The 40,958-nt window shown below is 44.9% G+C and carries 32 protein-coding genes and 1 riboswitch (1 of these 33 only partly in view); of the genes, 6 read left to right on the top strand and 26 right to left on the bottom strand.

Going from position 1 to position 40,958, the window contains the following annotated elements; all coding sequences use genetic code 11:
* The 24 genes from VHA02S_RS10990 to VHA02S_RS11105 form a co-directional block, all read right to left on the bottom strand.
* Positions 1-804, bottom strand: the 5' end (the start) of a protein-coding gene (locus tag VHA02S_RS10990; RefSeq protein ID WP_038898320.1) for a YhdP family protein. It extends 3,075 nt beyond the left edge of the window; 804 of the gene's 3,879 nt are visible here — the first part of the coding sequence; its start codon is at positions 802-804; the stop codon falls past the left edge of the window.
* An 11-nt stretch (positions 805-815) separates the two neighbouring features.
* Entirely contained in the window at positions 816-2,285 is a 1,470-nt protein-coding gene (gene rng, locus VHA02S_RS10995; protein WP_005444363.1) for a ribonuclease G, read from the bottom strand.
* Between the two features lie 18 nt (positions 2,286-2,303).
* A complete protein-coding gene (locus VHA02S_RS11000; RefSeq protein ID WP_009703017.1) occupies positions 2,304-2,873 on the bottom strand; it encodes a Maf family protein in 570 nt (189 codons plus the stop codon).
* 4 nt (positions 2,874-2,877) lie between these two features.
* Positions 2,878-3,366, bottom strand: coding sequence for a rod shape-determining protein MreD (mreD, locus tag VHA02S_RS11005; protein ID WP_005444359.1), 489 nt, complete (start codon positions 3,364-3,366; stop codon positions 2,878-2,880).
* Positions 3,356-4,246, bottom strand: a complete 891-nt coding sequence (mreC, locus tag VHA02S_RS11010; protein ID WP_005444357.1) for a rod shape-determining protein MreC — start codon at positions 4,244-4,246, stop codon at positions 3,356-3,358. Before mreC ends, mreD begins: the two co-directional genes overlap by 11 nt.
* A gap of 147 nt (positions 4,247-4,393) precedes the next feature.
* Positions 4,394-5,437 (bottom strand): rod shape-determining protein, encoded by a 1,044-nt coding sequence (locus VHA02S_RS11015; RefSeq protein ID WP_038898319.1) that lies wholly within the window; start codon positions 5,435-5,437, stop codon positions 4,394-4,396.
* Between the two features lie 152 nt (positions 5,438-5,589).
* Positions 5,590-9,528, bottom strand: coding sequence for a DUF7305 domain-containing protein (locus VHA02S_RS11020; protein WP_038898317.1), 3,939 nt, complete (start codon positions 9,526-9,528; stop codon positions 5,590-5,592).
* A 6-nt stretch (positions 9,529-9,534) separates the two neighbouring features.
* Positions 9,535-9,978, bottom strand: a complete 444-nt coding sequence (locus VHA02S_RS11025; RefSeq protein ID WP_038898316.1) for an MSHA biogenesis protein MshP — start codon at positions 9,976-9,978, stop codon at positions 9,535-9,537.
* On the bottom strand, positions 9,968-10,681 hold the full coding sequence (locus VHA02S_RS11030) for a PilW family protein (protein WP_038898315.1): 714 nt from the start codon (positions 10,679-10,681) through the stop codon (positions 9,968-9,970). The genes VHA02S_RS11025 and VHA02S_RS11030 overlap by 11 nt, the downstream gene beginning before the upstream one ends.
* Complete coding sequence (locus VHA02S_RS11035) at positions 10,681-11,262, bottom strand: type II secretion system protein (RefSeq protein WP_009698817.1); 582 nt, start codon at positions 11,260-11,262, stop codon at positions 10,681-10,683. The genes VHA02S_RS11030 and VHA02S_RS11035 overlap by 1 nt, the downstream gene beginning before the upstream one ends.
* Positions 11,259-11,807, bottom strand: a complete 549-nt coding sequence (locus VHA02S_RS11040) for a type II secretion system protein (protein WP_017187903.1) — start codon at positions 11,805-11,807, stop codon at positions 11,259-11,261. The genes VHA02S_RS11035 and VHA02S_RS11040 overlap by 4 nt, the downstream gene beginning before the upstream one ends.
* Before the next feature lie 119 nt (positions 11,808-11,926).
* Positions 11,927-12,157 (bottom strand): type II secretion system protein, encoded by a 231-nt coding sequence (locus VHA02S_RS11045; protein WP_005432800.1) that lies wholly within the window; start codon positions 12,155-12,157, stop codon positions 11,927-11,929.
* A 69-nt stretch (positions 12,158-12,226) separates the two neighbouring features.
* Positions 12,227-12,691, bottom strand: a complete 465-nt coding sequence (locus tag VHA02S_RS11050) for a type II secretion system protein (RefSeq protein WP_038898314.1) — start codon at positions 12,689-12,691, stop codon at positions 12,227-12,229.
* A 290-nt stretch (positions 12,692-12,981) separates the two neighbouring features.
* Positions 12,982-13,443, bottom strand: coding sequence for a hypothetical protein (locus VHA02S_RS11055; protein WP_009700369.1), 462 nt, complete (start codon positions 13,441-13,443; stop codon positions 12,982-12,984).
* 4 nt (positions 13,444-13,447) lie between these two features.
* On the bottom strand, positions 13,448-14,671 hold the full coding sequence (locus tag VHA02S_RS11060; protein ID WP_009700370.1) for a type II secretion system F family protein: 1,224 nt from the start codon (positions 14,669-14,671) through the stop codon (positions 13,448-13,450).
* Positions 14,672-14,679: 8 nt separating this feature from the next.
* The gene (gene mshE, locus VHA02S_RS11065; protein ID WP_005444338.1) at positions 14,680-16,404 is read right to left on the bottom strand and encodes an MSHA fimbrial ATPase MshE; all 1,725 of its coding nucleotides are present in this window, start codon (positions 16,402-16,404) and stop codon (positions 14,680-14,682) included.
* Entirely contained in the window at positions 16,401-17,498 is a 1,098-nt protein-coding gene (locus VHA02S_RS11070; protein WP_017187906.1) for a tetratricopeptide repeat protein, read from the bottom strand. Before VHA02S_RS11070 ends, mshE begins: the two co-directional genes overlap by 4 nt.
* Complete coding sequence (locus VHA02S_RS11075; RefSeq protein ID WP_017187907.1) at positions 17,483-18,328, bottom strand: ExeA family protein; 846 nt, start codon at positions 18,326-18,328, stop codon at positions 17,483-17,485. Before VHA02S_RS11075 ends, VHA02S_RS11070 begins: the two co-directional genes overlap by 16 nt.
* A 45-nt stretch (positions 18,329-18,373) precedes the next feature.
* A complete protein-coding gene (mshL, locus tag VHA02S_RS11080; protein WP_029789687.1) occupies positions 18,374-20,017 on the bottom strand; it encodes a pilus (MSHA type) biogenesis protein MshL in 1,644 nt (547 codons plus the stop codon).
* A gap of 20 nt (positions 20,018-20,037) precedes the next feature.
* On the bottom strand, positions 20,038-20,367 hold the full coding sequence (locus VHA02S_RS11085) for a hypothetical protein (RefSeq protein ID WP_005444329.1): 330 nt from the start codon (positions 20,365-20,367) through the stop codon (positions 20,038-20,040).
* Positions 20,360-21,010, bottom strand: a complete 651-nt coding sequence (locus VHA02S_RS11090; protein ID WP_005444327.1) for a type II secretion system protein M — start codon at positions 21,008-21,010, stop codon at positions 20,360-20,362. The genes VHA02S_RS11085 and VHA02S_RS11090 overlap by 8 nt, the downstream gene beginning before the upstream one ends.
* Complete coding sequence (locus VHA02S_RS11095) at positions 21,007-22,455, bottom strand: MSHA biogenesis protein MshI (RefSeq protein ID WP_005444325.1); 1,449 nt, start codon at positions 22,453-22,455, stop codon at positions 21,007-21,009. The genes VHA02S_RS11090 and VHA02S_RS11095 overlap by 4 nt, the downstream gene beginning before the upstream one ends.
* Positions 22,456-22,466: 11 nt before the next feature.
* A complete protein-coding gene (csrD, locus tag VHA02S_RS11100) occupies positions 22,467-24,476 on the bottom strand; it encodes an RNase E specificity factor CsrD (protein WP_009698823.1) in 2,010 nt (669 codons plus the stop codon).
* Between the two features lie 251 nt (positions 24,477-24,727).
* Complete coding sequence (locus VHA02S_RS11105) at positions 24,728-25,264, bottom strand: single-stranded DNA-binding protein (RefSeq protein WP_038898313.1); 537 nt, start codon at positions 25,262-25,264, stop codon at positions 24,728-24,730.
* Positions 25,265-25,558: 294 nt separating this feature from the next.
* On the opposite strand from VHA02S_RS11105, the gene VHA02S_RS11110 reads away from it, so the two are divergent.
* The 4 genes from VHA02S_RS11110 (at position 25,559) to VHA02S_RS11125 (ending at position 32,050) form a co-directional block, all read left to right on the top strand.
* Positions 25,559-26,203: a LuxR C-terminal-related transcriptional regulator gene (locus VHA02S_RS11110; protein WP_009698824.1), complete on the top strand. Its 645-nt coding sequence runs from the start codon at positions 25,559-25,561 to the stop codon at positions 26,201-26,203.
* Positions 26,204-26,364: 161 nt separating this feature from the next.
* A complete protein-coding gene (galU, locus tag VHA02S_RS11115; protein ID WP_005444317.1) occupies positions 26,365-27,237 on the top strand; it encodes a UTP--glucose-1-phosphate uridylyltransferase GalU in 873 nt (290 codons plus the stop codon).
* 137 nt (positions 27,238-27,374) lie between these two features.
* Positions 27,375-30,197: an excinuclease ABC subunit UvrA gene (uvrA, locus tag VHA02S_RS11120; protein ID WP_009698825.1), complete on the top strand. Its 2,823-nt coding sequence runs from the start codon at positions 27,375-27,377 to the stop codon at positions 30,195-30,197.
* Positions 30,198-30,265: 68 nt separating this feature from the next.
* Positions 30,266-32,050 (top strand): PglL family O-oligosaccharyltransferase, encoded by a 1,785-nt coding sequence (locus tag VHA02S_RS11125; RefSeq protein WP_038898312.1) that lies wholly within the window; start codon positions 30,266-30,268, stop codon positions 32,048-32,050.
* 56 nt (positions 32,051-32,106) lie between these two features.
* Here VHA02S_RS11125 and VHA02S_RS11130 read toward each other — a convergent pair whose 3' ends face one another.
* Positions 32,107-33,228, bottom strand: coding sequence for a pyridoxal-phosphate-dependent aminotransferase family protein (locus VHA02S_RS11130; protein WP_038898311.1), 1,122 nt, complete (start codon positions 33,226-33,228; stop codon positions 32,107-32,109).
* 223 nt (positions 33,229-33,451) lie between these two features.
* Positions 33,452-33,630: riboswitch (Lysine riboswitch) on the top strand.
* 123 nt (positions 33,631-33,753) lie between these two features.
* On the opposite strand from VHA02S_RS11130, the gene lysC reads away from it, so the two are divergent.
* Entirely contained in the window at positions 33,754-35,106 is a 1,353-nt protein-coding gene (lysC, locus tag VHA02S_RS11135; RefSeq protein ID WP_009698828.1) for a lysine-sensitive aspartokinase 3, read from the top strand.
* A gap of 67 nt (positions 35,107-35,173) precedes the next feature.
* On the opposite strand, the gene metH is transcribed toward lysC, so the two are convergent.
* Positions 35,174-38,854 carry a methionine synthase gene (metH, locus tag VHA02S_RS11140; protein ID WP_038898310.1) on the bottom strand — a complete coding sequence of 1,227 codons (3,681 nt, stop codon included), beginning with the start codon at positions 38,852-38,854 and terminating at the stop codon, positions 35,174-35,176.
* Between the two features lie 189 nt (positions 38,855-39,043).
* On the opposite strand from metH, the gene VHA02S_RS11145 reads away from it, so the two are divergent.
* Positions 39,044-40,369: a cation:proton antiporter gene (locus VHA02S_RS11145; protein ID WP_009698830.1), complete on the top strand. Its 1,326-nt coding sequence runs from the start codon at positions 39,044-39,046 to the stop codon at positions 40,367-40,369.
* Positions 40,370-40,958 lie beyond the last annotated feature (589 nt).

A 40,958-nucleotide genomic window follows, 5' to 3' on the forward strand; every position in this document is an offset into this window, starting at 1 on the left:
TTGCAACGTCAACCAAGTGTTGAGACTCACTTTGCCTGACTCAACGCCAGACTCATCTTGCATGTAAGTGGTTAGCCAAGGCGTCACGGACACATCTTTTGCACTTACGTAAAATTCACCTGAGATATCACGCAGCGAACCATAATCTTTGAAGTTAGCACGCACTAACAATGAGTTGAGACTTGCGTCCGCAATGCTCACTGTGCCTTCCGCTAAGTGATGCTTACCTTGGTTGCTCCAACGTAATTGCTCGATGTCCAAGCGGCGTGTTTCACCAGACACTGACTTGTACCAAATACGTGAGTCGGTAATCGTGAAATCTTCAAACTGACGCAGTAACAAGGAGTCCAACTGATCAATCAGCTTTGATTCACTTTGGCTGACATTCGCTGCTGGGTCGTTACTTTCTGATTTAGACAACAAATCAACGGTACGAATATCTAACGCCAAGTCATCAATGGTGAGATCCGCGACCACAGGCTTAAACTTTAGGAGAGATTGAATCAAGTCGAATTCAATATGAATTTCATCCACGGCAAAGCGCGCGTCTTGGTTATTCGGCAGGTTCGCTTCTAAGCCTTGCAGTGCGATAGAGGGATGGCTATTACGCCAAGAGCCAGCAACGCTGGCAATAGAAAAGTCAAAACCTGTGCCTTGCTTGACCCAGGTTTTGATCTCATCTTGGAAGTGGTTAAGTTGTGGCAATGCTACGCGTAGTGTGGTTACTAAGATGGCTAAAAGCACTAATAACGTCACTAAAGTCCACGCGCAGAAACGCCCGAAACGGTTAAAACCAGAATTCACAAATTTTCCAATTACATCATGACAACGTCAAACTGCTCCTGAATGTACAGGGGTTCAGCTTGAATACGAACTTGCTTACCAATAAATACTTCGAGTTCAGCCAGTGCGTGAGATTCATCACCCAATAGTGTTTCCGCTACGTATGGTGACGCGTATACGACAAAGTTGTCTGCATCATAAGCACGGTTCACTCGGGTAATTTCACGTAGGATCTCGTAACACACGGTCTCTACTGTCTTCACGCTACCGCGACCTTCACAAGTAGGACAGCTAGAACATAAGATATGTTCAATACTTTCGCGCGTACGCTTACGAGTCATCTCAACTAAGCCTAGCTGAGTAAAGCCGTTAATGTTGGTCTTCACTCGATCTTTTGAGAGCGCTGTTTCCAACGAAGTTAGTACACGCTTACGATGTTCTTCTGACGCCATATCGATAAAGTCGATAATGATAATGCCGCCTAAGTTGCGCAGACGCAGCTGACGAGCGATCGCTTGAGTCGCTTCAACATTAGTGTTGAAGATGGTTTCTTCAAGATTACGACGACCGACAAACGCGCCAGTATTGATGTCGACCGTTGTCATTGCTTCAGTTTGATCAATGATTAGGTAGCCACCTGACTTAAGCTCAACTTTACGTTCCAGAGAGCGTTGGATTTCGTTCTCTGTGTCGTACATATCGAAGATTGGCTTATCGCCTTCGTACAACTCAAGCTTATCAGTCAGCTCAGGAACATACTCAGACGTAAACTCTTTAAGGTTCTCGTATTCAAGACGAGAGTCAACCATAACCTTGTCTAGCTCAGTGCCAACAAAATCACGCAGGATGCGTTGTGCCAAGCCTAACTCACCGTACAAGGTCGAACGGGTTTTGTACTTCGAGCGACGCTCCATGACTTTCTGCCATAAGCGCTTCAAAAATGCCGCATCTTGAGAGAGCTCTTTTTCGTCTGCACCTTCTGCCGCAGTACGAATAATAAAACCGCCGTGCTCGTCGCAGTAGTGGTTAACCACTTTCTTTAGACGCTCACGTTCACTTTCACTTTCGATACGCTGAGAAACGCCAACATGGCTAGCCCCAGGCATAAAGACAAGATAACGTGATGGGAGGGTAATATCAGTCGTCAGGCGAGCGCCCTTGGTACCTAGTGGGTCTTTAACCACCTGCACAACAATATCCTGACCTTGGCGAACCAACTCAGAAATATCACGGACTTGAAATTGTTGCTTTTCGTTTTCCGCCACACACTCAGTATGCGGAACAATATCTGACGCGTGCAAGAATGCCGCTTTATCTAAACCAATATCGACAAACGCCGCTTGCATGCCCGGCAATACTCGGCTCACTTTGCCTTTATAAATATTGCCAACAATGCCACGGCGCGATTCTCGTTCTATATGAACTTCTTGTAGTACTCCACCTTCAATCATGGCCACACGAGTTTCACTCGGGGTCACGTTAAGCAGCAATTCTGCACTCATGTGCACACCTCAAAACAATTATAAAAATTCTTGAATTAGCTGATCGGTTTCGAACAAAGGTAAGCCTACTACGGCGTGATAACTGCCTTCGATTCGGGTGACGAAACGCCCACCGAGTCCTTGAATACCATAACTTCCAGCTTTATCGCATGGTTCGCCTGACTGCCAGTATCGTTCTATTTCTTCTTCAGTCAGAGTTTTGAACCACACGTCAGTGATAACGACCACTGAGTGTTGTTGTTCTTTTGATACGACGCTCACCGCAGTCATCACTTGATGCTGACGACCCGATAAATCGCTGAGCATGCGTTTTGAATCTTCGAAATTTTTTGGTTTTTCTAATACGTGGTTATCGCACACCACCACGGTATCGGAGCCCAATACAACGGAATCAGGCTTAGCCATCGCTAAGCCTGCTTGAGCTTTTTCCAGAGAGAGACGCAAAACATAGTCTTTTGCTTGCTCGTGATCTTGTTTGGCTTCCTCTATATCAGGAAGCACAATATCAAAGTCATAACCTAGTTGAGCAAGCAACTCTTTTCTTCTCGGAGAACCCGATGCGAGAACGAGGGATAAGCCCTTTTTCACAACGCTACCTTACGTGCCATGCGCGACGGACGCGTCGCATTAATAAAAACATCCATGGCCAAAGTATACAGTTTATTGCCGCAGTCCACAGAGATAATGGATTAAATACTACGTCCTGGTTCAAATATTCCCCACAGAATATAAGAAGTTCCAGTAGCACGGTAAAAAAGGCAATCAAAATCGATTGTTGCCACAATGCCATGTTACGAATCACCAAGAAGTTCAACGCAACCAAGTAGATAACGATCGACATCATCATCCCTCGGATCCCGAGCGTCGAGCCAATCAAAATATCCCAAAGCAAACCTAAAACCAGAGCGGTACCAACGTTAACACGATGCGGCAGTGCCAGCACCCAATAACAGGTAACGAGGAACAGCCATGATGGACGTAGTAAATCCAAAACGCCTGGCCATGGAATAGTTTGCAGGACTAGCGCGACGAAGAAGCTGACGCCGATGACCATTCGGCTTCTAAATACACTATTGGCCATCGGTTACCTCTTGTTCTGAACCTTCTTCTACATTGGACTGCAGTACTTTGTGTTGACGGTCTTCATTCGGCCAAATCAATAGCAAGTAGCGCAGGCGATCAAACTCAACCACAGGTTCCGCTTTGATTGATGCGAATTCTTGGCGAGTATCGTGATCCACATTCGTAACAGTTGCGACTGGGTAGCCTTCTGGATAAATACCCCCAAGACCCGATGTCACCAGCAAATCGCCAACTTGGATATCGGTACTGGTTGGGATGTGCTCTAGTTGGATTTCATCCACTTCACCATTACCGGAAGCGATAACACGAATATCGTTACGAATCACTTGGACTGGAATTGCGTTTTTCGCATCTGTTAACAACAAGACACGTGCGTTGTGCGCGGCCACAAACGTTACCTGACCAACGATACCTTTCTCGTTGATAACAGGTTGACCAACGTAAACGCCATCAATACGACCTTTGTCGATCACCACTTGGTGGCGGTACGGTGACGTGTCCACAGCCATCACTTCTGTGACGACTTTCTTCTCGTCACGGACGAATGAAGAGCCGAGCAGTTTACGCAGGCGTTGGTTTTCTTCTTTATATTGGTCGAGCAAGATCAGCTCGCTCTTCAGGCGAAGCACTTCGCGCTTCAAATTGCGATTGCCTTCAATCAGTGCCTGACGAGTATTTAAACTCTCGAACATTCCATCGAACATGCTACGAGGCAAATTAGCTGCGTATTGGATTGGCGCAACCATACTGTTCAATAGGTATCGGACGTTGGAAAACGTATCTAGACGGTTATCAGCCAGCATCAAGCTCGCCGACACGATGACAGCAAAAAACAGACGCAATTGCAGAGATGGACCTCTGCCAAAAATCGGTTTCATCTTGTTTTTAACCTGATTGCTACCATGATTATTGAGCCTTACTTGGCAACCTGAGAATCTGACATGAAGAGATTCTAGGTATGGAGCAGATTGAAATTACAGAGAGCGGAAATGAAGGTGAAGCCCATATGGACTCCACCCTGCACTTTATTCTTCAGAGAATAGATCGCCACCGTGCATGTCGATCATTTCTAGTGCTTTACCGCCGCCACGAGCCACACAGGTTAGTGGATCTTCAGCGATAACCACTGGAATACCAGTTTCTTCCATTAGTAGACGGTCAAGGTCTTTCAGTAGTGCACCACCACCTGTTAACACCATACCGTTTTCAGAGATATCAGACGCAAGCTCTGGTGGACACTGTTCTAGTGCAACCATCACTGCCGATACGATGCCTGACAGTGGCTCTTGTAATGCTTCTAGGATTTCGTTTGAGTTCAGGCTAAAGCTGCGTGGCACACCTTCTGCAAGGTTACGACCGCGAACTTCGATCTCTTGAACTTCATCACCAGGGTAAGCAGAACCGATTTCGTGTTTGATCTTTTCAGCCGTTGCTTCACCGATCAAGCTGCCGTAGTTACGACGTACGTAGTTGATCACAGCTTCATCAAAGCGGTCACCACCAATACGTACAGAAGAAGAGTAAACCACACCGTTTAGTGAGATAACCGCAACTTCAGTTGTACCACCACCGATATCAACCACCATTGAACCTGTTGGCTCAGAGACACGCAGACCTGCACCGATTGCTGCCGCCATTGGCTCATCAATTAGGTAAACTTCGCGCGCACCGGCACCTAGTGCAGATTCACGAATCGCACGACGCTCAACTTGAGTAGAACCACAAGGAACACAAACCAGTACACGTGGGCTTGGTTTAAGGATGCTGTTGTCATGCACTTGCTTAATGAAGTGCTGAAGCATTTTTTCTGTTACGTAGAAGTCAGCGATAACGCCATCTTTCATTGGACAGATAGCTGAGATGTTACCTGGCGTACGACCAAGCATCTGTTTTGCCGCATGGCCTACAGCAGCAACGCTTTTTGCAGAACCTACACGATCTTGACGAATAGCAACTACAGAAGGTTCATCAAGGACAATACCCTGTCCCTTTACGTAAATTAGAGTGTTGGCAGTACCTAAATCGATAGATAGGTCGTTTGAAAACATGCCACGAAGTTTTTTAAACATATTCTTCGCTCATCCTGCAAAAATTTAGAAGACAAAAATTGTCCTAAATGTACCAATGCCTCGCTGTCACAGCAAGGCATTGGTACACAAACATGAGCAGAAAGCCTCAATTTCTTGCAGTTTCCTTACTTAACGCAAGAAACCGAAGTTTGTTATTGTCCGGTTAAGCCCGGTTCACCACGATAAATCACTCGGTCATTGCCTCGATGAATACCAAACGTGACTACCGATGATGGGTTTTCTTCGGAGCCATCTTTATCCCAGTCGTATTTGAGCCAAGGGAGCGAATTGCCACCACCTTCAAGATTAAGCCATACGCGAGTTTGCTGGCGATACGGCTCTGCTTCTTTTGCTGTTACAGAACGAGAATGACCAGAAGCGACCTCTCCACCAGCCCCTAACGTGACATCCTTAGGTTTCGCATTATCACCTTTAGGCCAAATATGCTCTTGTTTAGCCTTCACACCAGTAACATCGGTTTGGCTGTCATTTGGGTTAGCAATAAAGCGGCTACCATTCCAGTATTCAACTCGTAATGGCACTCTCAACGTCGAGCCTTGGTTGCCACCGACATCATCTAAGTCTACACGACCAAAGCGGATGTCAGGTTGGGTAAGCAATCGTGAGTCTTGGCTCTCTCCTAGATTTAAGTAGGCAACAGGGTCGGTATTATTCGTATAAGTGAGACCTAATTTTGTTGTTTCCTTCCCTCCTGCATTATAAGGTCCATCTGCATACTCTTTCAGCTCATCAATCTTTGAAAAGTCTTTCCTAAAGCAAGCGCTTCCTATGGATTTATCGACAGAATCAGTTCCACAGACATGATTCCCCCCGATCGAAAACCTACCAATGCTCATAGTATCGCTTACCAAGCTCCAATTACCATTTGAGTTAGGAGCTTCAAACCGTTCGCCAAGGACACCCAATTCATCAACATTGAATTTAGCTTGAACAGCAGTTCCAGACAAAGCGTAGTTTTTCACTGAATCTTCATTGGAGTTCAGAGCCTCAACAGAATATGAAACTCCATCAAAAGGCTGCCCCATATATACAAAGTTCTGTTCATCAGGGTAAGTCCACGAACTGTCCACAATCTTAAAGTATTTTGGATAGAAGCGACCAACAGTTACGTCATACTCATCTAGTTTTTCATCCAAATACGTTGCTTTAGTTTGAAGATTTAACGAGCCAGTTTCATCCCATGTATATACCATTAATTTTCCAGCTTTAGCTTCTTCAGAATTAAAGTTTAGATTTGAACCGTCGTTTGGTGCTAGGTTAGCAATATCACCCTTTGATGGATAAATAACTGAAAAAGCGACATCGAGCGGTGCTTTGGTGTTGGCATCAGAAAAATAGTTTCGTGTAAGTGGATATTCACAAGCATCACCTCTCCCCTCACTGGAGTCAGGATGAACAATTGGCTTGTAAATGACATTGAAGCTCTCAGCAGCCGCAATAAACCCACTACCATCTGCTTGCGTTGCTGGATTGTGCGTCCCACTATTTTTTGCCTTTATATCACACGCGGCAATTTTCCATGGTCGTGACTTAACGCTGAATGAACCATTCAATTTTGTCGTAGTTTTTTCCCCATTATCGGCGGCATCCGGAGAGATTGGGCAACTATCAGAATACTCAGGATCGCAAGTAAAATTCGAGTCCTCTAGTTTGATAGTGTAAAAACCTGCTTCTAAAAGCTTGAAGGTATCATTAGTTGACGTCCCTTGTTCTGAACTCAAAAATTCCGGTGCATAGGTCAATATGTTCTGACTTCGACCACCATTTGGAGCTTTAAGCTCTAACTGGATGCTTGGGGCTCCAGTGTAGCTTTTAACTACCGTTTTCTGACCATTACTGCAAGCTAGTACCCTTGTTTCGACATCATAACCTTTCCCGGCAACAATCGCATTTCTACTAGGTAGACCACTCACATCAAACTTGAAAGGTACGAACTTGAATGTCGATGTCTGTGTTTTAGCAGAATCATTGTCCACTGTTACTTTTAACGTATATTCATCATCAAGTTTAATACCAGCTTGATCCTTCACAGTAACTCCTAACTTCAACTTACCAAGTTTTGAAGGTACGCTACTTGTAGTGAATTTAGGATAGGAGCCAGACCCAGTGCCCTCTATCACATCTACAGAAAACTTATCTGAATCCGGAGAGATCTGAACAGTTACACCAGTGCTTTCTAGATTGCCGTCATTTCTGGTCTGAATATCAAATTTTGGTTGTTCAGTTCCGCACATCAACGCGTACTGAGTAGCTGGAGACAGTGTTACTTCGTAATTGTCTGAAGGTGTAAAACAATGGTTATCTGTAGCAATGATGCTTGCCGAGTTATCCATCGAAATACTTCGGGCAGTAACCGCTCCATAAACTACTGCATTATTTTTTAACTCTACATTTGCTTCTGTATAGAGCAAACCAGTCAATTCAGCACTGTTATCAAACGTAATTTTATCGTTACCATGACCAATAATTATTAGCTCAGCTTTTCCAACTGTATAAAATTTCGCATTATTTTTCAGCTCCAGTTTTTTCACATGAATTTGTACTTTTTGTGAATCAGGTATAGCTATTTGTGCGCTATTATCAACCTTTAGCTCTTCTATCCAGTAAGTACCACTTTTAAAAGTAACTTTACCATTATTTTTTACCTCTAATTTTTCTAAAGCCTCGTACCCAGAAAATGTTTCATGCTCTAAGCTATCAACAACCACCTCTTTAGAGCTTTTGTGAAAACTTTCTAGCTCTAGTCGTTTAATCATTAAACCCTCATTACCAAAGCATCCAGAATTGTCACATGACGCGCTATTTTCTAAGGTAATCTTCGATTGAGGGAAGCCTACATAACGCTTACCGTTTGCAAGAGGAGCTCCTGAAATCAAAGCGTTATTTTTCATATATAGACGAGCATTGGAGTTACCTGTCCAAGTTTGGACTGGAGATGGAAACAACTCACAAATTTCACTTGTAGGAGGCTTATCAAATAAGAAATATGAAAATGGCTCAACAACATGCCCCCTCTCTGAGTCTTTTTGCATATCTTCTTCATTGATCAGCGCAACGCCTGTTTTTGTTACCGAACAACGACGCAGCCAGCCACCGTTGTTACCATTACGAGTTCGCTTGGATGCAAGTAATACTGGTGCAGATTTAAATCCAGAGACTGGAAAATCACTAACCTGTAAACAACCTTCAGTTACTGGTTTAATTACATTGTCATTTAAATCACCCAGTGTATTTCTTGTTGATCCATTGCCTAACCAAAATTTACGACCACTAACAAACCCTTGACCTAAACCAGCAACAAATCCAACTTCTTCTGGGGTATCGAGTTCAGCATTTTTCGTAACTTCGGAACGATCTAGAATAAGAGAAAAGCCCTTTGTTGTTGGGTTCAAAGCAATAGAAGTGAGCCACAAAGGCTGATTATTTTTGTAGTTATTTTTCGTTTGGAGTTGTACCAAGACACCTGGAGGGGACGCAAATTGAGCATTCAGACCATAATTGCGAAACTGAACGTCCTTGCTCTGATACTTTGAACCGCCGATATTAGAATAAGTCAGATCAGAGCTAACTGTACCAGCAACAATCGTTGCATCACCATCAAACCTGATAACACCCGGTTCAATGACCAAATAGTCAATATCCTCCATTGGGGCATCAAAGAAGGTAACAGCTTTCCCTTGTCCTTTATTATTACATTGCCACTTATTCTTGTGCGAATTGTATTTTATGTACTTACATGCAGCGGAGTGAGGGGGGAATAACTGTTTAACTATTGCTTGAGTTTTAGACTTTGACCATACTCGCAAGTCTGAAGGATATTCCGTCTTTTTATCCCCAAAGTTGGACATAGATGCATCAATCGTAGACATAACAAAAACCAGCGGCTCTTTGTCATAGGTATTTTTAAACTTGATATTACATGTAACACCACGTTCATTGTTTATTACTCGGCAATCTTCGGCAGGGATAGTGCCAAACTCAAACTGAGGGTTGTTATTTACAGCAGCGAAGCTTGAAAAAGAGGAAAGCAAAAGCACTCCAGTAAGTACTAACGTTATTATTTTTCTCATTATTATTTACTCCCTAACCCAAATCTCTTCTAGGCGCTGTACTTGAGCCCCCCCGGAACCACAAATTGCTGTGGCTTGCACTCTGAAAAGAGATTCAGCTTCAGAGGTACCTGCGTTAAAGGTACCGATATTTGAACATGTCATAGTATTGATTCGGCAACCCGAGCCTTGTGTAATCTGTGTAGGAGGAGATGTATTACCGTTTTCAATCTTAGAGCAAACATCAGCGATGACGGAGCCATCTGTGTTTAATGGATAAAGCTGAGTTAGTGCCCACTCATTGGCAGATTGAGCAATAAACCAAGCTTTGGTGCCTAAGAATTCTCTCGTTAATGTACTTTGGTTTGACCAACTTACTCTCATCAAAGAGGCAGCTAAGTACCCCATCACAATGATGACAAACAACACGACGATCAGAACACTACCTTGTTGGACATTTCTACGGAACATTGAGCACCTGCACGTCTTGTTGGTAAACACTACGCTCCCCGTTTTGAGTGAACTCTAAATTGATGTGTACAAGACCACCACGCTGCAGCGTTGGCTCTAGATAGTGCATATCACTTACAGAAGTATCAACACTATCCGCGACTGTAATTCCATTGCGCGTTATTTGATTATTTTCGAAGCAGTAACGTACTTCAGACTTATCTTGATAGACGTAATGACGGCTCGAAATAGAAGAGCCCCCAATCGTACTGGCAGCTCCACTAATAACAAAGACATCACCAGTTTTGGCTAGACCACCAACATTTAAACTTTGTGAAGAAGAAGGTTGCAGATCTTCATAACGGCTCGGATTAATAACCATCCAAGCGTTAGCGGGCATTGGGTTTAACGTGGTGTCATTGCCCAATAAGAACTCCAAGTCGTTATTTGTCAGTGTGTAGAACCCTGAATACTCAATAGGTACAAACTCTAAACACTTCGTCGTGTCATCAGGCTCATGAAAACTATTCGGTACCGCATGGCGAATTTCTCGAGACATTTTCTCCAACACAAACTGGGCTTGAGTTTGCATACGTTGTCGGTCAATTGTATCCGCATAACCTTTCATACCAAGCTGAACATAACCCGCAATACCCAGCATGATAAAACTCCCGATCACAATGGTGACGATCATTTCCATTAAGGTAAAACCACGAGCTTTCATCAGTAGTTCCCTCTTATGGCAGTGAGTGTTAATGGCTGAGTGTTGCTTGCAAAAATAGTAATAGTGATTTTTTTATAGTTAGTGATGCCTGTCGTTTTTGCCGTAGATAAGTTGTCGTACGCAACTCCGACCTCAACACGGAAATTGCGATATTTATCTTCACCGCTCTTCCCTAACACATCAGCAATACTCCCACGCTTCGCTCCTTGGCACTGACCTACCGTTGTAGACGTACTCCAACACCCGATATAGTCATCTACATCATTAAAATCATTAGGCGTTGCCTCCAAAGAACCGTCGAGTTTTCTATCAGCACCTAATTTACTCACCTCAGTGCAATTCACACCGTTCTCACCACATCGAACAGTACCACCATCGAAGTCACTGTTTTCATCAAAGCCGCGCGCCAATATTTGCGACATAAATCCCTGCCCTAAGGCTGCTGCACGCATTTGATAATGAGGCATTGCTGAATCACGAATTTGAGGAACTAAAAAAGACGTAAACGCTACCATCGCAATCCCCATAAGAACGATGGCAATGATCATCTCAATAAGCGTCATACCAATGTGCTTTCTCATGAGCATGCTCCCTCCGAAACATAACCCTGAGGGTTGATCAATACTCGGCACTGGCTTTGACTGTTTTTATCTTGAATAAGAATAGAAATACCAGCAGAGGAAACATTGAGAGGATTACCCAATAGATCAAATTCAATGGGACTAGAGGCACCATTAATAATAGAAAACTGTGCTGAGTTATCGACAACAACATCGCTTCGAGCATCTCGTTCCTTACTAGCCAGATTGCACGCTGCACTGGCTCCTATACAAGTACTCGTAATCGATAGACAAAAGTTAGTGTAGCTAGAGTCCTCTCCAGCTTTGTAGCTACTGGGTAGACATCTTTCAGGATAAGACTTGTTTGGGATATTGATATTCGACTGCATGCGATTCACTTGAACTTGGCGAATCACAGAAATGGCTTGTTCTTGAAGTGCAAATGCAGACACACTGCCTTTGCCCATAAAACGGCTGGCAGCAAAAAGGGAGAGAATAGATAAAAGGACGATCACTAAGATCAATTCCATCAAGGTAAACCCTAATGTAGAGCTGCGAATTTTCATAACCCAACCTTAGGCTTAAGACAAGCGAAGTAAGTATACGATGAAATTATGAGAATAATGATAGGTTTATAAGTTTTAAATTCGAAGTGTGAGCAAGTGTACAAATAACCACCAATAAGTTATTTCTCTCCTTTCGAGCGCTCCAATTCTTCTTCAATTCGATCGTAGGTTTCTTTATTGCTTAGCGTTTCAGAAACGTGCTCAGCGGTTTGCTTAGTTTGCTCCCACTTCGCTTCGTAAGTTTCTGGTTCAAAGCTGATAAATCTTGGTAATACCACATAACCGATCACACCTAAGATAATCAACACAACCACAAATTCGATTGCACTAAGACCCGATGATTTACGCATATGAACTATTCCGAGATTAATCAAAATAAGGAGATAAAGGCCAGACTAGCTGGCCTTTAATAAAATCGATTAACAATCGTCAGCATCTGCAGATGTAATTACAGGAGCAGCTCCTGACGTTGCAGCTTGATACGTTACTGCGCAGTTCCAATTAGGATTACCATCAGCAAAAGTGTATTGAATAATAGCGCCAGCAGTATTGGCACCACCCGATACTCGCCAATCGCCAGTATCTTGTAGGGCCGCACCGATACCATTAGCCGTTGCAGTTGGGTAACCAAAAATAGTTTCAATATTGCCTTCAGCAGAGCTAACCGTTGTAGCTGTATTCGAGCGTTCAAGACCTTGAATTGCAGCTTTACCAAATACAATACCTGAAGCCCCTTGCATCGCACCTTTAAGACCATCAAGAGAAGACGCACGAGCATCCGACTGCAGGTTAAGGAAACGTGGTGCTGCAGTTACCGCTAGAATACCTAGGATTACAATTACCACTACCAATTCGATAAGGGTGAAACCACCTTGTCTTTTCATTGTTTACTCTCTCTATGTAAGCATGCAGAGTGACTGCAAAGTTTATCGGTCACACGACCATTTTGGATATTGTCAAAACGGTTTTGCGTCTCAACACACTAAGCGAAATTAGTTAGGTGAGTACTTTCTCTACCGCTTGAGCAGAATGACGATTCGCCATTGTTAAGTAAAAGCTGCGCTAAAAAGTGAATAACCAAATGGTTTACTTTCAATTACAACCTTTTTCTTATGGTAATGTTTGCATTATACCGACTTTCATTCCTATTTATAGTACTTAAGTGTCAAAAAATTCACTCCGCCGACATTTCGACGTCTATTTTCAGGTAATTAGCGTCAGATATAACGACAACTCTCTGTCCATTTTCATAAGTATAGTGACATGTATAACTATTACTTTTAATTGCTCCACGAATTTCTAACAACTCGCTCGCCATAATTTTACGTTGCGGGTAATGCACCGCTAACCAAAAGCCACAATCCAGAACCCCGTCTTGACGAAATGGCGACACTAGACCTGCTTCTGTCATATCGAGTTCAAACCCATCCATCGACATATGTTTGGGCTCACCATGAACTATCCACGCCTGATGATAACGTTGCACGCTATCTTGCATCCAAACCTTGGCAAGCTTGGCTCCGGTGACTTGCGCTTGCTGCTCTACTGGCTTGAGGCTGTGCACAAACGCCACCAGCAAAATTAACCCAATAACACCTGCAAGGATAAGCGTTGCGCGACTCTGATTTTCAACCACTGGTTTAGCCGCCTTTGATGATGTCCAGCATCCCCCACATTGGAAGGAAAATACCCAGTGCGAGCACCATAACCATGCCTGCCACAATGACCAAAAGTAGTGGTTCAATTCGAGCTGTCAGTGTCTTCAAGTCGTAATCCACTTCTCGATCGTAGAAGTCCGACACTTCTAAGAGAAGCTCATCGATACGACCAGTCTCTTCACCAACCGCTATCATTTGAATAACCAAAGGCGTAAAAATTTTACTGTTGATTGCCGTGACAGAAATGGTACTGCCCGCTTCAATAGCAGACTTCATTTCTAAAATTCGGTTTTCCAAGAACTTGTTGCCAAGCGCCTCACCAGCCAGAGCTAAAGACTGGTTTAGAGGCACACCGGATTTCAGCATCAACGAAAAGGTTCTTGAGAAACGAGATAGCTGTGCTCGGTTTACGATATCGCCCACGATTGGCAATCGTAGACGGAACTTATCGAACTTCTCTCGACCATCTGCGGTTGCAACCCAAGCTCTAAATAAAAAGAATGCCCCAACGATTGCCGCAATGAGCAGCCCCCAAAAATTCACAAAGAAGTTAGAGGTCGCAATCAGGATTCTGGTCGGCAAAGGAAGATCCACCCCAAAGCGGGTAAACATCGATGCAAACTCTGGGATCACCAGAATGTTCAAAATAAACATCGCTATAGTGATGAACACAATAACGAATGTTGGGTAACGCATTGCTGCTTTAATTCGCTTACGAGTTTCCAGTTCTTGCTCGTAGTAATTCGCCAATTGCAATAAAGCTTGGTCTAGTCGACCTGTGTTTTCACCAACGTTGATCATAGAAACAAACAACGGGCTGAATACTTTGGAATGTGGCTGCATTGCCGAGGACAAGCCACGACCATTGCTCAGCTCCGCTACCACATCTTCAAGCGCTTCTTTGAGCTGTTTGTTTTCGCAGTTTTGCAGCAGACCACGCATAGAACGCAGCAGTGGTACACCAGCCTTCGTCAAACTAAATAGCTGGCGAGAAAACAGGATAATCACTTCAAGCGGAATCGCCGGTACGAACAATTTAGACAGGCTAACTTTGCTCTTTACCGCTTCTTTTTCCAAACGCAGGTTAAGAGGAATGATCCCCTTATTCATCAATGCTTCCGCTGCAGCTTCAGAATTCACAGCATCGACTTTGCCACTGGTGGATGAGCCGTCTAAAGTGCGACCTTGATAACGAAAAGTTGGCATTCACTTACCTACATGAAAATTGGGTCGGTTTTACCAGAAGCATCCCCTTCACCTAGGGTCATCACTTCATCCAAACTAACAATACCTTGCAGTGCCAGTTCCATCGCTGAAGCAAGTAGTGGCTTGTAATTCTCGGAACGTCTCGCTGCTTGAGCGAACCCTACCGCGTCATTCGCACGCAGCTTGTCCATCATTTCATTCTCTAGCTCAAGCATTTCGAACACACCGATTCGACCTCGATAGCCCGTCAAGTTACAGTTTTGACAACCCGCACCTTTGTGGAAAGTGGTGCCGACTTGATTCGGAAAGCGACCAGCCAACCATTGCTGGCGCGATTCATCCAATACATCCGTGGTTTTACAGTCGGGACAAACACGACGAACCAGACGCTGAGCAACCACCGCACGGACCGCACTCGCAACTAGATAACCAGGCGCCCCCATATCAATCATACGTAGCGCACTGTCTACTGCGTCGTTGGTGTGTAACGTACTTAACACTAAGTGACCAGTCAGTGCTGCGCGTAAACCAATCTCTACTGTTTCTTGGTCACGCATCTCACCAACGAGGATGATGTCCGGGTCCTGACGCAGGAAGGTACGTAGCACGCGAGAAAATGTTAGGTCGATCTTACTGTTGATCTGAACCTGAGTAATACGTGGTAGGCGATATTCCACCGGGTCTTCTGCAGTGATGATCTTCTTGCCCGGTTCATTCAACTCACTCAGTGCGCCATAAAGCGTGGTGGTTTTACCAGAGCCTGTCGGTCCCGTAACCAAAATCATACCGTGAGGACGAGAAAGCTGGCGACGTAAGCGAGCAAGCAGCTCTGGAGGTAGACCAGAGTCTTCAAGTTTGCGCAAACCAGAAGATTGGTTGAGCAAACGCATCACCACCGACTCACCGTATTGCGTTGGTAGTGTCGACATACGAATATCGATCGATTGACCACGAACTTTGATATTAAAGCGACCATCTTGTGGCAAACGCTTTTCAGAAATATCTAAGTGCGCCATCAGTTTGAGGCGCAGAACCAGCGCAGAGGCAATGTTAACTTCATTTAGAAGCGTCTCGTGCAATACACCATCAACACGTTGACGTAAGCGAAGCACTTTGTCATCAGGCTCGATGTGAATATCTGACGCGCCGACTTGCACCGCATCTTCAAACATCGAGTTAACCAGTTTTACGACGGTAACTTCTTCGCTATCACCTTCATCAATACCATAGTCAAAGCCTTCAACGTCCTGGTGCTCAGCCTGAAGCTGCTCAGCAAACGAGGCGATTTCTTTTGTACGACGGTAGTAACGGTCAAAGCTTTCGACTAATTGGCGTTCTGGCGCAATGATGAACTCTAGGTCATATTCACCAAGCAAGTTCATCAGGGATTCTTGAGTAAACAAGTCCGCAGGGTCACTCATTGCAACACGTAGCGTGTCACCGTTTCGAGCAACGACCATGGCACGCAAGCGCCGCGCGTGCACTTCAGGCAAAACTTGTACAGCATCAGCATCAATCGGGGCTCGGCTCAAATCAATCAATGGCAAACCGAGCTGCTGAGATAAGAACTCCAGCATCTGCTTTTCGCTGATAAAACCAAGGTCAATCAACGCATCACCCAGTTTTTGTCCTGTGCTGTGCTGAGCACTCAATGCTTGCTGAATTTGTTCTTCAGAGACAATCCCCTCTTCAACAAGTAGATCACCCAAGCGCTTTCTCAACTGAATTTTCATTGCGCGTTCTCCAGTTGTTTTAAGATGTTCAAACGGTCACGAATAAATGCCTGAGACTGATTCGAAATACCCACTTTACCCAATGCTTGTTGATAAGCGGCAATAGCAGCAGAAAAATCCAATGCTCGCTCTTGCTGAATACCTAAACCAAGCCACCAGCGCGCGTTGTCAGGTTCGCGCTGCGTCAGCAGTTGGTAGCTTTCTAGAGCAATTTGGTTTTGTTTTTGCTTTTGTGCCAAAGCGGCACGCATCGCTAGATAATCACGGCTTGGTGCAGGAGGCAGATGCACTAGAGGGCTCAGCGCCGCTTCTGGTTGATCTGCTTTCACCAATAACTTTGATAACGCTAAGCGAAGTGACTGGTTATTCGTATCTAGCGAGATACCAGCTTGTAGGATTTCGTAGGCTTTGCGCGTGTCACCTTTGCCAAAATATAATGCGGCTAGCTTTTGACGAGCTTCAAGGTTCGTTGGTTGGTAACGAAGTGCTTCATTAAAAGATGACAATGCGGTTTTCATGTCATTCGCATCCATCGCTTTATCCGCACGTGCCAACGCTTTTTCAGCTAACTCTTGATGGGTCAGTTCTACTTGCTCAATTCGCATCGAATGCTCTTGCTCAACATTCGATGAATTCGTCACATTATTGCTCAGACTCGCCAACAACACTGGCTGCTCGACCGTGCTGCTCACCTCATTACGAGGAACATAATCATCCACCTCTGGCGTTGATTTCGCAGCAGATAATGCGACTTTTACCTTCGGTTTTTCAATTCGTTGCGTGTACACCACATCATTTAATTGTGGCGTTGTCTTATTGGTTGGAGATTGGCTTACTTCAACTACGGGCAAAGGTGGAACATTCTCCATATTAGTCGTTGAAGACGAAACTGTTGCAATCTCTTCAATAGGAGCGGGACCTTGAGATACCGCCCAACCACCGACAGCTAAGCTCAACGAAAAGCCCCCCACAAGCCATAGCCATGGTTTGCTTCGAGAAATACTCGGGATCTCTGCCTTGGTTAGTTCCGAAGGCGATTCTTTTTCAGCAAGTTCTGATAATGCTTTATTGATGGCACTCAAGGCTGACTCCATCCCCAAAATACGGGAGATTTAAACTTAGGTTTACGTGCGTCAAAAGTGTCATGCATGGCAACGTAAACATGATGATTTTTCAAAAGCGTACAACGGTCATTGAACGCAGTAAGTAAAGCTTTATGGCTGATCTGATTAATCAATCTCGGGATGCCCATCGCCGAGCGCCAAATGGCTTTCTTTTGTTCAATAGAGAAGATATGCGCCCCATTACCCGCTTTATCTAGACGATTGTTGATGTAGGCAACGCCCTCTTCGATCGAGAGAGGACGCAGTTGGCAACTGAACGTAATGCGTTGACGAAATTGGCGCAATTCGTGAGTCTCTAATCGCTCATCTAATTCGGGCTGACCAAACAATACCAATTGAATCAACTTATCTTGTTCCGTTTCCAAGTTGCCAAACAAGCGCAAGGTTTCTAACGCTTCAGAAGACAGAGCTTGTGCTTCATCAACAATCAGTACCGTTTTTTTCCCTGACACGTGGACTTGGATCAGCCGCTCTTGGATCAGTGAAACGACTTTAAGTGGGTCAGTATCTTCAATCCCAAGCTCTCTGGCCACTGCAAACTGCAATTGCTCACCGCTTAGAACCGGATTTGGCAAATAAACTAATTCGACTTGTGATTCAATTTGCTCAATCAGTTTTCGGCACACCATGGTTTTACCCGTGCCCACTTCACCTGTTATTTTGATGACCCCTTCCCCCATTTTGACGGCTGCCATAATGGTCTGAATCGCCTCATAATGAGGTACCAGCCCCAGAAACATTTCTGTATTTGGGGTTAGTGAGAAAGGTTGAACTCGAAATCCAAAATGTGACAGGTACATACTCGAATCACAACACCACGTTAAACAGAGACTTCCTAACGCCAATTACTCAGCGTCAGGAAACCACTCTTGCAGTAAATCACGTGAGCGCTCTAGCTCTTTCTGCCATGTATTTACGCCCACAACTGTTGGTTTCAAAAGAATGACGAGTTCTGTTTTCTGCGATACGTTATTGATAGTTCTGAACAAGTTACCAAGAGCAGGCACATCACCTAGGAACGGTACTTTTGACACTTGCTCGATATTTTGCTGTTTCATCAAGCCGCCAATAACCACCACATCGCCATCTTTTGCGCGAATCACTGAGTCAGATTCTCGAATCGAGCTTTTTGCCAGCGGGAGTTGAACATTGTTGAAGTCACCACCAAGGTTTAGCTTCTTAATCTCTTCTTCCACTTCAATTACGGCAGGGTGAACATGCAGGAATACGTTACCTTTGTTGTCAATCTGTGGCGTAACATCTAGAGAGATCCCTGAGAAGAAAGGCGTCAACTCAACTTCAGGAACCGCATTAGAGTTTTCACCATTACCCGCATTACTAGAAAGTTCGGTTACAAAGTACTCGTCGGTACCGACTTTAATAACTGATTTCTGGTTATTTGCTGCGGTAATACGTGGGCTAGAAAGCACGTTCAAGTCGCCCTGCGTCGCCATAAAGTTCATCACGGCTGAGAAGTTACCATCACTGATGGTGATATTAGTTTGCCCACCTAAAAGTGAACCAATCGCATCCAATGGAGGTAGACCACCTGTAGGACCTGGACGGTTGATAACTACGCTACCTGAATTACCAATAGAAGCAGTCATATTCGACCAGTTGATACCTTGCTGGTAACCATCACTTAGCGTCACCTCTAAAATCTTCGCTTCTAGGATAACTTGGCGCTGCATACGCTCCTGAGAAACGCCCAAGAACTCACGAACTTCACGAATTTCATCAGGGAAAGCACGTAAGGTGATCACACCCGCTTGTGGCGTAACAACAACACTTTGGCCTTGACCTGAGCCAATTAGGTTTGCAACGGCTTGTTGCAGCATCGGCCAAAAATCACTTTCGGTGATGGTTTCAATGCGTGTACCGCCAGTCGATGTGGTTGAGCTATCACCGTTGTTGTTATTTGAATCAGAAGAATCTGAATCGTCAGAACTGCCACCAGAGCTAGAAGTGCCCGCAGATGTCACAGAACCCGTCACGATACTGGTCAGTGAGCGGCCAGAACGTTTGAACTGAAGATAATCAACAGGAATGGTCACTGTGCGCATACCAGCAGGATAAACCTGAATCACTTTGCCTGATTTCACAACATCGTAGCCATACATGTCTTGTACAACGTTGAGCACTTCATCTAGGGTGACGTCGGAAAGGTTAACGGTGATGTTGCCTTGCACTGCTGGGTGGATAGCCACACTGTATTCAGTTCCTTTCACCAAAGAGGCAAAGAAGCTACGAGCTTCTACTGCGTTCGCTTGGATTCTAAAACGCTTTAAAGTGCCTTGCTCTGAAGACACGCTAGTGTCTAAGTTCGGCATAAGATCGGCTTCTACAGAAGAAGGGATCTCTTCTAGTGCACGGCTATTTGCTTCATTGATAGACTCATTAAGTGCTTGCTTCACTTCCACTGGGTCTCGGTGACCCATAGAACAACCCATTAAGGAAGCAACCACGATTCCTACAACTAATTTGCGCATATCTGATCAGGCTCTGGTTATTATTTTTTTACGTTTAAACCAAAAAGCTCTAGTTTCCACTGACGGTCACCACGCTTTAAAGTTACAAATTCACTGTTGATACTGGCTACACGGTAGCCATTGAGTTTCGCTCCCGGCTCAACAATACGGTTATTCAAAATCGCCACGCATTGAGTATTTGGTTTACATACAATACTGTTCAGTGTTGGCAAGCGATATTGTTTTGCTTTTGGCTTTTTTTGCTCTGTGACTGGCTTTTGCCAGCCTAATGGTGCTGTTGGGTCTTGGCTTGCCCAGCTATGACCAGCAACAACTGTCAGCATTAGGGAGATTATGATTTGCTTAACCACCGATAAACTCCTCTCGTGAACCTAAGGTGTAAACTTCCAGTACAAGTTTTGCTTTTGGATATTCTTCCACGTTATAGCTAAAGCTTCGCCAGTAGTAACTCGCTGGTAAACCTTCTAATTTCGTCAGATAGTTAGCAATTGAAAAGTAATCGCCAGTCAGCTCCATGCGCACAGGGTGTACGTAATAACCCGAGTATTGCGACGCTTCTTTGTCTTCTGTAATTGGTTCAGCAGGTAAAGTTTGTAGAGATACCAAATGAATACCACTTTGCTGCTCTAAGACACTCTCTAACAAACTTGCCATTTGCGAAGGAGTAATCAAATGTTCGATGATCTCTGAAAGTTGCATTGAAAGGTGTTGGCTTTCCATAAGCAATTGAGAGATAGCTTGATCAATTTCCGCGTTCGGATCTTTTTTCAACTGCGCTTGAATACGTAAGATCTCGATTTCTGTCTGTTGATTCGTCTGTTTTAAGTTACGTAGCTGCTTATCGTTACTCGTAACCTCATTCAGTTTTGGCTCCAAGACCAAAGTGAAAAGCAACATCACTACCGTCACTAAACCACACAGTGCGATGAGTACTTTTTCACGCCCGCTCATTTCATCGAAGCGCTCTTCTAACGAGGACCAAAACTCATTCATTTCTCTTTGTCTCCGCGCGTCTTCAATTCAAAGGTCACGATGTTGTCTTCATTACGTCCGATTTTTACGTCATCAAACGTGCGCCCTACAAGGCTAATTTCATTTTTAAACTGGCTTACCCAATTCGGAACTGCGCTTGGCGATCTCGCCAAACCTTGGAGATCTAAAGTCGATGCATCAATACGAATTGCAGACAAAGAAATATTGTTGCTGCCCAACTTGGCTAAAGCCTGCATTACGCCAGAGTAGCCTGTACGTTGTGAATCATCGTACTTACCAACGGCTTTTAATGAGTCACGCTTCGCTTTTACTTCACGCTCTAAACGCGCTTTGGCCGCGATCTTATTGGTGTCTGGCTGGTGCTTACGTAATTTGGCTTGTTGGTGTTGAAGTTCTGACTTCATGATATCGCCCTTGCTTTTCACAATCGCAATTTCATCTTCTACACCTTGGCTTTGCCAAGTCACATAACCGTAAGAAACAAAGATCAACGCAGCCGCAACACCCCAAGAAATAGCAACGTTTTTGAGGGTTAATAAATTCTTCTTCGGTTTAAGGAAGTCTGGATAAAGATTGACACGTCGCTCACTGGACGTAGCTAACGCCGTATCTGCCAATACATGACCAGATAGTTCGTGTTCTTCAGTAAGCAGCGGAGAGACTTTGGTGCTTAAGCGGTAGTTAAGCGATTCCACCAGTTCTTGTTCATCTTCATCGTCACAACACACCTTCAGTTGGTGCAACTGAACATGACGCAGTTGAGAAGAGAGGTAATCGATTGAACGCTGTAGCTCTAGCGACAAGCTATCCATTTGCAAGTCACTCGAAGGTACGCCCGTTAGTGGTGGCGTTACACTGCGAATAGAACGGTGGAAAGCGATAGTATGATCAACGAATGCGCTGATACGGAAGTGTCCGCGTGCGCTGCGTTGTAGCAATAAGAAATTACCAAGTTCACCTGAGGTATCACCCCAGATGTCATCCTCAGGAATAATCGCTTCAAGGCTCAGTTGAACTCGACTCGCAAGCAGTACAATCTTATCGAGAATTTTGCGAGAAAGAACATAAGCTTGGACTTTATTCGAGTTTGGTAGCTCTACTGCATCGGCAATAATGTCAATAGCACGCTCTGATATCAGCTCTTTTAACAAAAACGGCAACGCCGATGGCCACTCATTGCGAGGCATAGCAGGCTTGTCGATTTGGTACATCTGATAGTAGTTGTGAGCTAACACAACCGTTAACGAATCATAAGAGCTTGCAGCTACACTTAATGCCTGTTCACAGGCACGTTCCCAATTTGATTCTGAGATCTCAAATTTAGATGGTCGGCTGCTTTTCGTCGGTGATGATAAATAAACTGCGTCTGGCTGAATAACCAAAAAGCAAGTGCGACCACCGACCGATGATCGCTTGAGCTTGTCGAGTACTGCTTTAAAATCCATGATTATTATCTTTATTTTTTTCGCCAGCGATTTCTTCGTCCCAGTTTAACTTGGGATTCAGATTGAGAAGTCGGCGCCGGTGTAGAACGAGGAAGGTACTGCTCTTCAGAAGAGAAGTAACGCCCTTGCCCACCGTGAACACCCAACTCATTAAGCGTGTTCAACTCGTGCTTATTCTCAATACCCACTGCTATTATTTTTGTTTTGCTGTTTGCGGCCGCACCCAACATACTGCGAACAAACAACTGGTTTTCATGTCTCTGATCGATCTTTGTTACCAAGCTGCGATGAAGCTTGAGATAACGAATGTCTACTTCTTTTAAGTAATGCGTGCTGACAATGGTACGTCCGGCCTGCCCAATCATTACGTAGCATTCTAAACCGGACAGCATTTTAGCGACTGGTCGCATAAAGTCTAAGTGTCTTACAAATTGTGCTTCCACAAACTCAAAAATGAGACACTTTCTTTGCTCCCGTGACAATTGTAAGAGTTCATCACGGAACCACTTGAAATATTCTCGCTGCCCAAAAGGCACAACATGAAGATTAAGTACATATTGCTTAGAGCTATCAAAGTTGTGTTTAAAGTCTTTTAAGAATGTACCAATAACGGCGCGATCCATTTGCGCTTCATAGCCGACTTGACGAACGGCAGAAATAAAACGAGAAGCTTTAACAATGCCATTTTCCGGATCGCGAATCCGACATGTTAACTCTTCGTGCAATGGTTTTTTATGCGCCACATCACTTATTGAATAGGCTGATTGTGCGTAGAGTATCACATTTTCAGACGTGAGTGCTGTGTCAAATAGCGTACGCCATCTCACACTGCCTCGTGCTTCTTCATCATGATTCCACTTTTTAAAACGGCTCCAATTATTGTTGTTCTGCAATTGGGCACTACGCAATGCGGTTTCTGCTTCATCAATGATTTGGCTATGACGCTCTCCTTCTTTGTACATGGTGATTCCGATATGACACCAGTTATCAGAATCCAATGGATAAGGAGGATGGAGTTTTTCTAATTGGCGAATACATTGAGACGCCAAATTTGCGACATCTTTCGCTGCTTGGTGAGGTAAGAAAAGCGCAAAGTCAGCATCGTAGTAACGAGAAAATACGACATCGGGATAACGTTGAACTAAATTGGACAGTAAACTACCAATCTCAACGATAAATTCATCGCAAGTTTGTTTGTCCTGTTCTTCTTCTACAGATTTCCAATCTTGAACTCGTATCAGCATCACTGCGCCACGAGCCCCACTTTCTAACAGCGCCGATTCAAGCTTACTATCAAACAAAACTCGGTTTGCTGTACCAGTTAACTTATCGAGGAAAGTTTGAGTACGAATAAAGGTATCAAAGCGACTGCGCTCTTGGCGGGCATCTTGCAGCTCTTCAATTAATACATCCAATGCTTCGCTTGCCGTGTATGGCCATTCTCGCTCATCACCTTTCGCGTATTGCTCAACCCGCCCAGCTAAGATCATACGACCGCGCTCTTCGAGCATTTCAGAGCCAGCAAGTTGTTCTTTGAGCCATGCAACACCACGCATCAAGCAGAAGATGATCAAGATGACCGCGAGCGTAATCGACCACAAAGCTTGCATTGAATAGCCGTAGCCTAAATAAGGAGGAATAGCCTTAAAGTAGATGACATAGTCTTGGTTGTGAGTGAGCTGAAACTCATGCTCAAACAACATGGAACTGTCTATCTTGTGGGAGGTGTCTTTGAAGCGGTATACGACGGCGTTATTCGTCGAGAGCGTCATCTCAACAATGTTACTTGCCTGTAGCATCTTTGGCATCCAACGCTGCATGGAATATGCTGCGTCAGGGTCTTCCATCTCTTTATCAACCACTTCAACGATCCCTTCCAAATAATGGTTGAGATACTCTTGCCCTAGTCGCTTAAAAGAGAGGGTGCCGCCGACAAACAAGATAAACATTGCGCAAATGACGATCATGGTGACAAAAGCCACCAGCCGCGTGCTTAGCTTAAGAGTTGGGGTATACCTCATGAATACCAAATTCCTTTTCTATTCATCATATACCTTGTTGAAATGTTTATACTTGATAAGCGTTCAGTAAACAATCGCATTCGTATGAATGTGAGAAGCTGAGGCGGAAAGAAACAAGGCATCATTCGATATTTGAGAGTTGCTGCCTTTTTGTGGCGATACGGAAATAATGTGAACCACAATGACAGAACATAACGGGAATAAAAAAGCCGCGAAATTCGCGGCCTTTTAAATTCAATATCAATTAGATTTTAGAACGGGATATCGTCGTCAAAATCCATTGGCGGCTCGTTATATTGCGGCTGTTGTTGCTGCGGAGCCTGTTGTTGCTGTTGCTGAGGAGCGTTGTATTGCTGCTGTTGAGCCGGTTGTTGAGGTTGACCCCAGCCGCCTTGTTGCTGTTGTTGACCGCCACCCATTGGAGCGCCACCTTGAGCACGACCGCCAAGCATTTGCATTACGCCATTGAAGCCTTGAACAACCACTTCTGTTGAGTAGCGATCTTGACCACTTTGGTCTTGCCATTTACGAGTTTGAAGTTGACCTTCAACGTAAACTTGAGAACCTTTACGTAGGTACTCACCCGCTACTTCAGCAAGCTTGCCGAATAACACAACACGGTGCCATTCTGTTTTTTCGCGCTGTTCGCCAGTCGCTTTATCACGCCATGACTCAGAAGTTGCAATCGTGATGTTTGCTACTGCACCGCCATTAGGCATGTAACGAATTTCAGGGTCGTTACCTAGATTCCCCACCAAAATAACTTTGTTAATTCCACGGCTGGCCATGATGTGCTCCGTTTCACTCTGGATCTATATATAAAATTTTAGCGCATAAGAATACACGCTTTGGTGTTTTGATTAAAGCCTAATCCCATTGTGTTCTGAGATTAGAAATTGTGGAATCAAAATCTCACTCCAACCTCTAGGCGTAGCATTTTTGATTCGTTTTGCAGATATCGTTTCGCGAACCTTTGAATCTCAACGCATTTCCTCTCTAACGCTATGGCTCCAAATTGTGATTGATGACACCGTATTTGCGTTTTTGACCTCATGGAACTTCACTCAAGGAGATTAGGGCGCGTGAAAAAATCAGCTTATGCGAGAAAATTGTTTTTGATCAGTATGGAAGACGACGCAGAGAAAAAAGTCGAAGCACTCGTGAAATACACTGATATTGATATCCCTGTCATCTCCACACAAGCACTGATGGAAGCCAATCCAAAGCATCGCAATAAAATCCTGTTGATTGACTTTAGTGAACATAAAACACTCGTACAATCGATCAAAAACTTGCCTTTAATTTGGAAGAATTTTGAAACGGTCATATTCAATGTTCCTAAACGCTTAACCACCGATGAGTTGTTGTCTTTTGGGCAACTAAAAGGCGTATTTTATCAGGAAGACTCTCTAGAGCAGGTAGGTGAAGGCTTGAGAGAAATCGTGAATGGTCAGAACTGGTTGCCAAGAAATGTCACTAGTCAATTGCTTCACTATTATCGCAATGTCCTCAGCACGCACACCGCCCCAGCAACCGTGGACTTAACCATCCGTGAGTTGCAAGTTTTACGTTGTCTTCAAGCAGGAGCATCTAACAATCAAATGGCAGAAGAATTGTTCGTCAGTGAATTCACCATTAAATCTCACCTTTATCAGATATTCAAAAAGCTCTCCGTAAAGAATCGCGTTCAAGCTATCGCTTGGGCAGACCAAAACCTGTTGTCATAAATCAGATGAACAACACAATTTCGCTCATACAGTGATGGCTCATGCTTATTTAGGCTCAAATTGACGTACTTTTTCCTACTTAATTCATGATTCATATGCATCTCTCGTGTTAAAGTGATGCCCAGATTCTTGATTAAAAAATGAGAAAGGATATTCCCCCAATGATTAAAAAATGTCTGTTCCCTGCAGCTGGCTATGGTACGCGCTTCCTCCCAGCGACTAAGTCTATGCCTAAAGAAATGATGCCTGTAGTGAACAAGCCACTGATTGAGTACGGTGTAGAAGAAGCCATCCAAGCTGGCATGAATGGCATGTGCATCGTAACAGGTCGTGGTAAGCACTCAATCATGGACCACTTCGATAAAAACTACGAACTGGAACACCAAATCAGCGGAACAAACAAAGAAGAACTATTGGTTGATATCCGTGAAATCATTGACTCTGCAAACTTCACTTACATCCGCCAGCGTGAGATGAAAGGTCTAGGTCACGCAATCCTTACTGGTCGCGAATTGGTCGGTGATGAACCATTTGCAGTAGTACTTGCCGATGACCTTTGTGTGAACGAGCAGGAAGGCGTGTTGGCTCAAATGGTAGCGCTATTCAAACAGTTCCGTTGTTCAATCGTTGCTGTTCAGGAAGTACCAGAAGAAGAAACTCATAAATACGGCGTAATCTCTGGTGAGATGATTAAAGATGACATCTACCGCGTAGACGACATGGTTGAGAAACCAGAACAAGGCACTGCACCAAGTAATCTAGCGATCATCGGTCGTTACATCCTGACTCCAGACATTTTCGAACTGATCGAAAACACGGAACCGGGTAAAGGCGGCGAAATCCAAATCACTGACGCACTGCTTAAGCAAGCAAAAGCAGGTTGTGTATTGGCGTACAAATTTAAAGGTCAACGTTTCGACTGTGGTAGCGTAGAAGGTTACATCGAAGCCACAAACTACTGCTTCGAAAACCTATACCTAAAAGACGAAAAGAAGTCTGAGCTAGGTAAACACGCAACGAAGAAAGAAGTGTAAATAACTCAAACTTACTGATTCTAAAGCCCAGCTTAATGCTGGGCTTTCTTTTACTGTTTTTTTGTCCAGTATTTTCTTTGCACATTTCTCACACTATGTAATACTTGCGTCACTTGGTTATACATAGAGCAAAAACGATGGATAAAATAGAAGTTCGTGGTGCCCGCACCCATAACCTCAAAGACATCAACCTCACTATCCCCCGCGATAAACTGATTGTCATTACTGGTTTGAGTGGTTCTGGTAAATCCTCTCTCGCATTCGATACTTTGTATGCTGAAGGTCAAAGACGTTACGTCGAATCCTTATCAGCTTACGCACGCCAGTTTTTGTCTCTTATGGAAAAACCAGATGTTGACCACATAGAAGGTTTGTCTCCTGCAATCTCGATTGAGCAGAAATCAACATCACATAACCCACGCTCTACTGTTGGTACTATTACTGAGGTGTACGACTACCTGCGTCTGCTTTACGCACGCGTTGGTGAACCTCGTTGTCCAACACACCATACGCCTCTAGCAGCACAAACCATCAGCCAAATGGTCGATAAAGTCTTAGAGTTGCCAGAAGGCAGCAAAATGATGCTACTTGCTCCTATCGTGAAGGAGCGTAAAGGTGAGCACGTTAAGACACTGGAGAACCTAGCAGCTCAAGGTTTCATCCGCGCACGTATCGATGGTGAAACTTGCGATCTTTCTGATCCGCCGCCGCTAGAACTGCACAAGAAACACACTATTGAAGTAGTTGTGGACCGCTTTAAAGTTCGCCCAGATTTGCAGCAACGTTTAGCTGAATCCTTCGAAACCACGCTAGAGCTTTCTGGTGGTATTGCGGTTGTGGCACCAATGGACGGCGAAGGCGAAGAAGTGATCTTCTCAGCCAACTTTGCTTGTCCAATTTGTGGCTACAGCATGCAAGAACTTGAGCCTCGCTTGTTCTCGTTCAACAACCCTGCAGGCGCGTGTGGCACTTGTGATGGTTTAGGCGTGCAGCAATACTTTGATCCAAGCCGAGTCATTCAAGATGAAACGCTGAGTTTGGCACAAGGTGCGATTCGAGGTTGGGATCAAAAGAACTATTACTACTTCCAGATGCTGACTGCACTGGCGGATCACTACGGTTTCGATCTTCACGCACCATTTAACTCTCTACCAAAGAAAACCCAAGACATCATTCTTAAAGGATCGGGGCGTACTGAAGTCGAGTTTAAGTACATTAACGATCGTGGTGACATTCGTGTTAAGCGTCATCCTTTTGAAGGGATTCTGAATACACTTGAACGCCGTTACCGCGATACTGAATCTAACTCAGTACGTGAAGAGCTCGCAAAATACATCTCGACCAAGTCTTGCTCAAGCTGTGGCGGTACACGTCTGCGCCTAGAAGCACGTAACGTTTTTATTGCTGATACGACACTACCAGAGATCGTTGAGCTCAGCATCGCCGACGCATTGGAATTCTTCCACTCATTGCAACTAGAAGGTCAACGCGCCCAAATCGCTGAAAAAGTGATGAAGGAAATCAACGACCGCTTGCAGTTCTTAGTTAACGTGGGTTTGAACTACCTCAACTTATCGCGCAGCGCGGAAACCCTATCGGGTGGTGAAGCTCAACGTATTCGTTTAGCAAGCCAAATTGGTGCTGGTTTAGTGGGCGTCATGTATGTTCTAGATGAGCCATCGATTGGTCTCCACCAGCGTGATAACGAACGCCTATTGAAAACCCTAACCCACTTAAGAGATTTGGGTAACACAGTATTAGTGGTTGAGCACGATGAAGATGCGATTCGTTGCGCTGATCACGTGATCGATATCGGTCCAGGCGCAGGTGTACACGGTGGTAACGTGGTCGCTGAAGGTACGATGGACGAGATTATCGCCAATCCGAACTCACTGACTGGTCAGTACCTCAGTGGCGCGAAAGAGATTGCGGTACCAAAAGAGCGTACGCCACGCGATCCAAAGAAAACCGTTGAACTACTTGGCGCGACAGGTAACAACTTAAAGAATGTCGATCTTTCCGTTCCTGTTGGCTTGTTCAGTTGTATCACCGGTGTATCCGGTTCAGGTAAATCGACTCTGATCAACGATACCTTCTTTAAGATTGCCCATACTCAATTAAACGGTGCAACAACGGCGCACCCTTCACCATACAAAGCGATCAAAGGTTTAGAGCACTTCGATAAAGTTATCGACATTGACCAAAGCCCTATCGGTCGCACACCACGTTCAAACCCTGCCACTTACACAGGCATATTTACTCCGATTCGTGAACTGTTTGCGGGTACACAAGAGTCGCGCTCTCGCGGGTACAAACCGGGGCGCTTTAGCTTTAACGTTCGTGGTGGTCGCTGTGAAGCCTGTCAGGGCGACGGCGTAATCAAGGTGGAAATGCACTTCTTACCTGACGTTTACGTTCCTTGTGATGTGTGTAAAGGTAAACGCTACAACCGCGAAACACTTGAGGTTCGTTACAAAGGCAAGACCATTGATGAAGTACTAGAAATGACGGTAGAAGATGCACGTACTTTCTTCGACCCAGTGCCAGCGATTGCTCGTAAGCTGCAAACGCTAATGGATGTTGGTTTGTCTTACATTCGCTTAGGTCAAGCAGCAACTACGTTGTCAGGTGGTGAAGCTCAGCGTGTGAAACTGGCTCGAGAGCTGTCTAAGCGTGATACTGGTAAAACCTTATACATTTTGGATGAGCCGACAACCGGTCTGCACTTCCACGATATCCAGCAGCTACTAACTGTACTGCACCGTCTGCGAGACCACGGAAATACCGTTGTCGTCATTGAGCACAACCTCGATGTAATTAAGACGGCAGACTGGATTATTGACTTAGGTCCTGAAGGTGGACAAGGCGGCGGTGAGATCATCGCACAAGGAACGCCTGAAGATGTGTCTCAGATCGAAGGTTCGCACACAGCTCGCTTCCTTAAGCCTATGTTGAAGTAGAAAAAACAGGTAAAGTACAAAGACCAGCCAATGCTGGTCTTTTTTTCATTCAAAACAACACAATAACTATGGCAACTATACACGTCAGTGGAACTAAGCTTTCTCCAGGGAAAGTCCAAGTTCCTCTTAACCGCAAGTTTCTCATCGCGTTAGCAGCACTCTTTCTGCTGGCGATGCACTTCTTCATGCCTAATCCGGGTGGCTCTGGACTAGCACTGTCTTTTAATGCGACCACGTGGATTGCGTTCAGCTTTGCACTTGGTATTGGCTGCTACCAACTTGCGACCAATCGTGTATTACGCTACTCCAAATTAACAATTGGTCTGCTGATCAGCTGTATCATCATGACGCTGCCAATCTTATACCCCAATGCGGATAGTGCGCTTGCAGCAAATAAGCTGATTGGTCTGTGGTGCGGCATGTTGTTCTTCGTTGTACTGCAGCAGTTCCACTTCAGTAACAAGCATCGCCAGCGCTTGTTGTGGTTTATTGTCCTTGCCGTTGTTATCGAAGCGATTTTCGGTTTAACGCAATATCTTTACCTTAAACCAGGAAACGTATTTGGATACGACACGATAGCTAACCGCCCTTATGGCATCTTCCAGCAACCAAATGTCATGGCGAGCTTCCTTGCAACTGGTTTAGTGATTGCCAGCTATCTACTCGCCAGACAGCCTTACAAATATTCTCGTAAACTCAGCGATATTTACCTGTTGTACGCCGTACCTGTACTGACACTGCCTCTTATCGTTGCCCTTGCCTCTCGTACTGGTTGGCTAGCATCCATCATTGCTATTTTGCTGGTGATTCCATACATGTATCGCTTTGCAACGCGTGCACGTTTTGTTCGATGGGTAATGGCGATGGCAACAGGTCTCGCGCTGTCGACTGTGGTGATGAATATTGCCTTCCCAGATGGAAACGGTCTTGCCAGTGAAAAGGTGAATATGGAGTCACCACGTGCTTACACCTTCCCACAAACATTGGACATGGTGATTGAGAAGCCATTCACTGGGTACGGTTACGGCAAGTTTGAGTCAGAATACATGCTATACACAGCGCGTCAGCATGCACTCAATGAAAGTTATCCTGCGGGCTTGCCATCGATGGATCACCCGCACAATGAATTGTTGTACTGGGCGGTAGAGGGCGGATTGTTGCCAATTCTGGGGATCTTTTTGGCAATGGCGTTAGTGCTATATCGCATCTACCAAGCCAAACGTGGTACTCGCTTAGCACTGCTGGCACTGTTTATTCCAATCGTGCTGCACTCGCAATTAGAATATCCCTTCTATCATTCATTGGTGCATTGGCTGATCTTTGTGATTCTGCTTTATTGGGTCGACCAACGAGTTTCTCGTTACCGCCAAGCACCGTTTAGCAAAGTAACCAAAAGTTTATTGCGAGTATGTAGCCTCGTCATTCCAGCAGTATTTACTTTCTATATGGTTAGCGCATTGCACACCAACTATGTCTTAACCAAGTTTGAAACAACGCGCCCGACCAACCCGGACATCTTGAATCAGGTGACAAATCCTGTAGTTTGGAAAGATCGTTTCGATTGGGATGTATACAGTACTTTCTTAAACATCGGCTTATATAAACAAGATCCAACCTTGATTCAGCCTTACATTGATTGGTCTTTGGAAATCATTAAAGACAAGCCGCGCCCAGCGTTTTACAACAACTTGATACTGGCATATCAAGGGTTGGATGACACAAGCAAGGCAGAACAAATTCGTGCAGAGGCACAGTTCTTGTTCCCTAAAATTGATTTCAGTGGCGTCAACTATCAGCCACCTTCCCAAGCAATCTCAGCCTCACCAACACCAACGTCCAGCGCTGAGCAATAAATCCAAAAAAGCGAAGGAATAACCTTCGCTTTTCTTTACCTCATTACCGAGGCGATTTATTCAGTCAGTGACTCTTCCAAAGCTCGCAAACACAAAGCTACATTTTCAGGTCGAGCACCATAGCCCATCAGTCCAATTCGCCATGCTTTACCAGCCAGTGCACCAAGACCTGCACCAATCTCTAGGTTGTAGGTTTCAAGTAAGTGATTGCGCACTTTTGCTTCATCAATTCCTTCAGGGACATAAATCGCATTCAATTGCGGTAGTCGATATTCTTCTTCTACCACGAATTCAAAACCTAGTTTTTGCAGACCCGCTTTAAGCTTCTCATGCATTAACTGGTGACGCGCCCATGCATTTTCTAAGCCTTCATTTTTAAGGATAAGTAGAGCTTCATGTAGCGCATACAAACTATTCACCGGTGCAGTGTGGTGATAGCTGCGTTTGCCTTCTCCACTCCAGTAACCTAATACTAAGCTTTGATCCAAGAACCAGCTTTGAACCGGTGTCGTCCTGGATTGAATCTTCTCAATAGCAGCCGGAGAAAGAGTCACTGGCGATAAGCCAGGAACACAAGACAAACATTTTTGGCTGCCAGAATACACCGCATCTAACTGCCATTCATCGACTTTGAGAGGTACACCACCAAGCGAAGTCACGGCATCGACAATCGATAGCAGACCGTATTGCTTCGCAAGCTTACCCAAGACTTGAGCGTCACTCACCGCGCCCGTCGACGTTTCTGCATGAACAAAAGCAAGAATCTTAGCATCAGAGTGCTGCTTTAACGCTTCTTCAACTTTATCGACCGATACAGGCGTTCCCCACTCATCATCGACGACAACCGCTTCCCCACCAGCACGAACCACGTTTTCACGCATACGCTCACCGAAAACACCATTGCGGCAGACGATGACTTTGTCGCCCTTTTCAATCAAGTTGACAAAGCACGTTTCCATACCTGCACTACCCGGCGCAGAGACTGCGATAGTAAATTCATTTTCCGTTTGGAAAGCGTATTTAAGCAGTTGTTTTAGTTCATCCATCATAGCAATGAAAAGTGGGTCTAGGTGACCAACCGTTGGACGGCTAAGCGCTTGTAAAACCTGAGGTGAAATATCAGATGGACCAGGTCCCATTAAAATACGATGTGGGGGAATAAAGCTTTGGATCGACATGTCAGCTCCTTGATTGCAGTCATTCATCCTGAGCGTTATAAAAGTTCTATGTAAAATGCTGGCTCAGGCATCGGAGTTTTCACCCTAATAGATTTTTCCTCTATCGGCAATTAGCCCTAAGTATAGAGGTCAAACCACTGTCACAAATTCGTTAATAAAAACTTTCATAATGGTTGAGATATTGGTTGACAATGTGACAGCAAAACCGTTCAATGTTTAAGCTTTATGCAGAAGAGGAGCACTGCCCAGGCAGGTGATTTGTGGAGCCGCAATTCCAATACCAATCACTCAGGGGGAGCAGTGCCGAGGTAAGTCAAAGTTGCAGGATTTGACTTGTCGGTTGACTTGGGTTGAGTCCCATCAACTGTCATCAGCGCCGTATGATGAAGAGCTTCTGAGGGTAAATTTTCAAATTACATTCTAACTACCTCTCTATTTGCTCTGTTCCTTTCCTCACCAAACATTGGATGTATTGGGCAACCAATTAATTGTTGTTATTTTTTCAGGAAGTCGTGGGAGAACGCAGTGAGCGCATTTAACGTAGCAAAATTCGGTGGAACCAGTGTTGCCAACTTTGAGGCAATGAGTCGTTGCTCCACTATCATAGAAAACAACCCAAATACTCGTCTTATCGTCAGCAGCGCTTGCTCAGGTGTCACTAACTTATTGGTTGAGCTGGCAAATGGTGTTCAAGACCAAGAACATCGAGCAGAAGTACTTCAGAAACTAGCAGGTATCCACGAATCGATTCTGTCGCAGCTAGAAAACGCAACCGAAGCAGCAGCTGAGGTTTATTCGATTCTTGATACCGTCACGAGCTTGGCAGAGGCTGCTTCAATCCAAGCAAGCACCAAACTGACAGACCATTTAGTCGCTTGTGGTGAATTAATGTCGACTCATATCCTTGCACAACTAATGCGTGAGCGTGGTGTGAACGCAGTTCGTTTTGATATTCGCGACGTGCTAAAAACCGATGGTAATTTTGGTCGAGCTGAACCTAATGTCGAGACAATTTCGCAGCTAGCACAAGAAAAGTTAGTACCACTTTGCCAAGAATATGTGGTTATCACCCAAGGTTTTATTGGCTCAGATGAAGAAGGCAATACCACCACGCTTGGCCGTGGCGGCAGTGACTACAGTGCAGCACTCATTGCAGAAGGTGTGAAAGCAGCAGGTCTAGAGATTTGGACTGACGTTCCGGGCATCTATACCACAGACCCACGTATCGCCTCAAAAGCAGCGCCAATCCCAGAGATCAGCTTTAGCGAAGCATCAGAGATGGCAAACTTCGGCGCAAAAATTCTGCACCCTTCAACACTGGTTCCGGCACTTCGTCACGACATCCCTGTATTCGTAGGCTCGTCTAAAGAACCGGAAAAAGGTGGTACATGGATCCGCCACCAAGTAGAGAGCTCACCTTTATTCCGAGCACTTGCTCTGCGCTGCAACCAAACCATGGTGACATTACGCAGTGCTAACATGTTCCACGCATACGGCTTCTTAGCCAAAGTATTTGAGATCCTAGCGAAGCACAAAATCTCTGTTGACCTGATCACCACATCTGAAATTAGTGTGTCACTCACTCTTGATCAAACAGACACGTCTGGCGGCGCTCCTCAATTGCCACAAGCCGCGCGTGAAGAGCTTGAAGAGCTATGTAAAGTAGAAGTGGAGCACGACCTATGCCTCGTCGCTCTGATTGGTAACAACATGAGTGAAAGCAAAGGCTATGCGAAGCAAGTATTTGGCACGTTAGAAGACTTCAACCTACGTATGATCTGTTACGGAGCAAGCCCACATAACCTGTGCTTCCTTGTTCACGAGTCCGTATCTCGCCAAGCGATCCAAAAACTGCATACTGAATTGTTCGAGCAATAAGACTGCTTTCATTCACTAATAAACAAGGGCTGCGCATGGCAGCCCTTTTAGTTTCTATATGGTTTGGTTAACCGTTAATGTTCGGACCTAACCATTTCTCCGCTTCGATCCTATCCCAGCCTTTACGATCAGCATAGCTTTGCAACTGATCCTCTTGGATCTGAGCGATCGCAAAGTAACGAGAGTCAGGATGCGAGAAGTACCAACCCGATACAGATGCACCTGGGTACATCGCATAGCTCGATGTCAGTGACATTCCAATGTTTTCTTCAACATTCATCAGCTCCCAAAGCGGTCCTTTCTCAGTATGCTCTGGACATGCTGGGTAGCCAGGAGCAGGACGAATACCTTGGTATTTCTCACGAATCAGCTCTTCATTCGACAGAGCTTCATCCGCAGCGTAACCCCAAATCTCTTTACGCACACGCTCATGTAGATACTCAGCAAATGCTTCCGCCAGACGGTCCGCTACCGCTTGAATCATGATGGCATTGTAATCATCACCCTGCGCTTTGTATTCGTCGGCAAGTTCACGCTCACCGATACCACCAGTTACTGCAAAAGCACCAACCCAATCGCGCTTACCAGACTCTTTCGGTGCAACATAATCAGACAGACAGTAGTTGAAGCCTTTTGGTTTCTCCGTCTGCTGGCGTAAGTTATGCAGGACTTTCGCCACTTCTGTACGCGATTCGTCGGTGTAGACTTCGATATCATCACCCACGCTTGCAGCAGGGAACAGACCACACATACCTCGCGCCTTGAGTAAGCCTTCACGCTCAACACGATCCAATAACTCGTTAGCGTCTTTGTACAGGCGCTGCGCCTCTTCACCCACTTCTTCATGGTCAAAGATTGTTGGATACTTGCCGACTAACGACCAAGTCATAAAGAAAGGCGTCCAGTCGATGTACTTACGCAAAGTAGACACTTCAAAGTCATCAAAGATATGAATGCCCGGCTTCACAGGAGCAGGAGGCGTGTACTTATCCCAATCAATCGCGACTTTGTTCGCTCGTGCTTCTTCTAGAGTAACAGGCTTGGTGCGCGGCTTCTTGCGGTTATGCTGATCACGTACGCGTTCATAGTCCACGTCCAGTTTCTCAACAAAGCCAGGACGAAGTTCGTCTGAAAGTAATGAAGTACATACACCAACCGCACGAGAAGCGTTATTGACATAAACCACAGGATGTTTGTAGTTCTGCTCAATCTTGACCGCCGTATGCGCTTTGGATGTTGTTGCACCACCAATCAGAAGTGGAAGATCGAAGTCAAGACGCTCCATTTCTTTGGCGACATGAACCATTTCATCGAGGGACGGAGTAATCAAACCAGAAAGACCAATGATGTCGACGTTTTCTTCTTTGGCTACCTTGAGGATCTTCTCACATGGCACCATTACGCCAAGGTCGATGATCTCATAGTTGTTACATTGTAGAACCACGCCAACAATGTTTTTACCGATATCGTGAACGTCACCTTTTACCGTAGCCAACAAAATCTTACCGTTGGAAGAACCGGCTTGCTTCTCTTTATTAATGAAAGGCTCTAAGTGCGCTACCGCCTGCTTCATAACACGCGCTGATTTCACTACCTGCGGAAGGAACATCTTACCTTCACCAAATAAGTCACCAACCACGTTCATGCCGTCCATCAATGGACCTTCAATGACTTCAAGTGGCTTAGAGGCATTAAGGCGAGCTTCTTCGGTATCTTCAACGATGAACTCAGTAATGCCTTTAACCAGCGCATGCTCTAGACGTTTTTCTACCGCCCAAGTACGCCACTCTAGTGCAGAAGCATCTTCTTCTTTGCCGACCCCCTTGCCGGCGTATTCTGCCGCGATATCAAGTAGTCGCTCGGTCGAATCATCACGGCGGTTAAGAACCACATCTTCTACTGCTTCACGTAACTTATCAGGAACGTTATCGTAAATTTCTAACTGACCCGCGTTCACGATGCCCATGTCCATACCGTTTTTAAAACAGTGGTATAGGAACACCGCATGAATCGCTTCACGAACGTAGTTATTACCGCGGAATGAGAAGGAAACGTTAGACACACCACCAGAGATCATCGCGTGAGGTAAGTCGCGCTTGATGTCTGCAACCGCTTCGATGAAATCCACGGCGTAGTTGTTGTGCTCTTCGATACCCGTCGCAACTGCAAAGATGTTCGGGTCAAAGATGATGTCTTCTGGTGGGAAGCCGACTTCATCAACCAAGATACGGTAAGCATTAGTACAGATTTCTAGCTTACGTTCACGTGTTTCTGCCTGACCAACTTCGTCAAACGCCATAACGATAACTGCGGCACCGTATCGACGAATCAGTTTTGCTTGCTCAACAAACTTCTCTTTACCTTCTTTCAAAGAGATGGAGTTTACGATGCCCTTGCCTTGAATACACTTCAGACCCGCCTCGATAACCTCCCATTTAGAAGAGTCGACCATGATAGGCACTTTAGAGATCTCAGGCTCAGACGCGCATAGGTTTAGGAAGCGAACCATACAGGCTTCTGCATCCAACATGCCTTCATCCATGTTGATGTCAATGATCTGAGCGCCGTTCTCAACTTGTTGTCGGGCGACCTCTAGCGCTTCATCATAGAGCTCTTCTTTGATCAAACGTTTAAATCGAGCAGAACCAGTAACGTTAGTACGCTCACCTACGTTAATAAACAGCGTCTCTTTTTCAATAGTAAGAGGCTCAAGACCGGATAAACGACAAGCAACCGTAAGCTCAGGCAAATCACGAGGTTTCACACCTTCAACTGCCATTGCCATATGGCGAATATGCTCTGGCGTGGTACCACAACAACCACCAATTAGGTTGAGGAAACCACTCTCCGCCCACTCTTTAACGTGTTCCGCCATATCTTCTGGAGAAAGGTCATACTCGCCAAAAGCGTTCGGTAGACCCGCATTTGGGTGAGTAGAAACAAAAGATTCCGAAATACGAGAAAGCTCTTCTACGTACGGGCGCAGTTCGTCAGGACCAAGCGCACAGTTCAAACCAAATGAAATCGGGTTAACGTGACGAAGAGAGTTATAGAAGGCTTCCGTAGTTTGACCTGAGAGGGTGCGTCCAGAAGCATCGGTAATGGTACCGGAGATCATAACTGGCAACTCGATACCTAATTCTTCGAAGACGCTATCAACTGCGAAGGCACAAGCTTTAGCATTAAGTGTATCGAAGATAGTCTCGATCAGAATAAGATCAGAGCCACCTTTTATCAGCGCTCGAGTGGATTCTGAATAAGCCTCAACAAGCTCATCGAAGCTGACGTTACGATAGCCCGGATCGTTTACATCAGGGGAGATAGAACAAGTACGGTTTGTTGGACCAAGCACACCCGCAACATAACGTGGGCGCTCTGGCGTTTTTGCCGTCCATTCATCAGCGGCTTCACGCGCAAGCTTTGCTGCGGCAAAGTTGATTTCCTCGCTCAGGCTTTCCATTTCATAGTCAGCCATCGCAATCGTCGTCGCGTTAAAGGTGTTGGTTTCAAGAATATCAGCGCCTGCTTCTAAGTAAGCGCTGTGAATTTCCTTAATCAATTGAGGCTGAGTAAGCACCAACAAATCGTTGTTGCCTTTTAGATCACAATGCCAATCCGCAAAGCGCTCTCCTCGATAGTCTTGCTCTTCAAGTTTGTATCCCTGAATCATGGTGCCCATACCACCATCGATCAGCAAGATACGTTGCTTTAATTGAGCTTCAATCTGTTGTCTTACATTACTTCCCACAGTACAGCCTCATTCCTTTAGTTATCTCTCCATCCTATCACACAAATTAAAGGAGTCTAGACGTCTAAAATACGAATTACTGATTATTTTGTCTCCGTCGAGTTACAAAATAATCTCGAAAAAATGTTTGCTATTTAGTCAACATCGTCCGAGAATTCCATTCATAAAATGTTACAAATAGAGAGCTCTATGTCGGTCTATCATACTTTATGTTTTCTATCTGCAGCGGCAATGGTTATTGCCTTTGTAAACAGTAAGATAGGAAAGATGCAAACCACCATCGCAATCACTGCCGGTTCGATGATTCTTTCACTCCTCATTCTAATCGCAGGTCAAAATGATTGGTTTCATCTCACCGAGATAGCGACCGAAACGGTTACCAGCATTAACTTCGAGGACTTTCTTCTTAAAGGTATCCTCGGATTCCTACTTTTTGCCGGTGGTTTGGGTATAAAACTCCCTAACCTCAAAGACCAAAAATGGGAAATCACCGTACTCGCTTTAGGTGCAACACTCTTCTCAACCTTCTTTATTGGTTTTGTTCTTTACGGCTTCTGCCAAGCTATCGGCATTCAATTCGACCTCGTCTACTGCCTGCTATTCGGTGCGCTTATCTCCCCAACCGACCCGATTGCAGTACTCGCCATTGTTAAAAAGCTTAATGCACCAAAACGAATCTCTACACAGATCGAAGGTGAATCTCTGTTTAACGACGGCTTTGGTCTGGTTATTTTCGTAACACTATTCACCATCGCCTTCGGTACTGAAGCTCCAACGGTAGGTAGTGTGACAATGCTATTCATTCAAGAAGCGATTGGTGGCATCGTTTACGGCTTCGTACTAGGTTTAATTTTCCATTACCTAATCAGCGCAACTGATGACCACTCAATGGAACTACTACTTACTATAGGTGTACCAACCGCTGGTTACGCATTTGCAGAATACCTTCACGTATCTGGACCACTTGCGATGGTGGTATCGGGCATCATGATCGGTAACTGGACGCGCTTCATTGGCTTCTCTAAAGAGAGTGAAGATCATCTAGACCACTTTTGGGAATTGGTCGATGAGTTCTTAAATGGCGTGCTATTCCTTCTTATTGGTATGTCGATGCTGCTGTTCGAATTCCACAAAGAAGACTGGATCATGATGGCAATTTCAGTACCACTAGTACTGGCTGCTCGCTATCTAAGCGTGTTCATTTCTTACATCGGATTTAAGCGCTATAGAAAATATAATCCTTGGTCTATTAAGATCTTAACTTGGGGTGGCTTGCGCGGCGGCCTCGCTCTAGCTATGGCACTATCAATCCCATCGGGTATCTTAGTTATTCCAGAGAAATTGATTGATGTGAAAGAGATCATCATGGTGATGACCTACTCGGTGGTTGTGTTCTCAATCCTTATCCAAGGCTCAACCATTACACCAATGATTGAGAAAGCGAAACAAGCAGAGAAAAACATGGAAGCAGAAGTTTCATCGGAACCACAAGAAGCAAAAGCATCTCAAGAATAAGTACCACGATAATTCTTAGAATTAGGCAGCCAACTGGCTGCCTTTTTTATACTTTGTTCGCGACTAGACCTCTAGACAATACTCTATTCCCTAGCCCAGCACCTTTTATAGTTCGATCAACTAAATACAGCCAAAGTGGTAATGAATAGCTTCAACTTGAGAAAAATCTACAGGAATGCATAAAGATAGCTAGCAAAATCTATCAGATTCACTTTTGCAAACCTCGAGATCTTTACTAGCGAGGACAAGACGCTCTATGTGAGTGTGACGAAGTCCAAACATTAATGCTCAAGCAAATTTACGAGCCACTGAGCTCTAGTTGAAAAGTCAATGAGTATCTAAATACAAAAGTTGTTCTATCGAACCACATCGTTGTGTGGTGTTTTTCTGAATAAGAGTAATTAAGGTAGGGACATCGGAAGAAATTGCAGGTTATCTGAAACTTTTGCGGGCTCGTTTTCTAGAAAGAGGGAATCGTACTCTAGAAATGACAAAAACCAGTCCGGAGGCTGGGTTTCTAAATAAGTGGCGGAGCGGTTGGACTTGCACTCAATTGGACTGCACACGAGCGGGACTCGTTGGTCGTAAA

The sequence above is a fragment of the Vibrio harveyi NBRC 15634 = ATCC 14126 = KCTC 12724 genome, from assembly GCF_001591145.1.
In the GTDB taxonomy this organism is placed as follows: domain Bacteria; phylum Pseudomonadota; class Gammaproteobacteria; order Enterobacterales; family Vibrionaceae; genus Vibrio; species Vibrio harveyi.

Bases quoted from the DNA above. Each gene is read 5' to 3' on its own strand.
- rng (WP_005444363.1), bottom strand. From the start codon at position 2,285: ATGAGTGCAGAATTGCTGCTTAACGTGACCCCGAGTGAAACTCGTGTG.
- mreD (WP_005444359.1), bottom strand. From the start codon at position 3,366: ATGGCCAATAGTGTATTTAGAAGCCGAATGGTCATCGGCGTCAGCTTC.
- mreC (WP_005444357.1), bottom strand. From the start codon at position 4,246: ATGAAACCGATTTTTGGCAGAGGTCCATCTCTGCAATTGCGTCTGTTT.
- VHA02S_RS11015 (WP_038898319.1), bottom strand. From the start codon at position 5,437: ATGTTTAAAAAACTTCGTGGCATGTTTTCAAACGACCTATCTATCGAT.
- VHA02S_RS11020 (WP_038898317.1), bottom strand. From the start codon at position 9,528: ATGAGAAAAATAATAACGTTAGTACTTACTGGAGTGCTTTTGCTTTCC.
- VHA02S_RS11025 (WP_038898316.1), bottom strand. From the start codon at position 9,978: ATGTTCCGTAGAAATGTCCAACAAGGTAGTGTTCTGATCGTCGTGTTG.
- VHA02S_RS11030 (WP_038898315.1), bottom strand. From the start codon at position 10,681: ATGAAAGCTCGTGGTTTTACCTTAATGGAAATGATCGTCACCATTGTG.
- VHA02S_RS11035 (WP_009698817.1), bottom strand. From the start codon at position 11,262: ATGAGAAAGCACATTGGTATGACGCTTATTGAGATGATCATTGCCATC.
- VHA02S_RS11040 (WP_017187903.1), bottom strand. From the start codon at position 11,807: ATGAAAATTCGCAGCTCTACATTAGGGTTTACCTTGATGGAATTGATC.
- VHA02S_RS11045 (WP_005432800.1), bottom strand. From the start codon at position 12,157: ATGCGTAAATCATCGGGTCTTAGTGCAATCGAATTTGTGGTTGTGTTG.
- VHA02S_RS11050 (WP_038898314.1), bottom strand. From the start codon at position 12,691: ATGAAAAGACAAGGTGGTTTCACCCTTATCGAATTGGTAGTGGTAATT.
- VHA02S_RS11060 (WP_009700370.1), bottom strand. From the start codon at position 14,671: ATGCCAACTTTTCGTTATCAAGGTCGCACTTTAGACGGCTCATCCACC.
- mshE (WP_005444338.1), bottom strand. From the start codon at position 16,404: ATGAAAATTCAGTTGAGAAAGCGCTTGGGTGATCTACTTGTTGAAGAG.
- VHA02S_RS11070 (WP_017187906.1), bottom strand. From the start codon at position 17,498: ATGGAGTCAGCCTTGAGTGCCATCAATAAAGCATTATCAGAACTTGCT.
- VHA02S_RS11075 (WP_017187907.1), bottom strand. From the start codon at position 18,328: ATGTACCTGTCACATTTTGGATTTCGAGTTCAACCTTTCTCACTAACC.
- mshL (WP_029789687.1), bottom strand. From the start codon at position 20,017: ATGCGCAAATTAGTTGTAGGAATCGTGGTTGCTTCCTTAATGGGTTGT.
- VHA02S_RS11090 (WP_005444327.1), bottom strand. From the start codon at position 21,010: ATGAATGAGTTTTGGTCCTCGTTAGAAGAGCGCTTCGATGAAATGAGC.
- VHA02S_RS11095 (WP_005444325.1), bottom strand. From the start codon at position 22,455: ATGGATTTTAAAGCAGTACTCGACAAGCTCAAGCGATCATCGGTCGGT.
- csrD (WP_009698823.1), bottom strand. From the start codon at position 24,476: ATGAGGTATACCCCAACTCTTAAGCTAAGCACGCGGCTGGTGGCTTTT.
- VHA02S_RS11105 (WP_038898313.1), bottom strand. From the start codon at position 25,264: ATGGCCAGCCGTGGAATTAACAAAGTTATTTTGGTGGGGAATCTAGGT.
- galU (WP_005444317.1), top strand. From the start codon at position 26,365: ATGATTAAAAAATGTCTGTTCCCTGCAGCTGGCTATGGTACGCGCTTC.
- uvrA (WP_009698825.1), top strand. From the start codon at position 27,375: ATGGATAAAATAGAAGTTCGTGGTGCCCGCACCCATAACCTCAAAGAC.
- VHA02S_RS11125 (WP_038898312.1), top strand. From the start codon at position 30,266: ATGGCAACTATACACGTCAGTGGAACTAAGCTTTCTCCAGGGAAAGTC.
- VHA02S_RS11130 (WP_038898311.1), bottom strand. From the start codon at position 33,228: ATGTCGATCCAAAGCTTTATTCCCCCACATCGTATTTTAATGGGACCT.
- VHA02S_RS11145 (WP_009698830.1), top strand. From the start codon at position 39,044: ATGTCGGTCTATCATACTTTATGTTTTCTATCTGCAGCGGCAATGGTT.